The organism is Pigmentiphaga soli, from assembly GCF_039541095.1.
Taxonomy (GTDB): Bacteria; Pseudomonadota; Gammaproteobacteria; order Burkholderiales; family Burkholderiaceae_B; genus Pigmentiphaga; species Pigmentiphaga soli.
This window is the reverse complement of record NZ_BAABFO010000021.1, coordinates 1-55,738: the sequence shown is the minus strand read 5'-3', so window position 1 is coordinate 55,738 and position 55,738 is coordinate 1. Positions and strand designations below refer to the sequence as shown.

Sequence of the window (55,738 nt, the reverse complement as noted above, 5' to 3'; positions counted from 1 at the left end):
GCTCGTTCAGCACGATGCCCTTGCTCCGGACATAGATCAACGTATTGGCGGTTCCGAGGTCGATCGCCAGATCGTTGGAGAAGTAACTGCGCAGGAAACCGAACATGGGAATCTATCTTGTGAGCGTTACACGGGGGCGGGCCGGTAAACGTGAAATGATAACTTATAATCTTGACGGAACCTTCCGCAAACTGCATCAAAGTCCTGCGTTTATCTTGCGATTTGCGGGCTTCCCCGGGGTGGCGCAGCATCGCGCCGTGGCCGGATCCGGACCCCGCATTTACCCTTTTTCCTACATGCCATGGCGCTTACCGACAACGACGTGACGCGCATCGCGCGCCTGGCCCGCCTGCAGCTGGACGACGGCCAGCGCGAGCGGGTGTTGACCGACCTCAATCGCATCTTCGGCCTGGTCGAGGCGCTGCAGGCGGTCGATACCGGCGGCGTGGAGCCGCTCACCCACCCCATCGCGGCGGTGCAGGACGTCGCGCTGCGGCTGCGCGACGACCGCGTCACCGAGCCGTCCGACGCCGACACCCGCGCCGCCCTGCTGGCCAACGCGCCGGCGGTGCAGGACGGCCTGTTCCTGGTGCCCAAGGTGATCGAATAGCCATGAGCCTGCCCCTGCATTGCGAATTCGACGGCATCGCCGCGCTGCGCCGCGCGCTGGCCGAGCGCCGCGTCTCGGCCGTGGAGCTGGCGCAGAGCGCGCTGGCCGCCATCGACGCCCGGCGCGACCTGAACGCCTTCCTGCACGTCGACCCGGAACTGACGCTGGCGCAGGCGCGCGCCGCCGACGCCGCGCTGGCGGCCGGCCGGGCCGGCGCGCTGGCCGGCGTGCCGATCGCCCACAAAGACGTGTTCGTCACCCGCGGCTGGCGCACCACCGCCGCCAGCCGGATGCTGGAAGGCTACGTCAGCCCGTTCGACGCCACCGTGGTGGAACGGCTGGCGGCCGCCGGCGCGGTCAGCCTGGGCAAGCTCAACTGCGACGAGTTCGCGATGGGTTCGTCCAACGAGAATTCGGCCTACGGCCCGGTGCGCAACCCCTGGGATCCGGCCGCCGTGCCAGGCGGTTCGTCGGGCGGCTCGGCCGCCGCCGTGGCCGCCGGCCTGGTCGCCGGCGCCACCGCCACCGATACCGGCGGCTCGATCCGCCAGCCGGCCGCGCTGTGCGGCGTCTCCGGCATCAAGCCCACCTACGGCACCGTGTCGCGCTACGGCATGATCGCCTACGGCTCCAGCCTCGACCAGGCCGGCCCGATCGCCCGCAGCGCGCAGGACCTGGTCGAACTGCTGGACCCGATCGCCGGCTTCGACGAACGCGACGCCACCAGCCTGGAACGATGCGGCGGCCGCCCCAACGCGGCGGGCCGGGTGCGGGCCGAGTTCGACGCCTTCCGCGCCGCCGCCGGCGCCGACCGCCCGCTGCAGGGCCTGCGCATCGGCGTGCCGCGCGAATTCTTCGGCCCCGGGCTGGCGACCGACGTCGCCCACGCCATCGACGCCGCGCTGGCGAAACTGGAAGAACTGGGCGCGGTGCGGGTCGACGTGTCCCTGCCGCGCACCGAGCTTTCCATCCCGGCCTACTACGTGATCGCGCCGGCCGAGGCCTCCAGCAACCTGTCGCGCTACGACGGCGTGCGCTACGGCCACCGCGCCCCCGAATACCGCGACCTGGCCGACATGATGGCCCGCTCGCGCGCCGAAGGCTTCGGCCCCGAGGTGCAGCGCCGCATCCTGGTCGGCACCTACGTGCTGTCGCACGGCTATTACGACGCCTACTACCTGCAGGCGCAGAAGCTGCGCCGGCTGATCGCCGAAGATTTCCAGAAGGCGCTGCGCGGGCAGTGCGACGTGATCGTCGGGCCGGTATCGCCTACCGTGGCGTGGAATCTGGGCGAGAAGGCCGATGATCCGGTTTCGATGTACCTGGCCGACATCTACACGCTGAGCCTGAACCTGGCCGGCCTGCCGGGGGTGTCGATCCCGTGCGGCTTCGGCGCCGGCGAGGTCAACGGCAGGCGGCCGGTGGGGCTGCAGATCATCGGCGACTATTTCGACGAGGGCCGCTTGCTGGGCATCGCCGATATCTTCCAGCAAGCCACCGACTGGAATAGAAGGTCCCCCCCTACGCGCTGACGCGCGTCCCCAGGGGCGCCGCTGGCGGACCGGCAAAGCCGGATCCGCGGCGGCCTGGGTCGGAAGCCGCCAGGCGTACAACGGTATCCATTCCATGCGGGCGGAAGAATCACAGAGCGGGAACAAGTCATGAACTGGGAAGTCGTCATCGGTCTGGAAACGCACGTGCAATTGTCCACGGCGTCGAAGATTTTCTCGGGCAGCAGCACGCGCTTCGGCGCCGCGCCCAATACCCAGGCCAACGCGGTCGACCTGGCGCTGCCGGGCACGCTGCCGGTCATGAACCGCGGCGCGGTCGAGCGCGCCATCATGCTGGGGCTGGCGCTGGGTTCGCGCATCGCGCCGCGCTCGATTTTCGCGCGCAAGAATTACTTCTACCCCGACCTGCCCAAGAACTACCAGATCAGCCAGTACGAGATCCCGGTGGTGCAGGGCGGCACGCTGTCGTTCTTCGTGGGCGACCGGGAAAAAACCATCAACCTGACCCGGGCCCACCTGGAAGAAGACGCCGGCAAATCGCTGCACGACGACTTCGCCGGCCCGCACGGCGAAAAGTCCACCGGCATCGACCTGAACCGGGCCGGCACCCCGCTGCTTGAAGTCGTATCCGAACCGGAGCTGCGCTCGGCCGAAGAAGCCGTGGGCTATGCCAAGGCGCTGCACGCGCTGGTGGTGTGGCTGGGCATCTGCGACGGCAACATGCAGGAAGGCTCGTTCCGCATCGACGCCAACGTATCGGTGCGGCCGGCCGGCCAGAAGGAATTCGGCACCCGCACCGAAACCAAGAACGTCAACTCGTTCCGCTTTCTCGAACGCGCCATCCAGTACGAAATCCGCCGCCAGATCGAGCTGATCGAAGACGGCGGCACGGTGGTGCAGGAAACCCGCCTGTACGACCCCGACCGCGACGAAACCCGCAGCATGCGCGGCAAGGAAGACGCGCACGACTACCGCTACTTCCCCGATCCCGACCTGCCGCCGCTGGTCATCGGCAGCGACTGGATCGAGCGCGTGCGCGCCGGCATGCCCGAACTGCCGGGCGCCAAGCGCGCCCGCTTCGAAGCGGACTACGGCCTGTCGGCCTACGACGCCGCGCAGCTGACCGCCAGCCGCGACACCGCCGACTTTTTCGAGGCCACCGTCCGCACGCTGCCCGCGGGCCAGGCCAAGCTGGCGGCCAACTGGATCATGGGCGAACTGGCCGCCGCCCTCAACCGCGAAGAAAAAGACATCGCGCAAAGCCCGGTCTCGGCCGCGCGGCTGGGCGGGCTGCTGGCGCGCATTGCCGACGGCACCATCTCGAACAAGATCGCGCGCGACGTGTTCGGCGCCATCTGGCAAGGCGAGCACGGCGGCGACGCCGATGCGGTCATCGAGGCGCGCGGCCTCAAGCAGATCAGCGATTCCGGCGCCATCGGCAAGATGATCGACGACGTGCTGGCCGCCAACCCGGCCATCGTGGCCGAATACCGCGCGGGCAAGGAGAAGGCCTTCAACTCGCTGGTGGGCCAGGTCATGAAGACGGCCAAGGGCAAGGCGAATCCGCAACAGGTAAACGAACTGCTACGGCAAAAGCTGGGGGGGTAGGCCCGCCCCTGCGGGCCTGCGGTGCGTCAGGCGACGCCGTACTTGGCGCGGTAGGCGAGGACGGCTTCGCGGTGCTGCTCGAATTCGCCGCCGCCGTCTTGTTCGATCAGGGCGAGGATGTCGTCGAGCGAGGCGATGCTGACTACAGGGCAGCCGTGGGTCTGCTGCACGTCCTGGACGGCGGAGTGCTTGGACAGCGCGTCGTCGGCGCCGACCCGTTCCATGCGGTCCAGGGCGATCAGCACGGCGGCGGGCGTGGCGCGGGCGGCTTCGATCATCCGCATCGATTCGCGCACCGAGGTGCCGGCGGTGATCACGTCGTCGATGATGACCACCCGCCCTTGCAGCGGCGCGCCCACCAGCGCGCCGCCTTCGCCGTGGTCCTTGGCTTCCTTGCGGTTGAACGCGAACGGCACGTCGTGTCCGCGCGTGGCCAGCGCCATCGCGGTCGCCGTCACCAGCGGGATGCCCTTGTAGGCCGGGCCGTACAGCATGTCGAATTCCACGCCCGAGGCCAGCAGCGCCTGCGCGTAGAACTCGGCCAGCCGGGCCACCGCCGCGCCGCTGTCGAACAGGCCAGCGTTGAAGAAGTAGGGGCTCAGGCGGCCGGCCTTGGTGGTGAAGGTGCCGAACCGCAGCACGCCCAGCTCGGTCGCGAAACGGACGAAATCGGTGCGGAAGCGTTCGGCGTCGGCGGGGCTGGCGGGGGCGATGGAAGTGTGGGGCACGGCGGTCACGGTACGGGGGATTCAGAACGGCGCGGAGGCGGCACTCCCCGTCGCGGCGGTGGACCGGGCGCAAGCCGGGCGCATCGACGGAGACTGGCGCGTACCATACAACAAACTGCCGCGCTCGCGGAGGCATCGCAGGGTTTTTTTACGGTTTTGGACCCGGCCCGGACAGGCGCTAACATGCGCGCTTGCCTGCCCGGCCGCCGCGCGGCACCCCTCCCCGCTTCCGAAGGTATCGACTTGAGCTCCACCCCGCCCCGCCTGCGCATCATCTCCGCCAACCTGAACGGCATCCGCTCCGCGGCCAGCAAGGGCTTCCTCGACTGGCTGCCCGCCCAGGACGCCGATTTCGTCTGCCTGCAGGAACTGAAGGCCCAGGCCGGCGACATGAGCGCGGCCATGCTGAATCCGCCCGGCCTGTACGGCTATTTCCACTATGCCGAGAAAAAAGGCTACAGCGGCGTCGGCGTCTACGCGCGGCGCCAGCCCGACCAGGTGATCCAGGGCCTGGGCATCCCGGAAATCGACGCCGAGGGCCGCTACCTGGAACTGGTCTACGAGGGACTGTCGGTGATCTCGCTATACCTGCCCTCCGGCTCCAGCGGCGAACACCGCCAGGCCGCCAAGTTCGCCTTCATGGAACATTTCTACCGCCACCTCGGCCAGCTGGCCGCCTGCGGGCGCGAAGTGGTGCTGTGCGGCGACTGGAACATCGCGCACAAGGAAATCGACCTGAAGAACTGGCGCGGCAACGTCAAGAACAGCGGCTTCCTGCCCGAGGAACGGGCGTGGCTGACTCGGGTGCTGGACGAACTGGGCTGGATCGACGTGTACCGGGTGCTGTACCCCGACGCCACCGGCGAGGCCTACACCTGGTGGAGCAACCGCGGCCAGGCCCGCGCGAAGAACGTGGGCTGGCGCATCGACTACCACATCGCCACCCGCGGCATCGCGCAAACGGCGCAGGCCGCTTCGATCTACAAAGAGCAATGGTTCAGCGACCACGCGCCGTTGACCCTCGACTACCGGTGGGAACTGGCCCCGGCCACGGACCAATAGGGCGGCATCGCAATCGAAGGGGCCGTGCGCGGCCGCGGCCGATTGCCATACGAAACGGCGACCAAAGATGAGCGAATCCGTGATGGACGACCCCCGCACCGGCCCGGCGGTTGCGACCGGCGGCCGCGCTCCTGCGCCGGCCGACCGCGCGCTCGACTCGCTCCTGCTGCTGGCGCGGCAGCATTTCGGCGTTGCGGCCGCTGCGATCGACCGCGCCGACACCGGCGCCCGCCGGATCAGCGCGCGGCCCGGCTTCCGGCTTCCGGCGGACGGCGCGCCGCAGCCGTCCTTCTGCCTGCGCCTGCCGCTGGCCGCAGACGACGGCCGTCCGCTCGGCACCCTGCTGCTGCTGGACGACAGCCCGCCGCCCTGGGGCGACGCGCAGGCCGCCGCGCTGCGCGAATTCGGCGTACAGGCCGCCAGCCACATCGCCGCCGGCCAAGCGCTGGCCGAGGCCGCCGAGCGCGAGGCGGCGCTGCGCGCCGATGGCTCGCGCATGGCGCTGGCCATCGCCGACAGCGGCACCGGCATCTGGGACCGCGACGTAGCCGCCGACGAGATCCACTATTCGGCGGGCTGGAAGGCGATCCTGGGCTATGCGGAATGGGAACTGGGCACGAAGATGGCCGACGCCTACGTGCGCGTGCATCCCGACGACCTGGCCTACGTCACGGCGACGATGCAGGCCCACTTCGACGGCCAGACGCCGGTCTACGAAGTGGAGCACCGCCTGCGCTGCAAGGACGGCAGCTACAAATGGGTGTCGAGCCGCGGCAAGGTGGTCGCCCGCGATGCCGAGGGCCGGGCGCTGCGGATGATAGGCACCACCACCGACATCACCGAACGCAAGCGCATCGAGGCCGAGCTGCAGCATTCGGCCACCACCGACTTCCTGACCCAGCTGCCGAACCGGCGCCACTTCATCGCCCAGGTGGATGCCGAACTGGCGCGCATCCGCCGCGAGGGCGAGGGCGCGTCGGCGGTGCTGATGTGCGACCTCGACCATTTCAAGACCATCAACGACGGCTGGGGACACGCGACGGGCGACCTGGCGCTGCGGCATTTCGCCGGCATCCTGCGCGGCCTGCTGGACAGCGGCGCCACGGCGGGCCGCATGGGCGGCGAGGAGTTCGGCGTGCTGCTGAAACGGGTGGATCTCGAAACGGCCACCGCCTTTGCCCGGCGCCTGTTGCTCGGCACCGCCGACACGCCGCTGCGGCACGGCGGGCAGCGCATCCCGATCACCGTCAGCATCGGCGTCGCGCTGATGCAAGCGGCCGACACCGACGCCGATGCGGTGCTGTCGCGCGGCGACCAGGCGCTCTACCGCGCCAAGCAGAACGGCCGCAACCGGGTCGAGCAACAGCTCTAGCGGCGCCGTCCGGGCCGCCGCCCGCCGCGGGCAGGCGCCATCGAGGAACCGGTGGTATGGCCCTCTTTCGCCGCCGGCAACCCCGCCGGCCGCGCATCGCGTAGAATCGACCGGATGCCTGCCGCGCAGCCATGCTGGCGGCCCTCCCCGGGCGACTCTTTCCGAAGCAGCGAGCCGATGTCTACCTCTGCCGAATTCTCCTGGACCGATTCCTTCCTGCTGGGCTTCGAGCCGATGGACAACACCCATCGCGAGTTCGTGGAACTGGTGCAGGCCATGCTCGAATCCGACCAGGCCGCCTTCCCCGGCCGCCTGCGCGCCTTCATCCGGCACGCCGAGCGCCATTTCGGCGAGGAATACGAGTGGATGTCCTCCACCGAATTCCCCGCCACCCAGTGCCACCACGACGAGCACCAGGCGGTGCTGGCCTCGCTGTACGAGGTCGAGGCCGCCATCCAGGACGGCACCGCCGACCCGACCGCCGGCCTGCGGCTGGCGCAGGAACTGGTGCGCTGGTTCCCGGGCCATGCCGACTACATGGACGCCGCGCTGGCGCAGTGGATGGTCAAGCGCAACCACGGCGGCGCGCCGGTGGTGTTCCGGCGCTCCATCGAACCGGGCAACGTGCCTGTATAAGGCCCCCCCTGCGCGCTTCGCGGGTCCCCCAGGGGCGACGCTGGCGGACCGGCGGAGCCGGATCCGCGGCGTCCCGGGTGGCGGCGGGGATGTGCGGAGGGTGGGGTGCGAGGCACGGTGAGCCCGGGCGCCGGTTGTCAGGGCCGGCTGGGGGCGGAATCGCGGGCCGGGCTGGGCGTGACGCCGCTCTTGCCGGGCGTCTTCTTGCTTTCGGAGATGCCGGCGCCCGCATCCTTGTCCAGCGTCGCGAACATGGGGCCGGAGAGCAGCACCATCGCGGCGACCATCAGGAAGGCTGCGGCAAAATCCGCCTCGCCGGCCTGCGTGCGGCCCGACAGGAACATGGTGAACTGCATGAAGCAGGCGGCCACCGCCACACCAACGGCCTTGGCCAGCTGCTGGGCCGTGCCCTGGAACGACGTGGCGGCCGACAGCTGCCGCTGAGACACGTCGGCGAAGGCCAGCGCGCCGATCGTCGCGAATACCAGCGCGCGGCTGATCCCGCCGATCAGCAGCAGCGTGAAGATGGCCACCGCAGGCCATGACGCAGTCAGCGCGGCGCAGGCGGCCAGCATCAGCGAGAACGAGATGCTGCCCGCGATCAGCACCGAACGCACGCGGAACCGGGCCAGCGTGAAGCGCGCCACGGCCCGCATCCCGATCGACCCCAGCGCGCTGGCCAGCGTGATGATGCCGCTGTGCAGCGCCGACAGGCCGAAGCCGATCTGCAGCGTGAGCGGCAGCAGGAAGGGCAGCGCGCCGGCGCCGATGCGGAACAGGCTGCCGGCCACCGTGGCCGCATGGAAAGTGGGGATGCGCAGCAGCGAGAAATCGATGGCCGGATCGGGCACGCGCTTGCAATGGCGCACCGTGAGCCAGAACAGCCCCAGCCCGGCCGCCAGGCACAGCTCCGGCAGGCCCTTGGGCAACAGGCCGCGGCCCACCGTCTCGACGCCGATCATGATGGCGGTGAGCGCGACGCCCGACAACGCCATGCCGGTCAGGTCGGGCGCGGGCGGTTGCTGCGGATCGGCCGCCGGCACCAGCCGCCAGGTGAGCAGCAGGCCCAGGATGCCGACCGGCACGTTGATCCAGAACACGCTCTGCCAGGACAGCGTATCGGTCAGGAAGCCGCCCAGCGGCGGGCCCAGCAGCGGGCCGACCAGCGCCGGCATCGTCAGCCAGGTGGTGGCCGAGAGCAGCTCCTCGCGCTTGACGCGCCGAAGCAGCAGCAGGCGCCCGACCGGCACCATCATCGCGCCGCCCAGGCCCTGCAAAACGCGCGCCGCGATCAGCCCGGCCAGCCCGCCGGACAACGCGCACAAGGCCGAGGCGCCGGTGAAGATGGCGATCGCCCACATGAAGACCCGCTTGGCGCCGAACCTGTCGGCCACCCAGCCGCTGATGGGGATGAAGACGGTGAGCGCGACCAGGTAGGACGTGATGGCCGAGCTCAGATGGATGGGCGGCACGCCCATGTCGCGCGCCATGTCGGGCAGCGCGGTGGCGACCACCGTGCCGTCGATGTTCTGCATGAACAGCGCGCTGGCCACGACGATGGCCGTGACGCGGATATTGGTGGTGACGCTCACGATATGCCCGTACGACAAGACAACGCCGGCGGGAATCGCCGGCGCAGTGCAATCATACGCTCGCGGATGCCGGCGCCGCATCGCCGTAACGTAGCTGTCATCCGGCTGAACAGATCAGGCGATGCGCCCCAGCGCCTGGTACAGCAGCTCGACGCCGTCCATGAAATCGTCGATGTCCATCGCCTCGCGCGGGTTGTGCGAACCATGCTCGTTGCGCACGAAGATCATGGCCGAGGCAATGCCCGCGTTGGCGAACAGCGCCGCGTCGTGCCCGGCGCCGCTGGCGATCTTCTCGACCGGCAGCCCGATCCGGCCGGCGGTATCCAGCAAGGTGCCGACCAGCGCCGGGTCCATCGTGGCCGGCGCCGATTCGATGCGGCGGTCGAATTCGAAGCGCACGCCGCGCTGGCGGGCGACGGCCTCGCATTCCATCTGGAAGATCCGGTAGAAGCCTTCCAGCGTCTCGGTGCTTTCGCTGCGCACCTCGAAGCTGAAGTCGACCCGTCCCGGGATGCGCGACACCGCGTGCTCGGCCGGATCGGTGCCGATCACGCCGGCCGTCACCACCAGATCGTTGCCGCGCTCCAGCAGCACCCGCCAATGCTCGTCGAGTCGCATCAGCAGGTCGGCCGCGGCCAGCACGGCGTCCTTGCGCAGCCAGCGCGGCACCGCGCCCGAATGGCCGGGCTCGCCGATGCAGCGCACCACGTTGTGTCGCAGGTTGCCGCGGATGCCCGACACCACCGCGGTGGGCCATTTGCGGGCCACCATCAGCGGCCCCTGCTCGATGTGCAGCTCCAGGTAGGCGCGCACGCCGTCCACCCATGCCGCGCGATGGCCGGCCTCGATCCGCGCCACGTCGGCGCCGGCGGCGGCCATCGCTTCCTTCAGCGTGCGGCCGCTGCGCAGGTTGCGCAAGGCCAGGTCGTCGGCCGACAGCCGGCCCAGGATCGCGCTCGATCCCATGTAGGCCTTGCCGAACCACGCGCTTTCCTCGCCGCGCATAGCCAGCACCACCAGCGGGTGAGGCGGCGCGGCGCCTTCTTCGTGCTGGCGCTGCAGGCACAGCAGTCCGGCCACCACGCCCGCCAGGCCGTCGAAGTTGCCGCCCTGCGGCACCGAATCGACGTGCGAGCCGCACACCACGGGCGCCGCCGCCGGCGCGCCGGGCAGGCTGAACAGCAGGTTGGCGAATTCGTCCTGCTCGACCCGCAGGCCGCGCGCGCGGGCCCAGTCGGCCAGCAGCTCCAGGCAGGCGGATTCCGAGGCGCCATAGCTCTCGCGCGAGATGCCCACGCCGTCGGCGCCCAGCCGCCGGGCCTGCTCGAACAGATCGACCGCTTGCTGCCGCGCGGCGGCGCGCAGGGCGGTATCGGACAAGGTCTGTACTGCCATCGCCGCCGTCCTCAGGCCATCGCTTCGAACGGCACGAAGCCGGTGTCTTCCACCGCGCCGACCAGGCCGCGCAGGTCTTCCAGGCCATGCCGCGCGCCGTAGCGGGCCAGGCCGTCGATCACTTCGATCATCGCGCCGGGCTGCACGAAGGTGGCCGTGCCGACCTGCACCGCGCTGGCGCCGGCCAGCATGTATTCGATCGCGTCGTCGGCGTTGGAGACGCCGCCGCAGCCGATGATCGGGATCGACACCGCGCGGTGGCACTGGTACACCATGCGCAGCACGATGGGCTTGACCGCCGGGCCCGACATGCCGCCCATCACGTTGCCGAGCGTGGGGCGGCGGGTATGGATGTCGATCGACATGCCGAGGATGGTGTTGGCCACCACCAGCGCGTCGGCCCCTTCGGCTTGCGCGGCGCGCGCCACGGCGGCGATCTCGCCGGTGTTGGGGGTGAGCTTGACCCACAGCGGCAGCGAGGCGGCGGCCCGCAGCGCGGCCACCACGCGCGCGGTGGAGCCGGCGTGCATGGCGAAGGCGCGGCCGTCTTCCTCGATGTTGGGGCAGGAGATGTTGGCCTCGATCGCCGCCACGCCGGGCACGGCGGAAAAGCGCGCGGCCAGCCGCGCGAAGCCTTCGGCGGTGGGCGCCGAAATGCTGACCACCAGCGGCGCGCTGCGCTCGCGGTAGAACGGCAGCACGTCGTCCAGGAAGTGGTCGACGCCCTTGCTGGGAATGCCGATGGCGTTGAGCATGCCGCCCTGCACCTCGGCCACGCGCGGCACGGGATTGCCGCTGCGCTTCTCGGCGGTGATCGTCTTGGTGACGAAGGCGCCCAGGCGGTCGATGTCGATGGTGGCGGCCAGGCCCTCGGCGAAGGTGCCGGAGGCCGGCATGACCGGGTTGCGCAGCACGAGGCCGCCCAGGTCGACGGACAGGTCGGTCGCCATCATGCCACCTCCGCCAGCGGGAACACCGGGCCGTCCCAGCACACGCGCTTGCTGACCAGGCGGTCGCCGTCGTGGAAGGCGCGCACGCAGCAATAGCACATGCCCAGGCCGCAGGCCATCTGCTGTTCCAGCGCGACCTCGCCGGGCACGCCCAGCTCCTTGCCCAGCCGCTGCATCAGCTGCGTCAGGCGGGTCGAGCCGCAGGTGTAGAAGGCGTCGGCGCGGCCGCCGGCATGCAGTTCGCGCAGCAGGCGTTCGACGTTGCCGACCGCGCTGGTGCCGGCGTCGTCGGTCAGCTCGATCACCTGCGCGCCGACGTCGGCAAAGCGCTGCTGCGACATCAGGCTGTCGGCGTCGCGCGCGCTGAGGATGGCGGTCACGCCCACGCCGGCCGCGGCGGCCAGGTCGGACAGTGGCGCCAGCGTGGCCAGCCCCACGCCGCGGCCCAGCACCACGATGTGGCGGGCGCCTGCCGGCAGCGAGAAGCCGGTGCCCAGCGGGCCCAGCATCTGCAGCGGGGCGCCGGGCTGCAGCGAGGCCAGGCCGCGCGTGCCGGCGCCCGTCACCTTGTACAGGAACTCGACGCGGCCGGAGGCGGGATCGGCCCGGTAAGTGCTCATCGGCCGGCGGAAGAAAGGCGTGTCGGCGCCAACCGCCGGGCACAGCAGGTGGAAGAATTGCCCGGCGCGCGCGGCCGCCGCGCGCGAATCGGCGGCCAGCACCAGGTGGCGGTAATCGCGGTTGACCCGTTCGTTGCGCAGGACCAGGCCTTCGGTATCGGGCGAGGCGAGCGGCGCGCCGGCGGCACAGCCGGCGTGGGATTCGAGCGATGCGATGATCTGCATGACGATATCCTGAAAATGGAGCGGGGAGGGCTACCGCCCTCCCCGGCGATTCGATGCGGCTTTTGGCCGTCCGGCTTTACTCGAGCGCGGCGCCCTTGCGTTCCGGGATCAGGAACAGCGTGGCGAGGATGTCCAGCACGTAGATGGAGGCCAGCAGCGCGATCGCATAGCTGAACGAATACTTGGCCGCCACCGCGCCCACCGCCAGCGGCCCGAAGCCGCCGACCGCCCGGCCGATGTTGAAGAGCACGTTCTGTGCCGTGGCGCGGGCCGCGGTCGGGTAGAGCTCGGAGATCAGCGCGCCGTAGCCGCCGATCATGCCGTTGACGAACATGCCCATCACGGCGCCGCCAATCAGCAGCGCATACTGCGACGACAGCTGCGAATAGCCCAGCACCGTAATGACCGCGCCCAGCTGGTAGAACAGGAAGATCGGGCGGCGCCCGATGCGGTCGGCCAGCTGGCCGAACAGCCAGATCCCGAACGCCATGCCGACGATGGTGACCGCCGTCCACAGCGCCGATTTCGTCAACGAATAGCCGAACTGCGAACTCAGGTACGACGGCATCCAGATCATCACGCCGTAGTAGCCGAAGTTCTGCACCGAGGTCAGGATCACCACGCCCAGGCTGGTGCGGGCGGTGCGGCCGTCGGCCACCAGCAGCTTGAAAGAGTTTTCCGTGCGCGGCTTGCGGGCGTTCTCGACGAAGATCTTCGGCTCGCCGATGAAGTGGCGGATGATGAAGGCCACCACCGCCGGCAGCACCCCCACCGCAAACATGCCGCGCCAGCCGATCACCGGCAGCAGCACCGGCGTGACCAGCGCCGCCGCCAGCACCCCGGCCTGCCAGCCCAGCCCCACGTACGACGACATGCGCGCCCGCTGCTCGGGCCGGCAGGCCTCGGCCGCCAGCGCCATGCCGATGCCGAATTCGCCGCCCAGGCCGAGGCCGGCGATGGTGCGGTAGGCCAGCAGATCCCAATAGCCCTGCGCCACGGCACAGAGCCCGGTGAAGATGGCGAACAGCAGGATGGTCCAGTTCAGCACGCGCACGCGGCCGTACAGGTCGCTCAGCCAGCCGAACAGGATGCCGCCCACCACCGCGCCGATCAGCGTCCAGGTGACCAGCGCGCCGCCTTGCGAGCTGGTCAGGCCGAGTTCGCCCGAGATGGCGGACAGGATGAAGCCGAGGATGAGCAGGTCGAAGCCGTCGAGCGCGTAGCCCACGGTCGATGCGAGCACGGCCTTGCGTGCGTAGACGTCGCCTTCGCCGACGGATGCCGGAAGCTGGCCGGCGATGGAAGACTGGGTGGTGGACATGCCCGACTCCGTGAGTGTGCCGAGGGTAGGAAAGAAAAGGGGTTGCCGACAAAAAGAGGTTGTCTTTTTTTTTAGACTATGACAATTTCGCTTACCTCACAAGCGGTTTTTATCTAAGCTGATACAGTGGAGAGACAAGAATGCCGGCTTGCACAAACCTGGTGCAAACAGAGCTTTGCGGGCGCATTGGTGCGGATCCCGCACCGGGCCGGGGTCGCGCCTCGTACAGGCATCCTGGCATGGAATCTCTTTTTTTAGATAAATGTTGATCGAGCCCGCAGACACTCTCTCACCTTCCATCGATTTCCGCTCGATCGGCGAGCGGCTGCGCGCCCACCGGCTGGGCGCCGGGCTGCGCGCCGAAACCGTGGCCGGGCAGCTGGGCGTGTCGCGCGCCGCCGTCTATCGCATGGAAAAGGGCGAGATCGTCAAGATCGAGACGCTCGAACGGCTGGCGCGCATCCTCGACACCACGCTGGCCTCGCTGCTGGGGGTGGACACCGAGTACTACACCTCGCCGGTGGCCTACTTCGAGCGGATGCGCCAGCTCGAAACCGACGCCACCCGCATCATGGCCCACTTCGAGCCGATCTCCTTCCTGCTGACTTCCGACCAGTACGGCGGCTACCTGGAACAGATGCTGCGCGAAGCCGAACCGCAGGGCGACGAGGCGCCGATCGCGGCCGTGATGAAGCTGCTGCAGGAACGCAAACGCGCGTTCGCGCGCCGCCGGCCGCCGATCGTCAGCCTGATCGGGCTGCGCGAGATCGAGCGCTTCGTGCACTTCGGCCTGGTCGGCCGCATCGACCTGCCGCCTTCGGTGCGCATGGAACGCTCGCTGGCGGCCCGCCGGGAGGTGGAACGCATCGTCGGCCTGCTGCAGGAACACCCGCTCGACATGCAGATCGGCATCGTCGACGGCAGCATGCCGAACGCCACCTTCCAGGTGTTCGAGCGGCCCGGCGGCGCCTTCGTCGCGGTCAGCCCCTTCCGTTTCGGCGAACTGCCCAACATCACCGCCGGCATCGCCCAGGTCACCGCCGCGCCGCAGGCCGTCGCGCTCTATACGAAAATGGTGGAGGATCTGTGGCAGCGCGCCTACAAGGGCGAGCACGCCGCCGAGGTACTCACCCGCATGCTCAAGGTTGTGTGATGGGCCCACCCCTACGCGCTGGGGATGGGCCCACCCCTACGCGCCGCGCGCGCCCCTCAAGGGGCGGCACCGGCGGACCGGCGGAGCCGGATCCGCGGTGCCCTGGATGGGGCGGCGTGGGTCATATGATGTGGAGGGCGCGCAGCGCCGTGGATAACTGATGACTACTCCCGATACTCCGTCCCGCAAGGACGAAAACACCATCGGCGCCATCGTGGCGCGGCTGCTGCTCGAATCGGGCGCGGTCCACGTCACCGGCGCCAAGCCTTTCGTGCTGCGTTCGGGCTGGGCCAGCCCGGTGTACGTGGACGTGCGCCGGCTGATCTCGTCGGTGCCGCGGCGCCGCGAGCTGATCGGCGCGGCGCTGGCCACCGTGCGCGAACGCATCGGCCTGGACCGGATCGACGCCATCGCCGGCGCCGAAACCTCCGGCGTGCCGTTCGCGGCCTGGCTGGCCGAATCGCTGTCCCTGCCGCTGCTGATCGTGCGCAAGAAGCCGCTCGGCTTCGGCCGCAACGCCCAGATCGAGGGCGACGCGCCCGCCGGCGCGCGCGTGCTGCTGGTCGACGACCTGACCACCGACGGCCAGAGCAAGCTGAATTTCTGCCGCGCCCTGCGCGCCGCCGACCTGAATGTCGAGCACATCCTGAGCATCTTCTATTACGATACGTTTGCCGAGAGCCGCCGGACCATGGCGGAGCTGGGCGCGGTCATCCACCCGCTGTCCACCGCGCACGACATCATCGAGCAGGCGCGGTCCGGCCGGTATCTCGCGCCGGCCGACATCGACAAGGTCGAGGCCTTCCTGCTCCACACATCCGAGTGGTCCAAAGCCCACGGCGGCATCGCCCGTCTTCCCTGATCGACTCCCACGCCATGAACTTCACCGACCTGATCCAACGCTTCGCCGCCCAGAATCCCGGTACCGACAGTTTCCTGAAGGTGAAGGAGGGCACGCTGGCGCTGATCTCCAGCGACGCCGAGCACGCCGGCCCCTATTTCCTGATCTACGGCTTCGCCCGTTCCTACGTGCTGCTGTACGAAGACCAGGCGATCGAGCCGGCCTTCGCCGAAGCCGCCAAGAAGCAGCTGCTGCAATACATGACCCGGCTCGAGGACGCGTTCCGCTCGGGCTCGGCGGCCGAGATCCTGGCCGCGATGAATTGGATCGTGATCGACTACGGCCACAGCGGAAAGATATTTTGAGCGCGGCACCGGGCGCCGGCGCGGCGGCCGCCACGCTCTACACCAACCGCCGCGTCGCGCCGCTGCTCGCGCTCGGCTTCGCCAGCGGGCTGCCGCTGGCGCTTACCACCGGTACCCTGCAGGCCTGGGCCACGGTCGACGGCGTCTCGCTGCAAGCCATCGGTTTCCTGACTCTGGTGGGCTCGGCCTATACGCTCAAATTCCTGTGGGCGCCGCTGATGGACCGCTACACGCCTCCCCTGCTGGGGCGGCGGCGCGGCTGGATGCTGGTCACGCAGCTGCTGCTGGCGGCAGGCATCGCCATGATGGGCCTGATGTCGCCGCACGACGCGCTGCTGCCGCTGGCGCTGGCGGCGGTGTTCGTGGCCTTCTGCTCGGCCTCGCAAGACGTCGCCTTCGACGCCTACCGCACCGATGTCCTGCACAAGGAGGAACGCGGCGCTGGCGCCGCCCTGTCGGTGCTGGGCTACCGGCTGGCCATGCTGGTATCGGGCGGCCTGGCGCTGGTGATCGCCGACAGCTGGCTCGGCTGGGGCCCCACCTACCTGGCGATGGCGGCCGTCATGGCGGCCTGCGTGCTGGCCACCTGGTGGGCACCCGAACCCGAACGCCCCGCCGCGCCGCCGCCCACGCTGGCCGAGGCCGTATCCGGCCCGCTGCGCGAATTCTTCGGCCGCTCCGGCGCGCTGTCGCTACTGGCCCTGATCGTGCTGTACAAGCTGGGCGACGCCTTTGCCGGCAGCCTCTCCACCACCTTCCTGATCCGCGCGGCCGGCTATACCGCCACCGAAGTCGGCACCATAAACAAAGTGCTCGGCCTGGGCGCCACCATCATCGGCGCGCTGCTCGGCGGCGCGCTGCTGGCGCGCGTGGGCCTGTACCGCTCGCTGATGCTGTTCGGCCTCTTGCAGGCGGTGTCCAACCTGGGCTTCTGGGTGGTGTCCGTCAGCCCGCGCAGCGTGCCGCTGATGGCGGCCGCGGTCGGCACCGAGAACCTGTGCGGCGGCCTGGGCACGGCGGCTTTCGTGGCGCTGGTCACCGGCCTGTGCAACCAGCGCTTCTCGGCCACCCAGTTCGCGCTGCTGTCGGCCCTGTCGGCGGTGGGGCGCACCTATCTGGCCGGGCCGCTTGCGCCGGTGATGGTGGAGTCCTTCGGCTGGCCAGGGTTCTTCCTGGTGACCGTGGCAATCGCGGTGCCGGGCTTGCTGCTGCTGTGGTGGCACAGGGCGCAGGTGCGGCAGCTGGATCAGGTGGGGGCGTAGCGGGCCGATTTCCCGGCCCGGCGGACGCGTCTTCCGCCACCCGGCAACAGGACAAATGCGCCCATCCGGCGCACGGCCACGCATCAGGACCGGGCTACACTAGCTCCACCACGGAGAAATTCCATGACCACCCTGGAACTAAAGCTCGACCTGCCCGAGCGCCTGGCGCGCGAGGCCCAGGCCGCCGGGCTTCTCACGCCCAAGGCGCTGCGCGAATTGCTGCGCGACGCCGTCCGGCGCCGTGCGGCGCAAACCCTGCTGGCCGGCGCCGCCCGATCCGGCTCCAAACCGCTATCGATGCGCGAAATCCAGGCCGAGGTAAACGCAGTCCGCCAGGCCCGCCGGACAAAAAAAGCTTCGGCTGAATGACACACCGCCCACGCTGGGTGGTGGATACCAATGTGCTGGTATCCGCCTTCCTCTGGGAAGGCGTGCCCGGGCGCGTCATCGAACTGGCCGGAGAAAAAGAAATCCAGTTGTTCACCAGCCGGCCGCTGCTCAATGAACTGGCCGCCACGCTGGCGAAGAAAAAACTGGCAAGGCATGTGACCGCCACGGGCCTCGAAGCCGAACAGATGCTGACCAGCTATCGCCGCCTTGCCACGCTGCTTACCCCACGGCAGCTCGTCCAGCGAGTTTCCCGCGATGCCGATGACGACGTGGTGCTTGCCTGCGCCATCGCCGCGCGGGCCGACCTGATCGTCTCCGGAGATGCGGATCTCCTCGATCTAAGGCAGTTCGAGAACATACCCATTGTCACGGTCGCGCAGGCGATCAGAAACTTCGGCCTCCAAGGCTGAAATGCCGTGCAGCGCAATGGCCGGGGCCGGCGCGCGATACCATCGGAAATTTCCGCCACACTGTATTCGCTGCGCGGCCGCAGATCGCCTATGCTTTGCAAGTCCGCCCCTTCCAGCGAGGCGGCCCGCGCGGGGCGGCACGGCCTGCTCCGCGGCGTACACAGGAGGCATGTCCATGAGCAGCGAATCCCCGCCGGCCCCGCGGGCCAAGAAATCCGTCGCGCTATCCGGCGTCGCGGCCGGCAATACCGCGCTGTGCTCGGTCGGCCAGACCGGCAACGATCTTCATTACCGCGGCTACGACATCCTCGACCTGGCCGAGCGCTGCGAGTTCGAGGAAATCGCCCACCTGCTGGTGCACGGCGAACTGCCGAACGCGGCCCGGCTCCAGGCCTACAAGGCGAGGCTGCGGGCGCTGCGCGGCCTGCCGGGGCCGGTGCGGGCGGCGCTGGAGCAGGTGCCGGCGGCGGCGCACCCGATGGACGTGCTGCGCACCGGCGTGTCGGTGCTGGGCACGGTGCTGCCCGAGAAAGACGGCCACGACGCGCCCGGCGCGCGCGACATCGCCGATCGCCTGCTGGCCAGCTGCGGCTCGATGCTGCTGTACTGGCACCACTACAGCCACAACGGCCGGCGCATCGAGGTAGAAACCGCCGACGACACCATCGCCGCCCACTTCCTGCGCCTGCTGCACGGTTGCGAGCCCGAGCCGGCCTGGAGCCAGGCCATGCAGGTGTCGCTCAACCTGTACGCCGAACACGAGTTCAACGCGTCCACCTTCACCGCCCGCGTCATCGCCGGCACCGGCTCCGACCTCTACTCGGCCATCGCCGGCGCCATCGGCGCGCTGCGCGGCCCCAAGCACGGCGGCGCCAACGAGGTGGCGCTGGAGGTCATGCAGCGCTATGCCGGCCCCGACGAAGCCGAGGCCGACATCCGCCGGCGCGTGGCGGCCAGGGAAGTGGTGATCGGCTTCGGCCACCCGGTCTACACCATCGCCGACCCGCGCAACCAGGTCATCAAGGAGGTGGCGCGCCGGCTGTCCGCGGCGCGCGGCGACACCACGCTGTTCGACATCGCCGAACGGGTGGAAGCCGTCATGTGGGACGCCAAGAAAATGTTCGCCAACCTGGACTGGTTCAGCGCCGTCAGCTACCGCATGATGGACGTCCCCACCGCCATGTTCACCCCGCTGTTCGTGATGTCGCGCACCGCCGGCTGGGCCGCCCACGTGATCGAACAGCGCATCGACAACAAGATCATCCGCCCCAGCGCCAACTACGTCGGCCCCGGGAACCGGCCGTTCGTGCCGCTGGCCGACCGCAAGTAGCCCCGTCCAACCCACAAGAAAGCTTCCGCCATGAGCTCACCTATCAGCAACGTCCGCCCCGAACCGGACCAGGTCATCGTCGACATCGTCGACTACGTGCTCGACTACCGCATCGACAGCCGGCTGGCCTACGAGACCGCGCGCAACTGCCTGATCGACACGCTGGGCTGCGGCCTGGAAGCGCTCGAATACCCCGCCTGCACCAAGCTGCTGGGCCCGATCGTGCCGGGCACCATCGTGCCGCACGGCGCCAAGGTGCCCGGCACCCAGTTCCAGCTCGACCCGGTGCAGGCCGCCTTCAACATCGGCGCGATGATCCGCTGGCTGGACTTCAACGACACCTGGCTGGCCGCCGAATGGGGCCATCCGTCCGACAACCTGGGCGGCATCCTGGCCACCGCCGACTGGATCTCGCGCAACGCGGTGGCGGCCGGCAAGCCGCCGCTGGCGATGAAGGCCGTGCTGACGGCGATGATCAAGGCGCACGAAATCCAGGGCTGCATCGCGCTGGAGAACTCCTTCAACCGCGTCGGGCTCGACCACGTGGTGCTGGTCAAGGTCGCTTCCACCGCCGTCGTCGCGCAAATGCTGGGCCTGTCGCGCGACGAGATCATCAACGCGGTGTCGCTGGCCTGGGTCGACGGCCAGAGCCTGCGCACCTACCGCCACGCACCCAACACCGGCTCGCGCAAGAGCTGGGCGGCGGGCGACGCCACCAGCCGCGCGGTGCGCCTGGCGCTGATGGCGCGCACCGGCGAGATGGGCTATCCCTCGGTGCTGACGGCCAAGACCTGGGGCTTCTACGACGTGCTGTTCAAGGGCCGCCCGTTCGCGTTCCAGCGGCCCTACGGCAGCTACGTGATGGAGAACGTGCTGTTCAAGATCTCGTTCCCGGCCGAGTTCCACGCCCAGACCGCGGTCGAGGCGGCGGTGGCGCTGCACGCGAAGCTGCGGGCGCTGGGCCGCAGCGTGGACGACATCCGCAAGATCACCATCCGCACCCACGAAGCCTGCATCCGGATCATCGACAAGAAAGGCCCTCTGTCCAACCCGGCCGACCGCGACCACTGCATCCAGTACATGGTGGCGGTCCCGCTGCTGTTCGGCACGCTGGCCGCCGAGCACTACGAAGACGTCGTGGCGATCGATCCGCGCATCGACGCGTTGCGCGACCGCATCGTCTGCGTCGAAGACCCGGCCTTCACCGCCGACTACCTCGACCCGGCCAAGCGTTCGATCGCCAACGGCCTGACGGTCGAATTCACCGACGGCACGACGCTGCCGGAGGAACTGGTGGAATACCCCATCGGCCACCGGCGCCGGCGCGCCGACGGCATCCCGCTGCTGGTGGCGAAGTTCGAAACCAACCTGGCGCGCCGCTTCCCGCCCAGGCAGCAGCGGGCCATCCTCGAAGCCTCGCTCGACCAGGCGCGGCTGGAAGCCATGCCGGTGCACGAATACGTGGACCTGTACGTGATCTGACACGGAGCCGCGATGCCCCCCTCTTCGCGCAAGCACGCCACCGCCGTCCGCGTCGGCATCGGCGGCTGGAACTATGCGCCCTGGCGCGAAACCTTCTATCCGCCCGACCTGCCGCAAATCCGCGAACTGGAATACGCCAGCCGCCAGGTCACGGCGATCGAGATCAACAGCACCTACTACGGCACGCAAAAGCCCGCCACCTTCGCCAAGTGGCGCGAGCAGACGCCCGACGGCTTCGTGTTCGCGCTGAAAGCCTCGCGCTACGCCACCAACCGCCGCGTGCTGGCCGAGGCGGGCGAATCGGTGCGGCGCTTCGTCGGCAGCGGCATCGCCGAACTCGGCGACAAGCTCGGACCCATCGTCTGGCAGTTCGCGCCCACCAAGGTATTCGACGCCGAAGATTTCGCCGCCTTCCTCGAACTGCTGCCGGAAAAAGTGGACGGCCGGCCGCTGCGCCACGTGCTGGAAGTGCGCCATCCGAGCTTCGCCGACGCAGGCTACCTGGCGCTGGCCCGCCGCCATGGCGCGGCCACCGTATTCACCGATTCCGGCGAATTCCCGTCGATGGCCGACCTTACCGGCGACTTCGTCTATGCGCGGCTGATGGCCAGCCGCGCTTCGCTGAAAACGGGCTACCGCGCGGCCGAACTGGATGCCTGGGCCGGGCGCGCCCGGGCCTGGGCGCGCGGCGCCGAGCCCGACGACCTGCCCCGCGTCGAACCGGCCCGGCCGGGCGGCGCGGCGCGCGACGTATTCGTATTTTTCATCAACGGCGCCAAGGAACGCGCGCCGGCCGCCGCGCAGGCCCTGCTTGCGCGGCTGGCTTCCGGGGACTCCGCATGAAGCAATTGTCCAGGTATTTCCTGCGCGGGCTGATCACCATCCTGCCGCTCGCCCTCACGCTGTATCTGCTGTTCATCTTCCTGGCCGGCACCGAGGCCATCGCGCTGGCCTTGCTGCGGCCATTCATCGGCAGCTTCTACGTGCCGGGCATGGGCCTGTTGCTGGGCGTGCTGATCATCATCGCGGTGGGCATGCTGGTATCGAAGCACCGCGTGCGCCGCATCCTGTCGCTGGTCGAAATGCCGTTCACCACGGTCCCCGTGGTCAAAAGCATCTATTCGTCGCTGAAGAGTTTCGCCGACTATTTCTCGCCCGGCGGCAAGCAGAACGGCCAGCAGGTCGTGATCCTGCGCATACCGGGCAACGACATGGAACTGGTGGGGCTGGTGACGCGGGTGGGCGTGGACGACCTGCCGCCCGGCTTCATGCCGGGCAACCGGGTGGCCGTCTACCTGCCGATGGGCTATATGATCGGCGGCTATACCGTGTTCGTCCCGGCCGAATGGACCACGCCCATCGAAATGTCGGTGGAAGAGGCGATGCGATCGTCGCTGATCGCCTGGATGGCGGCGCGGCCGGTGACGGGCTGGACGGCGGGCCGCGCGCCCGAGGCGCCCCCGCCATCGCCCCCGCCGCCGGCGCCCTGAACGGGACGCCCCGGACGGGCCGCCATGAAGGCGGACGCCCGGCCGCGAGGCATCCCGATCGCCGGCGCTACAGGTCGAGCTTGGTGATCTTGCTGCCCTGCACCGTCAGATTGGCCATCAGCCCGGCGTTGGTCAGCGCGAAGGCCACCACCGGCGCCCGCGCGGTGTTGCTGTCGATGCCGCCGTTGACGCCCACCTTGGCCACCGCCACCGAGCCGTCGACGCCGGCCGTCCAGCCGCTGGCGTTCTTGAAGCGGTCCAGCTCGGCCTCGTTCATGAACATGATGATGACCGCGCGTGATTGGGCGCCGGCCTGGAAGCCGAACGAGCCGCCCGCCACGCGGTAGTAGCCATTGTTGCTGCCGCCCTGGCGCAGCACGCCTTCGCCGTACTCGCCGCCGATCACGAAGCCGGCCGACACCACTTGCGGGAAGATCAGGATGCCGCGCGCCTTGGCGCCCATTTCGCGCGCTCCGGGCACCGAAGAATACAGGCGGGCCAGCGCATCGTCGGCGCCGGCGTTGATCTTCGCGCGCCGTTCGGTGGGGGTCTGGTCGTTGACTCCCTGGCCGGTGGTGGTGCAGCCGGCCAGGGCCAGCGCGCCGGCAGCGGCCACGGCATACAGCAGACGACGACGTTCCATGAGGATCTCCTGTTCTTGCTGTGTTGTGACGGATATCGAAGACACGACGCAGCGTGCGGCCGCCAGGCGGCCCATGCTGGCCTGAGCCAGTATTCGGAATTTGCCTCGCCTAATCAACGCCGAGACTGAAACATTCGTATCGGCGCTTGCCTTTGCCTCGCCGCGATTTGGAGCTGGCCCGGCTCGCGACCGGCGCCTTTCCGTTTGCTTAATTACGCGGCGACGCGAAACGGTACACGGCCAGCGTGGCGCGCCAGCCGGCAAGCGTGCGCACCTCGCGGCTGCCGGCGAATGTGGCGCGCGCCACGATGCGCAGGCCCAGCCGGGCGGCCAGGTCTTCGAAATCCTTCAGCGTGCACAGGTGGATATTGGGCGTGTCGTACCACTGGTAGGGCATCTGCCCCGTCACCGGCATGCGGCCGCGCAGCAGCGACCAGCTGTGGGTCCAGTGGCCGAAGTTCGGGAACGACACGATGCCTTCGCGCCCGACCCGCGCCATCTCGGCCAGAATGCGCTCGGTGTTGTGCATGGCCTGCAGGGTCTGCGACAGGACCACCGTATCGAAATGGCCGTCCTCGAACAGCGCCAGGCCGTCTTCCAGGTTCTGCTGGATCACGTTGACGCCACGCCGCACGCACGCGATCACGCGTTCGTCGTCGATCTCCACGCCGACCGTGCTAGCCTGCTGGGCGTCGCGCAGATGGGCCAGCAGCGTGCCGTCGCCGCAGCCCAGGTCGAGCACGCGTGAGCCGTTCGGTATCCACTGCGCGATGCGCGCAAGATCGGGCCGCAGCAATGCGCCGCCGGCCGACGGTCTGGCCTGGGTTTGCGCGCTGCCGTCGGTGAAAGTGGCGCTCATGGCCGCCCCTCCGCCGCGCCCAGCCCCAGCTGGCCGGCGATGCGGTCGTAATAGGCGCGCACCACGGCGTGGTAGCGGCGGTCGTCGAGCAGGAAGGCGTCGTGCCCGTGCGGCGCGTCGATCTCGGCGTAGGTGACCGGCCGGCCGTTGCGCAGCAGGGCCTGCACGATCTCGCGCGAACAGGAGGGCGGAAAGCGCCAGTCGGTGGTGAACGAGGTCAGCAGGAATTCGGCCTGCACCGGCGCCAGCGCCCGCGCCAGGTCGCCGCCGGTGGACTTGGCCGGATCGAAATAATCGAGCGCGCGGGTGATCAGCAGATAGGTATTGGCGTCGAAATAGCGCGAGAATTTCTCGCCCTGGTAGCGCAGATAGGACTCGACCTCGAACTCGACGTCGTAGCCGTAGCGGAAGGCGCCGTCGGCGGCGGGCGCGCGCTGGGCGCGGCCGAATTTCTCGGCCATGTCGTCGCCCGACAGGTAGGTGATGTGGCCGATCATGCGCGCCACCGCCAGCCCGCGGCGCGGGATGGCGCCGTGCGCGTAGAAATCGCCTCCGTGGAACTCAGGATCGGTGATGATGGCCCGGCGCGCCACTTCGTTGAAGGCGATGTTCTGCGCCGACAGCCGCGGCGTGCTGGCGATGACCACGCAATGCGCCACGCGCTCGGGATACGCGATGGCCCAGCTCAGCGCCTGCATGCCGCCCAGCGAACCGCCCATCACCGCGGCGAAGCGTTCGATGCCCAGCATGTCGGCCACCCGCGCCTGGGCATTGACCCAGTCTTCCACCGTGACCACCGGGAACGACGCCCCATAGGGACGCCCGGTGGCCGGATCGATGCTGGCCGGCCCGGTGGAGCCGAAACACGAACCGAGGTTGTTGATGCCGATCACGAAGAAGCGGTTGGTGTCGACCGGCTTGCCCGGGCCGACCATGTTGTCCCACCAGCCCACGTCGGACGGGTCTTGCGCGCTGATGCCGGCCACGTGGTGCGATGCGTTCAGCGCATGGCAGACCAGCACCGCGTTGCTGCGCGCGGCATTGAGCGTGCCGTAGGTTTCGACGGTGAGCGAATACGGGCCGAACGCGGCGCCGCTGGCCAGCTGCAGCGGTTCGGAAAAAGTGATCGAGCGGGGCGACACCACGCCCACCGAATCGGGGCCGGGCACGGCGGCGGGGGGGACGTCCAGGTAGGCGGCGAGCGCTTCTTCCAGGCGCGTATCGGGGGCGGACAAGATCGGTTCTCTTTAGCAGGATTTATGAGGCGCCCGCAAGCGGATGGCAAATCGGCGCCAATGAAGCCGAGAAATTGTAGCCCAACCAACCGCGGCCCGCCGGAACGGCATGAGCTTATACCAGCTCCCCGGGGCGCCACGCGCCTTCCGTGGCGCATGGACCCGCGCGCCACCCACCCAGGATGCGGCGGATCCGGCTCCGCCGGTCCGCCCGCATCGCCCCCTTGAGGGGGTGCGGCCGCAGGCCGCGCGGGGGTGGGCCTCCCCTCGGCGCGCGAAGCGCGCAGGGAGGTCATATCAATCCGCGCAGGATGGCCTGCGCCACCGCGGCCTGCTTGTTGTTGACCTGCAGCTTGGCGAAGGCATTGCCCAGGTGGAAATTGACCGTCCGTTCGCCCACTTCGAGGATGCACGCGGTCTCCCAGCTGGTCTTGCCCACCGCGGCCCAGCGCAGGCATTCCCGTTCGCGCGCCGACAGCTTGACCGCGGCCGGCCCGCGCGCGGCCGACAGCCGCAGATAGGCATCGAACACCAGCCCGGCCGCGTGGCAGGCGAGCGAGGCCAGCATGTCGTAATCGAACGGTTCGCCGGCCACGCCGCCGAAACCGAGCGCGAAGCCTGCCGCCAGGTTGGACGGCCGCAGCGGTTCGGCCACCAGCGCAATGCCGAAGCGCAGCCCGGCGCCCCCCGGCCATGAGGCGCCGGCGTCGTTGCCGGGCTCGATGCCGAACCAGCGGCGCGGCGGCCGCGCGCCGGAGGCGGCCGGCCGGGCCATCATGGCGGCCAGTTCGGGCTGCAGCGGCTGCCACCAGTCCGCGTCGTCGCAGCTCCACAGCAGCCGGCCCTGCTCTTCGCGATCCACCACCGCGAACACGTAGTGGCGGGCACCCAGTGCCCGCGAGAACCTGCGCACGACCGCGGGCAGATCGCTGCGCAGGCTGGCCACCGAGAGGCGGCGCAGCGTCTGCAGGGCTTCGAGCGGCCTGCATGCCACGCGGGCCGGCGTCGCAGGATGGCCGGCGCCGCACGGGGAAGTGAGCTTGGTCATGCCCGGGCGGATGTAACAGCAACGTTACAAGTCTATGCCCATCCCGGCAGTTATGCAAAAGCATCGGGACGAAAACGTCCGGCCCCGGATGTCCCGGCCGCGTGGGAGTGCCCACCGGCCGGCCTGTCTATCGAGACGCCCGCCTACTGGTTCAGCAGTTCGAGGTCCATCTCGGCGGCGCGGTTCAGGATGGCCGCCACCCGCGTCCGCAGCGCATTGGTATGGGCGCGCAGGATTTCCCGCTTGACGTCCAGCAGCTGCTGCGGATGCATGGAGAAGTGCGTCAGCCCGAGCCCGAGCAGCAGGCGGGTCAGCTTGACGTCGCCCGCCATCTCGCCGCATACCGCCACCGGCTTGCCGCCGCGCGCGCCGGCATTGATGGCGTTGCTGATCAGGCGCAGCACCGCCGGATGCAGCGGGTCGTACAGGCCGCCGACGTCGGGGTCGGCGCGGTCGATGGCCAGGGTGTACTGGATCAGGTCGTTGGTGCCGATCGACAGGAAGTCGAAGGCTTCGACGAAGGGTTCGATAGCGATCGCCACCGCCGGCACCTCGACCATGGCGCCGACCTCTATCCGCTCGGCATAAGCCTGGCCGCGGTGGTCGAGCTCCTGGCGCGCCTGCGCGATCGCCGCATAGGCGGCGCGCACCTCGCGCAGGTTGGCCACCATCGGGATCAGGATCCGCACCGGGCCGTGGGCCGATGCGCGCAGCATGGCGCGCAGCTGGGTCTGGAACATTTCCGGCCGCGCCAGGCAGTAGCGGATGGCGCGCTGGCCCAGCGCCGGGTTGGTGGCCACGGTCGCCTCGCCGTCGAGCGTCTTGTCGGCGCCGATGTCGAGCGTGCGGATGGTGACCGGGCGCCCGGCCAGGGTGCGCACCACCGAGGCATAGGCCTGGTACTGCTCTTCCTCGCCCGGCAGGCTGTCGCGGCCCATGAACAGGAATTCGCTGCGGAACAGGCCGATGCCTTCGGCGCCGGCGTCCACCACGGCCTGCGCCTCTTCCGGCAGTTCGATGTTGGCTTCCAGGGAAATGGTCACGCCGTCGAGCGTGATGGCCGGCACGTCCCTGAGCGCGGCCAGGCCGGCGCGCGCCAGCGCGTATTCGGCCTGCCGCTGGCGGTACTCGGCCAGCACCCGCGGCGCGGGATTGACCAGCAGCACGCCCGCCTCGCCGTCGACCACCACGGTGTCGCCGTCGCGCACCAGCGTGCGCGCCACGCCCAGCGCCACCACCGCCGGCACGCCCATGCTGCGCGCCACGATCGCGGTGTGCGAGGTGCCGCCGCCGAGGTCGGTGACGAAGGCGGCGAAGCGGCCGCCGCGCAGCTTGAGCATGTCGGCCGGCGAAATGTCGTGGGCCACCACGATCAGCGGGTCGTCGTGCTCGGCCAGCTCGGACTCGCGCAGCGCCGGCCGCATGCCGTCGATGTCGGCCAGCGCGTGCAGCACGCGCTCGATCACCTGGCGGATGTCGCTGCCGCGCTCGCGCATGTACTCGTCTTCCATCAGCGCGAACTGCTCGCCCAGCGCCTGGCCCTGGGCGGTCAGCGCCCATTCGGCGTTGTAGTGGCGCGTGCGGATGATCTCCATCGGCTCGAACGAGATCATCGGGTCGGCCAGAATCATGCTGTGCACCTGCAGGAAGGCGCCCAGCTCGCGCGGCACGTCGGCCGGCAGTTCGCGCGCCAGCGCGGCCAGTTCCAGCCCGGCGGTATCGATGGCCGCCTGCAGCCGCGCGCACTCGGCCTCGACCTCGTCGGCGCCGATCCGGTAGTGCGAAACCTCCAGCGCCGCCGCGCCGATCACCACCGCGCGGCCGATCGCATAGCCCCTGGAGACGCCCAGCCCGTGCAGGGCCAGCATGGTGGTATCCATTGGTGCCCGCTTGCCTTATTCGGCCTCGCCGAACTTCTGCCGGAACAGATCCTCGATCTGCCGCAACGCCTCGTCGGCGTCGTCGCCCTCGGCGTCGACCCTGACCGTGATCCCCAGCCCGGCCGCCAGCATCATCACGCCCATGATGCTCTTGGCATTGACCCGGCGGCTGCCGCGCGCGATGTGGATGTCGCTGCGGAAGCGGCCGGCCAGCTGGGTCAGCTTGGCCGAGGCCCGCGCATGCAGGCCCAGCTTGTTGGAAATCACGATATCGACAGCCGGCATCTCATCCCTTCCATTCTTTCAACAGCACTCGACCTATTCAGGGCGCCGCGGATCCGGCTTTGCCGGTCCGCTGGAGCCGCCCCCTTGAGGGGGCGCGGCCGCAGGCCGCGCGGGGGTGGGCTTCCCCTCCGGTCCGCGCGCATCGCCCCCTAGGGGGCGCGCGAAGCGCGTAGGGGGGGCCTCCATTTCCAGGATAGCGTGCGCGCCGCCGTCGAGCACGCGCTGCACCGTTTCGTCCAGCGGCAGGTGGCGATTGGTGAGAGCGCGCAGCAACATGGGCAGGTTGGTGCCGGCCACGACGGAGGTGGGAATACCCGCATCGTTGGCCAGGTGCGCCGCCTTGTCGGCCTGGTTCGACGGCGTGGCGCCGACCACGTCGGTCAGCACCAGCACGCCCTCGCCGCGATCCACCGCCGCGATACGGTTGCGCACGGCGTCCAGCGTCTTCCCAGGATCATCGTCGGCACCGACATCGTAGGCCACGACGTCGGACACGGTACCGAACACATGCGTGGCACAGGACAACAAGGAACTAGCCAGCGGCGCATGCGCAACAATTACGACCCCGGCCATGGTTATGGCCCCCCCCCTACGCGCTTCGCGCGCCCCCCGGGGGGCGATGCGAGCGGACCGGCGGAGCCGGATCCGCCGCATCCTGGAGGGGGGAGCGGCATGCGGGGGGCGGGGCATGGTTGAGGTTTCATATCGCTGCCTCCAGCGCTTCGACGAACATCGCGCCCACGTCGAAGCCCGTCTGTTCGGTGATTTCGCAGAAAGTGGTGGGGCTGGTGACGTTGATTTCGGTGACGTAGTCGCCGATCACGTCGAGCCCTACCAGCAGCAGGCCGCGGGCGGCCAGGACCGGGCCGAGTTCGAGGGCGATTTCGCGGTCGCGCGGCGACAGAGGCTGGGCCACGCCGCGGCCGCCGGCGGCCAGGTTGCCGCGCGTTTCGCCGGCTTGCGGGATGCGCGCCAGCGCGTAGGGCACCGGCTGGCCGGCGATCAGCAGCACCCGCTTGTCGCCCAGCTCGATCTCGGGAATGAAACGCTGCGCCATGATGGTCCGCCGGCCGTCGTCGGTAAGGGTTTCCAGGATGGCGTTCAGGTTGAGTTCGTTCTCGCGCAGCCGGAAAATGCCGGTGCCGCCCATGCCGTCCAGCGGCTTGACGATCACGTCGCGCTGCTGCCGGTGGAAGGCCTTGAGCCGCTCGATGTCGCGCGTGACCAGCGTGGGCGCCGTCAGGTGCGGGAATTCGGCAATCGCCAGCTTCTCGGGATGGTTGCGGATCGCGGCGCCGGAATTGAACACCCGCGCGCCCTGCGCCTCGGCGCGTTCGAGCAGGTGGGTGGAATAGACGTATTCCATGTCGAACGGCGGGTCTTTGCGCATCAGCACCGCGTCGAACGCGGTGAGGGGCGCGTCGGCCGCCTCACCTTCGGTCCACCAATGATGGCCGTGCAGGTCGGCGCCTTCCACCAGCGACACGGGCCGCGACACCGTCCGCACGGCGCCGGCGTCGACGTACAGATCGCCCTGCAGCGCCACGCTCAGGCTGTGGCCGCGCGCCTGCAGCGCGCGCATCATCGCCACCGAGGTGTCCTTGTAGGCCTTGAGTTCGGGCAGCGGGTCGAGAATCAGCAATACATGCATGGTCGCCTCGGAACGGCGCCCTCGCGCGCGCCAGGAAAGGACGTCGATTCTAACAAGTTGGAGGCGAAAGGCGCCCGGCGCAAGCCCCGTCCGGATCCCGGGCGGCCAGACGGCAAAAAAAGGACCGCGACAGCGGTCCGTTGTTTTTACCCGGCGGATGGGAACGGATGCGCCCCCTATTTGGGAATTTCGAATACTCCCGCTTCTATCAGCTTGCGCATCTGCTCGACATCGGCCTTGATCATATTGGCGGCGTCTTCCGGCGAGCCGATCTTGACCGCATAGCCCAGTTCGTTGATTTTTTTCGCGATTACAGGGTTGGTGACCGTGGTCCGCAACTCGGCGTTCATCTTGTCGATGATTTCCCTCGGCGTGCCCTTCGGCACGAATACCGTGAACCAGTTGACGTTGTAGACGCCCTTGTAGGCGCTTTCATCGCTGGTCTGGACATCGGGAACCATGGGATCGCGCTCCGGCGACAGCGCGGCGATGAACTTCAATTTACCGCTCTTGATTCCCGGCATGAAACTGGTCGCAAACCCGAAGCCGATGTCGACCACCCCGCTCATCAGATCCGCTTGCTGGGCGCCCGAGCCCGAATAGGGAATGACATTGAATTTGACGCCGGTGGCATGCTGAATGGTGCTGAGCGTGACGTGGCTCGTGCCGCCGATCCCATTGAGCGCCGCGTTGATCTTGCCGGGGTGGGCCTTGGCGTAGTCGATGAGCTCCTGGAACGTGTTGTAGGGCGTGTGCACGTTCGCCGCCACGAACAGGGTAGAAGTGGTGACCTGCGCGACGGGCACGATATCGACCTTGGGATCGTATGGCACGTTGGGCATGAAATTCGCGTTCACCACCGGCGTGCCGGACGTCATCATCATCGTGTAGCCATCGGGCGCGGCCCTGGCTGCGGCGGCGGTTCCTATCGTTCCCGATGCGCCGCCCTTGAAATCGGGCACGAAAGTATGCCCCAGTCTCTGGCTCATATCGCCGAAGATGACCCGGGCCAGGGGATCGGTTCCTCCGCCCGCGGCCCAGGGTATGATGACGCGGACCACGCGGCTGGGCCAGTCCGTTTCGGCATGAGCGGCGCCGGGAGCCAGGCCTGCGAAGGAACTTACACTCAAGGCAACCGCAAGAAAGCTGGATCGTGCTTTCATTTTCTGTCTCCCCAACATCTCGTTCTGGTGTTGGCAAAAAAGCAGGCCTTTGTTAAATGTTATAATGACATATCTTTCTCGGCTCAGTCAATGTGTCTGCGTCCCGCCAGGCTCCATGGGCGCGGGATGAACGCGAGAGCCCTCTTCAAACTTGTGACGTAGAACTGATGGTGCAAACAGAAAAAGCTATCGCGGGGGGAAGCCTGCACGACCAAGTCCGCCGGGACTTGCTGGCCCGCATCGCCAATGGCGACTACCAACCCGGCGATATGCTGCCCACGGAAGAAGCCCTGTGTAAGCACTATGGAGTGAGCCGGATCACCATCCGCCGGGCCATCACGGATCTGGTATCGCAGTTCGTTCTGAGCCGCCGCCGCGGTGTCGGCACCGTCGTGCGCTACAACGGCGCCGGTAAACGATTCTTCCGCCTGTCAGGGTTCTTCGAAGACATTTCGCTGCTCGAACAAGTCGTCCTTGCCGATGAAGTGCTTCCCGCCGAAGGAAGGGCCGCTGCCGCCCTGAAAGTGGAACCCGGCACCAAGATCAGGCGGGTGCGATTCGTCACCCGCCACGACAAGGAGTGCTTCACGCTGGGCGATTCCTACCTGCCTACCGAGAAATCAAGCGCCTGGGGGCCGCGAATCGACAGGGCCACCCAGGAACTGCACGCGATATTGGCGGACGAATGGATCGCCGACGTGCTCGAAGTGGAGGTCGGCCGCCCCTTGCTCGCGGCTCACCGCACTTATTTCGACCAGAACGACCGGCCGGTGCGATACCTCTACGCCCGATACCATCCCGAACACTACCGCTTCATCGTCGATCTGCAACCCAGCCAGGGCCGCCCCGTTTCCGAAAAGGAACTGTCCACCCCTTAGCGGCCGCGCCCCGGAACCGCCGCGTTCCCTATTTGGGAATTTCGAATACTCCCGCTTTTATCAGCTTGCGCATCTGCTCGACATCGGCCTTGATCATATTGGCGGCGTCTTCCGGCGAGCCGATCTTGACCGCATAGCCCAGTTCGTTGATTTTTTTCGCGATTACAGGATTGGTGACCGTGGTCCGCAACTCGGCGTTCATCTTGTCGATGATTTCCCTCGGCGTGCCCTTCGGCACGAATACCGTGAACCAGTTGATGTCGTAGGCCCCCTTGTAGGCGCTTTCATCGCTGGCCTGGACATCGGGAACCATGGGATCGCGCTCCGGCGCCAGCGCGGCGATGAACTTCAATTTACCGCCCTTGATTCCCGGCATGAAACTGGTCGAGAAACCGCAGCCGATATCGACCACCCCGCTCATCAGATCCGCCTGCTGGGCGCCCGTACCCGCATAAGGCACGACATGGAATTTGACGCCGGTGACATGCTGAATGGTGCTGAGCGCTCTGTGGCTCGTGCTGCCGAACCCGTTGAACGCGGCGTTCACCTTGTCGGGGTGGGCCTTGGCGTAGTCGACGAGCTCCTGGAACGTGTTGTAGGGGGTATGCACGTTCGCCGCCACGAAGGTGGGAGACGTGGTGACCTGCGCGACGGGCACGATATCGACCTTGGGATCGTATGGCACGTTGGGCATGAAATTCGCGTTCACCACCGGCGCGCCGGACGTCATCATCATGGTGTAGCCATCGGGCGCGGCCCTGGCTGCCGCGGCGGTTCCTATCGTTCCCGATGCGCCGCCCTTGAAATCGGGCACGAAAGTATGCCCCAGTCTCTGGCTCATATCGCCGAAGATGACCCGGGCCAGGGGGTCGGTTCCTCCGCCCGCGGCCCAGGGTATGATGACGCGGACAACGCGGCTGGGCCAGTCCGTTTCGGCATGCACGGCGCCGGGAGCCACGCTTGCAAAAAGACTTGCATTCAAGGCAACCGCAAGAAAGCCGGATCGTGTTTTCATTTTCCCTCTCCGAACATCTCGTTTTGGCAAAAGAAACTGCCTACCCCTGGCTGCGGGATGCGGGTTTCATTGCGGGGCGAATCCCATTTTCTTGAGTAGCGGGATCGAGGCTTTTATTTCTTCGGCCAGCCGCGCCTTGAGCACGTCGGACCTGACCAGCGGCACATCGGGCAAGTCGTAGCCCATCTCGGTCATTTTTGCGCGCAGTTCCGGATTGCTCATGACGTTGTTCAGCGCCGTATGGAGGCGCTCGGCAACTGCGGGCTCCAGCCCGGCCGGCGCGACCAGCATCGACCATGACGTGACGTCGTAGCCCCGGAGGCCGAGCTCGGCCAGCGTGGGAATGTCCGGAAACAGGGCAGACCGCTTCGCGCCCGTCACGGCAAGCGGTTTTACCTTGCCCGCCTTGGCTTGGGAAAAGATCATGGGAATATTGAAGAAGCCCATGTCCACGTCGCCGCTCATGACGGCGTTCAGGGCTTGCGGGGCGCCGGTGTACGGGACGTGCAGCATCGGGGTGGTGTAGTACCCCACCGCGGCGCCCGCGGTGTGCAGGCTGGAACCCACGCCGCTCGACGAGTAGCGGAAAGTCTCCGGCGGCCTGGACCTGATCGCGTCGAGCAGTTGGGCGCCGGTGTTGTAAGGCGATGTGTTTTTCACCACCCACAGATTCTGCATGTCGATCATTTCGCCGATCAGCGTGAAATCCTTGAGCGGCTCGTAAGACAGCGATTTGTAGAGCGCCTGGTTGTCGACCAACGTGCCACGCCCGCCGCTGCCGATCGTGTAGCCGTCCGGTTTGGCGCGGGCGGTCAGGTCGATGGCGATGGTGCCGCCGGCGCCGGGCCGGTTTTCCACAACGACAGGCACGCCGAGTTCCTTGGATAGCTCGGCGCAGATCAGCCTCGCGGAGATATCGGCCGCGGAGCCCGCGGCTGTCACCGCGATGTAGTGGATGGGGTGATCGGGGTAGGCCGCTACGGCGATCGAAGGCCACGCGGCAACGCCGAGGGAAGAAATCAAGGCGCAGGCAAGCGCCCTGCGCGGGGACAGGTGAGGCATGATGCTTGTCTCCTCTGATAAAGCTTATGTTTTGAATCCATACTTCAGAGCACGAACAGTGGCGGTATCTCCTTGACGTCCGCGATTTCCGGCAACGACCACATCCGGCGCAGCGCCTCTTTCGCCCGCTGCTCGCCGATCAGGTCCTGGGCCAGGGACATGAACTTGGCCTCTATCCCGGCGGCCGATTTTTCCTTCCCCATGTCTTCTCCGTCCGGCCCGCCGGCTTCACCGACGACGACGCTTCCCGATCTGGTGTGCACCGTTACCCGCGTGTAGTGCCAGCGCGGATGCGCCTCATAGGCCTTGCTGAACTCATCATTGGCCCGGACTTCGATCCTGGGCAGCAATGCGCGGATATCCGCTCCCCAGAGACGATCCTCTTTGAACTGCCGCTGCCCGACCGTGCCATCGCACAGGGCCGCGGCGACCACATAGGGGATGCTGTGGTCGGCGCTTTCGCTGCTGCCCGGATTCCAGCGGTTTTCGCCGGTGCCGACCGTATTCTTGGCATAGCCGTAGGTTTCGACGATCACCCGCTCCACGTCCGGCGCCCGCACCTTGCGGGCCGCGTCCTCGGCCGCGAAAATCGATGAAATCGTCACGGCGCAGGACGCGCGCGGCTTGATGAGCGCATCCCGGATCCGATAGGGACCGGTCCGCGGGTCGAGTCCGCCGACTTCGTATTCGTTGCGCGCGACAGTCCGGTTCCAGCCGCCCGCGCCCTCGAACGGCAGGGACGGACCCTCCATGCCCGCCTTGGCCATCAAGGCGGCCGACACGCCGGCCTTGCCGCTCTGCCCCGCGGCCGCCGCCTTCCACATGGTCATGTGATCGCGGCGAGTCTGAATGATCGCGTTGTTGGCCACCGCGCAGATCGACACGGCATGCTTCAATTGCGGCAAGGTCAGGCCGAGCACGCGCCCTGCACCCGCCGCGACGCCGATGCCGGCCAGCACGCTCTGGTCGAACCCGGTGATCTGCGCGGCGTCGGAGATATTGAGATAAACCTCATAGGCGATGACGACCGCCGTCAGGAATTCCTTGCCGTCGGCGCCGGCATGTTCGGCGGCCGCGAGAATCGGCAAGATGACATCGCTGGGATGCGCCCCGCCGCCTGCGCGCGACATGTATACGTCGTTCCACTCGGCTTGCCGCGAGGTCGTCGAATTGACGAAGGCGGCCGCCTCCGGGCTGGTGCGCTCGCGGGTACCGATGATCGCGCAACGGCCGCCCGGGGCAAGCGACGCCGCATAGGCGCGCGCCGCATGGGCCGTCTCCGAGAAAAATCCCGCATAGGACGCCGCGAAAGTATCGATGATGCGGGCCTTTGCCGCTTCCACGTCGCCGGCGGCGAGATGCTCGAACGCCAGGTCCGAGGCGAACCGGGCGATCCGGTCCTGCAGAACATCGCTTTGCCCCGATGCCGAAGTATTGCTCATGGTGACCACTCCGCATCCTCCCGCGGCACTGCGCCGCGGCATCGCACGAGATCATTTCGATTCCGGTTTGCCCTGCACCACGACGCCTTCGCCCGCGCGCTTTTCCAGGAACTCGACGATCCGCATGGTTTCCTTGTCGTAGCCGCCGGCGATCGCATCGGCGAAGACCTGCAGCGCGCGCGGCGCCATATAAGGCGCGATACCCAGCTTCTCCGCCTGCTTGATGTACAGCCCCAGATCCTTGGTGCCGATCTTGATGTTGCCGCCGAACCTGCGCGTCAGGATGCTGTCGGGAATCTTCTGCATGGTCGCCACGTTGCGGCCGGTGCTCACATTGATGAAATCGAGCAGGACTTCGACATCCAGGCCGGCCTTGGCGCCCAGCACCATGCCTTCGAACGCGGCGATCGTCCCGGTGGTGGAAAGCATGTTGTTGATGAGCTTGGCAACTTGGGCGGGCCCAGGCTCGTCGGCAACGCGGAAGACATTCCTGGCGAAAGTCTCCAGCGCCGGCCTGGACCGCTCCAGCGACGCCGGATCGCCGCTGGCCACGACCGACAAGGTCCCCTGGGCGGCGCCCGCGACTCCCCCGCTGATCGGCGCATCGACGAGGCTGATGCGGCTGCCGGAAAATCCCTGGGCCAGCTCGGCCATGTAATCCGGGCCTATGGTCGAACATTCGAGATAGACGGAAATCGCCTTGCCATGAATGACGCCGTCATCGCCCAATGCAACCGCCTTGCTCGCCTGCGGCGAGGGCACGCAGGCAAAGACGATCTCGGCGCGGTCGGCGACTTCCCGGGGCGACGAGGCGATATGCGCGCCATGCTCCCGGAAACCTTCCATGGCCTGCGCCACGACGTCGAACACTGCCAGTTCGAAGCCTGCTTCCCGGATATGCGCCGCCATGGGCCCGCCCATGCGGCCCAAGCCGATAAAACCGATTCGATCCGCCATCCTTTTCCCCATGAGCGGCCTGACGCGCAAGCATCCGGCCCGGTGGTCGTCATCCAGCGAATTGCGGCTCTTCCATTCCAGGCACGTCGACCCGGGTGTGGAAAAGGCATCCCGCCAGCGGCTGCTGCGCCAGTTCCTCCGGCTTCAGCCCGTGGCGCATCGACGTGATGAAAAGCGTGGACAAGTCCTTGCCGCCGAACATCACGCTGGACGGCCGCGTCACGGGCAGCTCTATGGCGCGGATCTGGCGGCCGCGCGGATCGAACTGGACGACCCGCCCCGCCCCGATCTCGGCGATCCACAGATTGCCTTCGGCGTCGGTCGTGCCGCCATCGGGATTGCCGGGGCGGCCCGTGAAGTCGATGAAGACCCGCTGATTCCTGATATCGCCTTTGTCGATGTCGAAGTCGTAGGCGAAGACCACCTTGGACCGGGAATCGTGGTGGTACATGGTGCGATCGTCGGGGCTGAACGAGATGCCGTTGGAGACCACGAGACCGCTCGCCATGCGGGTCACCGCCAGATCGGGATCGATCCGGTACAGCGAGCCGTTGCGCTCCTTCATTCTGGGGTCCATGGTCCCGATCCAGAAGCGCCCGGCCCGATCGCAAATGCCGTCGTTGAAGCGCTCGCGGGAGAAATCGAGCCCCGTTGCTTCGAAGGGATCGCTTTTTCCCGTTGCCGGATCGAGCATGGCCAGGCCGTTGCGATAGGCCATCAGCATGCCCCCGCCCCGGCGAAACGCGTAGGCGCTGGGATAGTGCGGCAAGGGCAGGATGCCGGCTTCGGCCCCGGGGCCCGGATCGCGATGGAAAAGCTTTTTCTGATCGCAGTCCACCCACCAGATGTGGCCGCCTTGCGCATCCCAGACAGGCCCTTCGCCCAGGACGGCGACAGGCTCGGAATAATGCTGAAGTGTCATGGCCGGCCCTCCGCTCAGCTCGTGGGGGAACGCGTATCGGGTTCGAATCTCGGTATCTTGTAGCCATCCGGATGCTCGCCGTATACGACGCGCACCGGACAATCGAGCTTCAATTGCCCCACCATGGACGTATCCATGCTGGCGATCAATATCTCGCCTTCTTCCAGCATCGCCGCCACGATGGTGGTCGGCACGGGATAGGCAGGCAGGTATTGCCGGTGGTAGGTAATCCACGACAGGGCCTTGGCCTTGCCCGAAATCGGTTCCCAGCTGAACTTCGTGGACAGGCATTTGGCGCAGCACGCGGCGGGCGGATAGCGATACGCGGCGCAGTCGCCGCATCGCTGGATGCGCATCCTGCCGTTTGCGATGCTTTCCCACATCGTCTGGTCGAACATGGAGTACAGGCGCGGTCCGGGCATCAGTCGGCTCCGTAAATGATCGAGTACACCCTGCCGACGACGTCGGAGATGTACTGGATGTTGCGGCAATTCGGCACGTTCAGGCCGGCTTCGCCGCGCAGCTGGCGAACCGCTTCGATCTGATGCGCCCAGCCCTGCATATAGCTTTCCGAAAGATGGCCGCCATGGGTGTTGATCGGCAGCTTGCCGCCGGGGCCGATGCCGGTCTCGCGCATGAAAGCGCCGCTTTCGCCGATGCCGCAGAAGCCGAATCCTTCCAGGGCGAAAGGAATGTGGCAGCTGAAGCTGTCATAGACGAGCACGGCATCCATATCCCGGGGGCCGAGCCCGACGGCGTCGTAGACGAGCTTCGACACCACCGTGTGCCCGCTGTGGTAGAAGTCCAGCAGGCGTGGCCGCAATGTGGTCGACCCCTCGTGCAGGTCGTAGCGCGCCGCCGTCTTGATGGCGACGGGCTTGCGCCCCTGCCTTTTGGCACGCGACTTTTCCATGACGATCAAGGCCACGCCGCCATCGTTGATCAGGCAGTAGTCGTGCAGGTGCAGGGGCTCGGCGATGTAGCGCGAAGCCAGGTAGTCGTCGAGGCTGAGCGGCCGGTCTTTCATGATCGCCGCCGGATTGTGCGAGGCCCATGCTCGCTGGCCCACGGCAACCTGGCCCAGATCGCGTTCGGTCGACCCGGTCAGCTCCATGTACCGGCGCTGCATCAGGGCGTACAAGGCGCCTTGGGAAGTCAGGCCGAAGGGCGAATGGTAGACATAGGAAAGATTGGCGTCTCCCCCCATGGCCTGCGGCCCGCCGTACTGGGTCTTCGCCGATTGCTGGTCGTTGCCATAAACGAGGGCGACGACTTCGCACAGCCCGCAGCGGATGGCCATCATTGCCGCCACGACCGCCTGGCTGGAATCGGCCTGCATGCCCCAGCGCGGCACGATGCCGAAGACCTCGCTCGATCGTTCGTAGGACATGGGCCCGCCGACGATCAGGCCATCGACCTCGGATTTGCCGATGCCCGCGTCGTCCAGGGCACGCTTGAACGAGATGGCGGCGTAACCGTAGGAGTCGGTGGGTTTGCCCCCTTGCCGGACGGCGGCGTGGTCCGCCCGCCAATCGCTGTGGCCGATGCCCACCACGGCCGAGATGCCGTTCAGCGCCCCGTCGTGTGCCGCCGATAGATTTCGTTCCGTCACGGTCGCTACTCCAAGACGCCGGCTTCGCGCAGCCCAGCGATTTCGCCGTCGTTCATGCCGAGCATGTTTTTCAGGACGTAGTCGGTGTGCTCGCCCAGCAGCGGCGCGCAGGCAATGCGGGCCGGGGTCCTGGACAGCCTGCTTGGGGAACCGTTGTAGACCACGGGCCCCATGACGGGGTGCTCGACGGTCACGAAGTTTTCCCGGGCGGCGATCTGTTCGTCATGCTCGACCAGATCGCGCGCGTTCTGGACCACCCCCGCGGGCACGCCGTTCTCTTGCAGTTGCTTCATGAGCTCGAAGGCATCGTGCCGCCTGGTCCATGCCATCAGCATCGGTTTGAGCCTGGCCTTGCCTGCCAGGCGGCCGGCGTTCCCGGCAAACGAGGCATCGCGGCTGAAGGGCTCGGATGCGGCAAGGCGGCACAGCGCCTGCCATTGCTCGTCCTGCCGGATGGAAATCGCCAGCCATCTGTCGTTGGCGCAGGAGAAAAGCCCGTAGGGGAAGAAGTCTTCGCTCTCGTTGCCCATGACCCTGGGGTTCTTGCGCGTCATGCTGTAGCCGACGATGCTGGGGCCGAGCAGATTCATGGTCGATTCCAGCTGCGCCACCTCGATGTACTGTCCCAGGCCGGTACGCCGGCGATGGATCAGCGCGCCCATCAGGGCGACCAGCCCGTGGCCCGGGTTGACCGAATGGTCCGGATAGTTGGTGCCCGGGCCGACGAGCACGCCGTCGTCGTAGCCCGTCACGCCATAGAGGCCGGACAGGACGTTGAGCGTATGGCCGACGCCGCTATAGGTTCCCTGGGGGCCGCCGGAACCCTGCAAGGGCATGGCCATGTAGATGAGGTCGTGCCTCAGTTGGCTGAGCGTGTCGTAGCCGACGCCGAGGCGTTCGAGAACCCCCGCGCGAAAGTTGTTCGTGACGACATCGCAACTGGGAACCAGCCTCTTGATGATCGCGATGGCCTCGGGCTTCTTGAGGTTCAGCGTCAGGCTCAGCTTGCCGGAGTTGCGGTTCGTGAAATACCCGCTCCGGTCGGGATCCTTGATCCCGCCGGCATAAGGCCCCATGGTGCGGGGAAAATCCGGATGGGTCCGGCTTTCGATCTTGATGACTTCGGCGCCGTAGTCGGCCATGGCTTTCGTCGCGAACGGCCCGGCGCCGCCGATCGTGAAATCCAGCACGCGCAGGCCATTCAAGGGGAGCGGGCCGTAGTCCTTGGCCCGGGCCGGATGTTTCATCTGGGCATTCATCGCAGCTCCTCGAATATTGCCGCGTTGTCCTCGCCCGGCGGCCTGACCGGCCCGGGCTGGCGGCGCGGGGTTTCCGACAATCTGAAGGCAGGGCCGGGCCAGGTCGCCGGCTTCCCGCCGATAGGCTGGTCGACGAACCAGTCGAGGAACTTGAGCTGCGGATTGTTGAACAGATCGCCTATCTCGCTCATGGGCGCGGAAAGCACGTTGGCGCCCTGCAGTTCGTTGTAGTTCTGGTATTTGCTCTTGTTCTTCGTGAACTCGCCGACGATGCGCCTGACGATGTCGCGGGCTTCGGCCGTGCGGCGGAAGACCGGATCCTGCCACTTGGGATCGTCGAGGTCCGCCGCTTGTGCGACTCCGGCGCGCTTGAGCACCTTGACCAGGTTGAACCAGCTGCGGGTGATCATGTTCATGTTGGCGTAGACGAAGATCTCGCCATCGGTGGCCGGGAACATGCCTATGCCGGCTTCGTCGTTGCGCGGCAAACGCTCGCGTACCCTGCCTTCGATCGTATAGACCTGAATGGCGCTTTCCAGGGTGTGCGCGATCGCCTCGTGGACGGAAACGTCGACATACTGCCCTTCTCCGCTCGCAAGCGCATGCCACAGGGCAATGAGTATGCCGGAGGCCGCGTGCAGGCCCGCGATGAAGCAGGATTGCTCGCCGAACAGCTTGAGCGGCTCGCGTTCCGGCAAACCGCTCAGGTTCATGAAGCCGCCCATCGCCTGGCTTATCAGGTCGTCGGCCTTCCACTTGCTGCGCGGCCCCGTAGAGCCAAAGGGCGTGATCGACGACCACACCAGGCCGGGCTTGTCCGGGCCCAGGTCCTCGTAAGACAGGCCCAGGGCGGCCAGGCGGCCGGGCATTTCGCTTTCGACCACGATGTCGGCCGAAGCGACCAGCTTCCTGAAAAGGGCGGCGCCTTCGGCGCTGTCGAGATCCAGCGTCACGGATCGCTTGTTGGTGTTCATGAAAGCGTAGAACGCGCTGATGCCGGTCTCTTCGTCGACCGGCCGGACCTTGCGCATCGGGTCGCCGCCCGGGGGTTCGATGCGGATTACCTCCGCTCCCAGGTCGCAGAGCACTTTGGTGGCATAGACCGCATTGGTATCGGCCATGTCGATGACGCGTATCCCTTCCAGGGCACCGGGCGTCAGGGTATCTTCGTTCATGGCAATCATTCCTCCAGTTCGAACCAGATGTCCGACCACTCGCCGGCCGGATCATCCCTGAACACCACGCGGCAGCGGGCGCCTATCAAGGCCAGGCTTCCCGCCGGGTCGGTATTCGCGTTGCGCAGATATCCTCCCGTTGCGGTGCTGGCCCCGTCGAGCTGCACGAAAGCCACGATGTAAGGCGGCGTCGGCCCGCCCCACTTGGTGTGCGAAATCGTGAAAGTGCGTATGGTTCCGCCCGGGCCGACCTCAACGAACTCGTTGGCGTCGCGATAGCTGACTTCGCAATAGCTTTGCGGCGGGAATATCACCCGGTCGCCGCCTGCCACGCGCGTGCCCAATAGCCGCTTTTCCTTGAAAGCGTCGAACATGCGCTCGATCGCGGGATCGGCGCGGTAGCGCTGCGGAACATCCCACTGCGCATCGACGAACACGATGCCTTCCGGGTCCGGCTGTTTCTTTCGGGCCGGAGATGGACTGGTGCTTGCTTTGGTCTCGGTCATGATGCTTGCAACACCCCCACTTCGTGCGTCTGGAATGCGCCGGCGATGGCCGAAACGGCGGCATATGGCGTCGTCACCCGGACCTGGCGCGCTCCGGCTTCGCCGCGCAATTGCAAGACACTTTCTATGACGCGGATCAGGCCCGTCGAACTGATCGGGCTGCCGCAGCTGGCTCCGCCGGAAGGATTGACGGCAAGAGCGGAATCGCGATGGAAATGACCATCCCGGATCAGTTCGGCGGCATTGCCGCCCTTGTTGAGGCGCAAGGCCTCGATGCTCAGCAATTCGAGTATGCCGAAGGAGGCATAGACTTCGGCCAGCCCGATCTGTTGCGCGGGGTCCGTGACGCCCGCCATCGCATAGGCGCGGCGGGCGGCTTCGGCCAGGTCGGAGGCGTCGAAATAGGCGCTGTTCTCGGGCACCATGCGCGACCCCACGAACCGGCCGCCGGCATAGGATCCGAAGCCGGTTGCCGCGACCGGGCGGCGCGCGGGCTGAATGTTTTCGTCGCCGATCAGGATCGCGGCCGCGCCGCTGGAACGCGGCGAGCTGTCCATCCGCTTGATCGGCCAGGCAAGCACGGGCGATTCCAATACATCGTCGATCGTGATGGCCTGCCGCAGCTGCGCGTATTCGTTGAGCACGCCATTGCCGCGATTCTTGACGATCACGCCCGCCATGACGGCCTCGTCGAGCTCGTGCCTGGCCATGTAGACCGCCATCTGCGTGGCTGCCGACACGATGGCGTTGCGTACCACCTGCTTGTCGGTGAAGGGATCGTGCAGTTGGCCCAGCGCCCCGGTAAGACTAGGCACTTCGTCGGCCAGATCGGCCGCGACGATCAGCACCCGCTTCTTGCGCCCCGAGGCGACATACCCGCTGGCCAGGCGGAATGCGGTCAGGCCCGACGCCGCCAGCACATGGACCCGCCCCAGAAAGTTCTGCGCTCCCGGCAGGCCCTCGATGCCCCAGTATTGGGGCTCGTCCAGACCCAGCGGCGTGGTCGGCGACATGGCCAGAATCAGGCCGTCCACGTCGCGGGCCTCGACCCCGGCATCGGCGATCGCCTTGAAAGCGACATGGGAAAGCAGGTCTGCGTAGGTGTAGTCCGGAAGACGCGTGCGCATCGGGACCTGGGCCACACCCAGGATATGAGCGAGCGGGCGTGTCATTGCGCAACCTCCGCCTGCAGGCTGATCGCGGTGACATGCTGGCCCAGAGGCCCCGTGAGATCCACCACCAGGCCTTGCGCGCCCTTTCCGCCCGCGACCAGCCGCCGGCTCGTTTCGGCGACCCCGTAGAGCGCCGTTGCCTGGCCGAAATGCGCCGCGGCCCCGCCCCCGGAAGGATTGAATTCTTTCTGGGCCATGCTCTTGAACCCGAAAGGCGAGAGCGCGCGGATCTCTGCGATCGGCGTAGGCGCGGCCGCCTCGACGACGGCATACGTGTCTTTGCGCGCGCAAGCCCCGGACAGCGCCGATACCGCTTCCCCGACCCACTTGGCCGGATCGAGGCTGTCGTCTTCGGGAGAATAGCCACGCGAAACGCTCGCGAAGTCACGCACCCGCACCCCCCGCCTGGCGTCGCTGGCCGGCCGCAGCACGATTGCCGCCACGCCATCGCAAAAACCCGTTCTTGCCCAATCCGGGACGGCGCTCGCGCCGGCCGCGGCTGCCTTTCCCCAGGCGCGCATGGACATCTCTTGCACATAGGCCCGCAGCGCCGTTTCGTCCAGGCCGGACAGCACGCCGAGTTCATTGGCCTGCAAGGCAGCCACCACCGCAGGCGAAGCGCCGATCGGCCGCGCATGGAAGGGATCGGCCTGATTGCGCCGGGGATCGAAGCCGCCGTATCTGGTGGCCGCTCCCCAGCCCACCAGAAGCACGTTTTCCGCGCCTTGCGATTCGATCTGGGTAGCGGCCGCCGCCAGGCCATGGCCCGCGCTCGAGGGCACGTTCATATAGCGCCGGCCGTAGCTGCCGGCGACTTCGGCGCCGCTGGCCACCATGAGGCCATCCAGCGTGTCGCCGGCAACGGTGACGACGGAATCGATGTCCTGTATGGACATTCCACTTTCGTCCAGCGCGGTCAGCACCGCCTGCCTGATGACCACATCCATCCGGTCGTCGAAAGGCTGCCCGAGCCGGCAACCGCATCCGACGATCATTGCGCCGGGCTTCATCAGGCGGCCCTCCCGATGTCGGCCGGTTCGAACCACAGATCCACGCCCGTGCCGGCAGACTGCCCGTCGGCAAACCTGGCCGACAGGCGCAGCCCGCGCCGGCCCTGGACGCCGTTCAATCTGAGCAGCGCGAAGACCGGCTTGCGGGCGCCGTCGATGAGCACTCGTCCGAGCGTGAAATCTTCCAGTACCGGCTCGCCCGACCCCGCGGTCCATTCCGATGGCGCGAAGGCCAGCAATTCAGCCCCGGGGCCGAGCTCGACCCATTCGCCTTCGGCCCCCACGTCACGAGGCGGAACGCTGACGCGCGACGGCACCTCCGTGCGCCAGCCGACCAGGCGCCCCTGCGTCCGCAGCGCGGTTATATAGTGGCTTCCAAGACGTCCGGCCGAATGCCGAAACACCGGGTTCCAACGCTCTTCGAGAATTCGCCCCTGCTCGCTCACCGATTTTCTCCTCAGGAATGACAGTGCCCTACCGGCCCTGAAAGCGGGGCTTGCGCTTTTCCATAAACGCGGCCAGCCCTTCGGCCCTGTCGGCGGTATTGATCAGCGTGGCGCCGAGCTTCTGCTCCAGGTCGAGCGCGTCCGCCAGGGGCAACCCGGTGCCCATGCGCACGGCCTGCTTCAGCGTGGCAAGGCTGAGCGGCGCCCTGTCGGCGTATGCCGAGACCATGCGCAAGGCCTCGGCAAGCGCCTGGCCCTTGGCCGCCTTCCGATTGATCAGGCCGATGCGCCAGGCCTCTTCGACATCGATGGGCTCGGCGGAAAACAGGATTTCCAAAGCGCGCGCCATGCCCACGACGCGAGGCAGGCGCTGCGTGCCTCCGAAGCCGGGGATGGTTCCCAGGCGGGCGCTGGTGATGCCGAAGGTCGCCCCGGACCCCGCGACCCTCAAGTCGCAGCACAGCGCCAGCTCCAGGCCACCGGTCAGGCAATGGCCCTCGATGGCCGCCACGACCGGCAGTTTCAGGGTCTCCATCGTGTCGGTCATGCGCCGCAACGCGGCTTTCGCCTGTTCGCGCTCCTCGCCCGAACTGCGCGCGGCCTCTTTCAGATCCCGGCCCGCCGAGAAGAATTCCGGCCCGCCGGTCAGGATCACGCAGCGGATGTCGGCATCGGCCTGCGCCTCGATCAGCGCGTCGGTGACCTCGCGCATCATGAGGTGGCTGACCGCGTTGCGCTGCCCGGGCCGGTTGAACGTGATGATGCGCGACGCGCCGTCCGTGGCGACCAGTATCGTGGTGTGCGACATTGTCCGATCCCTGAATGCAGACGATGGCCGCCGTCAGCGTATCGCCGAGATGCCGGTGATCTCGCGCCCTTCGATCAGGGTCAGGATCTGGTTCGTGCCGTCGGGAATGGGCAGCATGCGGATGTCGCGATAGAGTTCTTCCAGGCCGAGCTCCGTGCTGATGCCCATCGCGCCGAAGACTTCCATGCAGAGCGAAACCGCCCTCGTGCAGGTGGCGATCGAATATCTCTTGGACATGGCGGAAAGGTGGACCTTGTCCGGCTCGTCGTTGTCGATGGCCTGCAGGGCCTTGTAGCAGAGCAGGCGGCTGGTCATGACCGCGGCCGCGGACTCGGCCAGCAGCTCCTGGACGAGCTGGAAGCCGCCGATCTTGCGGCCGAACATTTCCCGTTGGCCGGCATATTCCGTCGCGGCATCCAGCGCGCGCTGGGCCATGCCCACCGCGACCATGCCGAAGCCCGGACGCTGCAGCAGCCAGGTGTCCTGCAGCACCCGGGACGCCGTTCCTTCGCCGCCTATCACGTTCTTCGAAGGCACGCGGCAATTGTCGAAGATGGCCTCGCCCATCGCGCCTTGCCTGAGCCCCATGGTCGGGGTCTTGGAGGTGAAGAACGGCGACTCGCTCTGGTCGACGACCAGCCACAGCAGCCGGTTGTGGCCTTTTTCGTTCTTGCCGATCGAGGCCGCCGTCAGCATGATGTCGCAGTTGTAGGCCCCCGACACCCACATTTTGTGGCCGGTGACGAGCCAGTGGTCGCCGTCCTGCACGGCCCGGGTCTTGGCGCCGCGCGGGTCCGATCCCGATCCCGGCTCCGTCGTTCCCGACGCGCCCAGGATATCGCCGGCGATCAAGCCGGGCACATAGCGCTCGATCTGCTCTTCATTGCCGCCCATGCAGATGCGCAGCGCCGGCCCTTCCTGCCCGGCTATCCCGAAGGCAACCGAGGCCGGCATCATTTCGCGGATCAAGCCGTATTCCAGGGCGGACATGCCATTGCCGCCATGCCGCTCCGGGATGCGGACCGACGTCAGCCCCTGCGCCGCCGCGACCTTGACGAGCGCGCGCCGCTCTTCTTTGGGAAGAGGCTTGGCGGGATCGTTTCGCTTGAAGATGGGAATGATTTTTTTATCGACGACGGCCCTGACCGACTCTTGAAGCAGTCTTTGTTCACTGGTGAGTCTGAAATCCACGATGTCTCCTCTCTAGGTCGAAAGCTTGACCGTCGCTATCGCTTGCCAGCGAGTTTGTTATAACATTATAATAAGCGGAAATCGACTGTCAAGACATCGGTACAAACTTGGCTCGCCGAGGGGACACGGATGATGACCAAAGCAACGGCGCTCGAAGGCGTGGTCGTGATCGAAGCAGGCGGACGCGGCGCCGTTGCCGTGTGCGGCTCGCTTCTGGCGCAGATGGGCGCCACGGTCGTCGCGATCGAAACGCCGGGGCATTCGCCCAAGGCGGCCCATAGAGCGCACTACATGGCCGGCAAGCTGAGCTGGCGGCCGGATGGCGGCGACGCCAGGGACCGGGACATGCTGGCGCGCCTGCTCGCGCAAAGCGACATCGTTCTTGCCTCGAGCGATATCGACCCGGCCTGGCTGGCGCCGGACATGGCGCATCCCCGCAACGTCGTCTGCGACATCACGGCTCTTGGCCGGAATGCGGCATCGACGGACCATCCCTTGAGCGAAATGGAAGTGCAGGCCCTGTCGGGCATCATGGATACGACGGGCTTCCCTGAAGAAGACCCGGTGCCGATCCGCGTTCCCATCGTCGACGCCATGACCGGCGGCTACGCGGCCAGCGCGGTGCTTGCCGCGCACCGGATGCGGCGCCGGCAGGGTTCGGGCCAGGTGATCGACATAGCCATGTTCGACGCCGCGTTCGTCGCGCTGCGCTCCTTCCTCACTTCGGTGCTGACCAGCGCAGGCGGCGACCCTTCGCGCCTGGGCAACCGCCATCCCACCGTCCGGCCCTGGAATCTCTATCGGACGACCGACGGCTACGTCCTCATCTGCGCGGGCAACACCTACGCCATGTTCGAGCGCCTTTGCCGATTGATCGGCCGCGCCGATATCGCGCCGAAATATTCCACGATGAAATCCCGCGTGGCCGGAACCCCCGAGATCGACCCCGCCATCGAAGACTGGACGTCCCGGTTCAGTACGGCGGATTGCGTGGAAAGGCTGCTGGCGGTGGGCGTGGTCGCCGGGCCGCTCGTTCCGGTCGACGATTATCCACGCGAAGCCAATCTCGATTTCCGCGAAATGATCCTGCAAACCCGGGATCCCGTTTCCGGGCGGAGCCTGTTCGTTTCGGCTTCGCCGCTGCGCATGGACGCTACGCCCGGCGTGAACCTGCTGCGCATCCCGGGCATCGATGGCGATCGGGCCGAGGTCGAGCGCCTTTCGAGCCGGCTCGAGCCCGCGCCGGCTGCGGCTGCTTGCGCTTCCTCCGGCATGAAGCCGCTGGCAGGCGTCAGAATCGTCGAGTTCGGCCAATACACGACCGCGCCGTTGTGCGCGCGCGAACTCGCCCATCTGGGCGCGGAAGTGATCAAGGTGGAGCAACCCGCATCGGCGGAGCGGATCGACACGACCATAACGTTCCGGGCCACGAACGCCGGCAAGAAGATGCTGGCCATCGACTTGAAAAACGAGTCCGACGTAGAACTGCTGACGCGCCTGCTCGCAACGGCCGATGTGCTGCTGGAGAACCTGAAACCCGGAACCCTGGCCAAATTCGGGTTCACTCCGGAAGCGCTGCTGAAGATCAATCCGCGCCTGGTCTATTGCCCGGTCAGCGGCTTCGGCACGAAATCGCTTTATCCGACGCGCCCTGCCTTCGACATGGTCATCACCGCAATGGCCGGCTTCATGACCGTGCTCAGCGCCGATGGCAGGCCGCTGAAGTCGGGCATATCGACGGCCGATCTCATGGGGGCGATCATGGCCACCGCAGCCGTGCTCGCGGCGCTGGACCACGCGCAGCGCACGGGGGAAGGCCAGTTCATCGACCTTTCCATGCAGGATATCTGCGCCTGGCTGACGCAGACCGCCTGGAACAAGGCGCTGGACGGCCGCGTCGAGCCCGCGGTGATCAAGGCCTCCGACGGCTACGTTTTCGTTGAAGCCGGGCTGCCCGCCTTCCAGCAAGCCCGCGCGCGGTTTCCCGATCTGGTGCCGACGCAAGAGGCCGCGCTCGATCGCACGGTGGCCGACCTTACGGCGGCGCTGCCCCGCGCCGGGCTGCACGCGGTCCCGGTCCAGACCGTGCGCCAGGCCGCCATGATGCCCCACACGATCGAACGCAAGCTGTGGAGCCGAAAGCAGGAAGAAGGCATCACCGCCCCGATACTCGCCAGCCCCCTGCGCTTGCCGTCCACGCCCTCGAACATCGGGCGCCTGGCCTCGCCGATCGATCACGACCGTAAGGAAATCCTGGCGGAACTGGGATTGCCTCCGCCGATTGATCACTGATCACGCACGAGGGTGTTTCGCATTCAAACCAGAACACTGGAGACAGGAGAGCGGTCCATGAGCGATTTTGCCGACTATTCGACTCGCTATGAACGCGTCCGGATGCGCCGCGAGAATGGCATTCTCGAAATGGCCTTCCATACCAATGGCGGCCCGCTGCAATGGGGAAAGGCCGCGCACGAGGACCTGGAGCGCGCCTTCCTGGATGTCGGCCGCGACCGCGAGAACGAGGTCGTCATCCTGACCGGAACCGGGGACGAGTATTGCGGCCCTGCCGTGCAGCCCGGCGGCCAGGGCGGCCACCACAACCCCCGCAATCCGGTGACGGCGGAAGAATGGGACAAGCTGTGGTACTGGGAGGGCAAGCACCTCCTGATGAACCTGCTGAACATCGAAGTACCCGTGATCGCGGCGATCAACGGGCCGGCGGTCCGCCATCCGGAAATACCGCTGCTGTCCGACATCGTATTGGCCTCGGAGAACGCAACCATCCAGGATTCGGCCCACTTCAACGGCGGCCTCGTGCCCGGCGACGGCGTCCATGTCCTGTTCCCGCTGGTCATGGGAACGACCCGCGGCCGGTATTTTCTTCTGACGGGGCAGGTGCTCGATGCGAAGCAGGCGCTGGAGGTCGGGCTGGTGAACGAAGTCCTGCCCAAGGATCAATTGCTTGCCCGCGCCTGGGAATTGGCGCGGCAGCTGCGCGAGCGTCCTCCCCTGTTGCGGCGCTACACGCGCGTGATGCTCACCCAGGACCTGAAGCGCCGCATGCACGACCTGCTCGGCTATGGCCTCGCGATGGAAGGGCTGGCCGCCGTACAGAAGATATAGCGATGGCCCCGGCGATACTGAGCGGCGTCCTGGTATCCGAAATCGGCTTGCGCGGCGGCATTTCGGTGTGCGGCTCGCTGCTCGCCCAACTCGGCGCGACGGTCCTCTATTTCGAAACGCCGGGCGGGAAGGCCGGTGTCAGGACGCAATGCGCGGCCGGCAAACTCAGCCTCCTGTTGAAGGAAGACGGACATGACCGCGCGCTTCTCGAAGCGGCCGCGCTGCGCAGCGACGTCGTCCTGACATCGAGCGACATCGATCCGCCGCAATTCCACGTAAAGCACCCCGCCTCTCCCGCCAATATCGTTTGCGATCTCACGGCGACCGGGGCAACGGGGCCGATGCGAGGCCTGGGCCTGACGGAACTGCAAATCCAGGCGCTGTCCGGCATCATGGACACCACGGGTTTTCCGGACGGACCGCCCGTCGCCTGTTCGATCCCCATCACGGACATACTTGCCGGCACCTATTGCGCGGCCGCGGTGCTGGCGGCGCTTCGGGTGCGCCGGCTCCAAGGGATCGGGCAGACGATAGACATGGCCTTGCTCGATTGCGCGTTTGCGGCACTGGGCCCCTTTCTTTCGTCCGTGCTGACCACCGCACAGGGCGGCAAATCGCGGCTGGGGAACCGGCACCCCACGGTTGCGCCCTGGAATCTTTACCGCTCCCGTGACGGCTGGGTGCTCATCTGCGTGGGCAATAAAGGGCAATGGGAGCGGCTATGCGCCCTGATGGATCGGGCCGAACTGTCCACCCGGTTCGCCACGCAGGCGCAGCGCATGGAGAACGTTTCCATCATCGACGAGCACATCGGGCAATGGACGCGGCAGCACACCACCGCCGGCTGTATCGCCCGGCTCGTCGAGGCCGCCGTGCCGTGCGGGCCGATCGCTCCCATGGACTCGCATCCGCGTGAAGACAACCTCGCATACCGCGGGATGATCCGGAAAACACGCGATAACGCGTCCGGCGAAGAGGTGTTCGTTCCAGGATCGCCCTTGAGGATGAGCCTGACTCCGGGTTCGGCCCCGGGCGCCATTCCCGCGCCGGACCAGGACCGGCGCCAGATCGAGCGGCTCATTCCGGATCGCCCGCCTGGCGGGCCCGCGCCGGATCCGGCAAGATTGAAACCCGCGCTCGAAGGCATCCGCATCATCGAGATCGGCCAATACACCACCGCGCCGCTTTGCGCGCGGCAACTGGCTCACCTGGGCGCCGAGGTCATCAAGGTGGAACAGCCGGGGGGCGACGAATCGCGCACCTGGGTGCCCCACCTGGGCGGCCGGTCCGTCTCCTTCCAGTTGAACAATGCCGACAAGCGCAGCATCGTGCTGGATTTGCGCAGCGCCCAGGGCGTGGCCACGCTGCGCCAGTTGATCGGCACCGCCGATGCCCTGGTGGAAAACATGAAGCCGGGAACCCTGGCGAAGTTCGGTCTGTCGCCGGCGGAAATACTGCGGATCAATCCCCGCATCGTCTACTGCGCCATCTCGGGCTTTGGCGCGGACTCCCTTTACGCGAGACGACCGGCATTCGACATGGTGATCCAGGCCATGTCCGGCTTCATGGCATCGGTGAGCGACGGACCGGTGCCGCTGAAATCCGGAATCTCCACGGCGGACACGATGGGCGGCGAAATGGCCGTGGTCGCGGTGCTCGGCGCGCTGGAATTTCGCGACAAGACCGGCCTGGGCCAATATATCGATCTTTCCATGCAGGATATATGCGCCTGGCTGACCCATTCGGCCTGGAACGGCGCGCAAGCGCCATCCTCCGTTGGCCGGTTGATGGCCTGCAGCGACGGCTACCTGATGGTGTCCTCGTCCGCGGGCCACCTCGGGGATCCGGATTTCGGCGCCGAAATGAAGCGCCTCACGCGCGCCGAAGCCGCCGCCCGCCTGACGGCGCGCGGCCTGGATGCCGTGCCCGTCCTGAGCGTGCGCGAGTCGTCCCTATCGCCTCAGGTCCTGCACCGCCGGCTGTGGTTCACGATGCCGGACAAGGATGCGCAATGGCCCGTGCTGTCCAGCCCGATACGGCTGACCGCGACCCCTGCCCGCGTTTCCCGTCTGGCGCCGGCGGTGAACGCCGACGGAGACGATATCTTGAGCGGGATCGCTTCGCCGCGAACGCCCGTTCGAACACGGCAAAAAAACGCCCGGCCAAAGGCCGGGCATCCTTGACCGGGACGGCGCCCGGCCGGTACTGCGTGCGGATTACGAGTGGTAGGCCGACTCGCCGTGCGACGAGATGTCCAGGCCTTCGCGCTCTTCCTCTTCGGAAACCCGCAGGCCCAGCAGCGCGTCGGAGATCTTGTAGGCGATGAAGGCAACCACGCCCGACCACACGATGGTGACGATCACGCCCTTGAGCTGGATCCACACCTGCGCCAGGATCGGCGCCGAGCCGACGGTGCCGGCCACCCAGTCGGTGACCAGGCCGGGGCCGCCCAGCGACTGGGTATTGAACACGCCGGTCAGCAGCGCGCCCAGGATGCCGCCCACGCCGTGCACGCCGAACACGTCCAGCGAGTCGTCCGCGCCGAGGATCTTCTTGAGGCCGGTAACGCCCCAGAAGCACACCACGCCAGCCAGCACGCCGATCACGACCGCGCCCATCACGCCGACGTTGCCGGCGGCCGGGGTGATCGCCACCAGGCCGGCCACCACGCCCGAGGCGGCGCCCAGCATCGAGGGCTTGCCCTTGACGGCCCACTCGACGAAGGTCCACACCACCGCGGCGGCGGCCGTGGCCGACATCGTGTTGATGAAGGCCAGCGCGGCCGAGTTGTTGGCTTCCAGCGCCGAGCCGGCGTTGAAGCCGAACCAGCCCACCCACAGCAGCGAGGCGCCGATCATGGTCATGACCATGTTGTGCGGCTGCATCGCTTCCTTGCCGTAGCCGATCCGCTTGCCGATCACGTAGGCGCCGACCAGGCCGGCCACGCCGGCGTTGATGTGCACCACCGTGCCGCCCGCGAAGTCCAGCGCGCCCCACTGCCACAGCAGGCCGGCGGTGGAATTCAGCGCGTCGACCTTGGAGGCGTCGGTGTACGCATCCGGGCCGGGCCAGAACCAGACCATGTGCGCGACCGGGATGTAGGCGAACGTGAACCACAGCACCATGAACAGCAGCACGGCCGAGAAGCGGGCGCGTTCGGCGAACGAACCCACGATCAGCGCGCACGTGATGCCGGCGAAGGTGGCCTGGAAGGCGATGAAGGTGATTTCCGGCAGAGCGACGTCCTTGCTGAAGGTCGCGCCCGTGGAGAAGGCACCGGCCGCGGCGTCGAACACGCCTTTCAGGAACAGGCGATCGAAGCCGCCGAAGAAGGCGTTGCCTTCGGTGAAGGCCAGCGAATAGCCGTAGATGAACCACAGGACCACGATCAGCGAGAACGTGACCAGCACCTGCATCAGGATCGACAGCATGTTCTTGCTGCGGACCAGGCCGCCGTAGAACAGCGCCAGGCCCGGAACGGCCATCATCAGCACCAGCAGCGTGGATACGCTCATCCACGCGACGTCGCCTTTATCGATGGTGGGCGCGGCCAGGGCCGGCGCACCGTACATCAGGGCACCTGCGGAGAGCAGGCCCAGCAGGAGAGCAAAGCTTTTTTTCATTAGAATCCCCGGTCCTTATCAGAGAGCGTCTTTGCCGGTTTCACCCGTGCGGATGCGGATGACCTGCTCGAGCGGGAAAACGAAAATCTTGCCGTCGCCGATCTTGCCGGTCCGAGCGGAATTCTCGATGGCTTCCAGCGCGGCGTCCACCAGGTCGTCGTCGAGGGCGACCTCGACCTTGACCTTGGGCAGGAAATCGACCACATATTCGGCCCCCCGGTACAGCTCGGTATGGCCTTTCTGGCGTCCGAAGCCCTTGATCTCCGTAACGGTGATGCCCTGCACGCCGATGCCGGACAGGGCTTCCCGCACTTCGTCAAGCTTGAACGGCTTGATGATAGCTGTGATGAGTTTCATACGATCCCCACGATTGATGACGAGTCGGTACGTCTGCGGCCAAGCGGGCGCCCGCCCGCCCCGCCGCGGTCAGAACGATTTGCTCAGGCCGAGCACGGCGCCGAAGCGGCCGGCATCCTTGCCCTTGTTGGTGATAACCCAGTCCTTCTTGTTGGTGGTGACCAGCGACAGGCTGGCGGTCCAGCCGGACAGGTCCTTGGTCACGCCCAGCTTGTAGTCGACATAGCTGTTCAGGCCCGCCGGGTCGTTCTTGAGCTTCTGGTAGCCGATGTGGCCGTTGACACCCCAGCCGTCCTGCAGCGGGAACGACGCCGACAGGTCGACGTAGTAGTTGTTCTTGCTGTCGGGCGTGCCGAAGAAATCGCTCACGCCGTGCGAATACTTCAGCGTGAAGGGGCCGTATCCCACCGCGCCGTACAGCTCGGTGTTGTAGATCGTCCCGCCCTTGAGCGAGGTCGAGCCCGGATAGTAGTAATACAGCGCCCCGACATCGAAGCTGAAATCCTGATAGCCGAACTTATAGCCGCCGTAGAAGTCCATTTCGATGTTGCTGCCCGAATACAGGCCGCTATCGACGTTGGAGTTCCAGTTGCCCAGGTAGAAGCCGGATTTGTGGGCAAAGTCGAAGCCGCCCTGGATCGCGGGCTTCAGGTTGGTCTGGCTGAAACCGCGGAACCGGTAGTCGCTGAACAGCCCGGCGTTGCCGGTGAAGGTGTAATCGGGTTCCGGGGCCGTCTGGGCCAGCACCGGCGAGGAAGCACACAAAGCCAGAGCGGAAGCAAGCAGGGTCTTTTTCATAGTTAGTTCCGAAACAGGGTTTTAGCGGCTTGGCGGTTTGTCCAGACGCGTGCGGCGGCTGGGAATATGTGCCGGAAAGCCTGAAACAGGCTCCAACTGTTACCGAGCATTTCCCGTGCCAGGTTACAGACCGGCTGCCGCACCAACGGCGGGCATGCGGGGCGCCCAAAATGGTGCGCCAGCGCGGGCCGCGGGCAGGCCCGCACCAATCGACGGCATTCCGGCAATGGCCGGAACGGCCGGGGACGCGTGCGCCCCGGCGGGCCGGACTACACTGGAGGCCGATCACCCCATTTGCTTTGGCGGAGAAACACCATGAATCAACGCAGCGCCTGGTTCGACGATCTGCAGAAAAACCTGTCCGACCTCATCGCGCGCAGCCCGGCCGCCGACATCGAACGCAACGTGCGCGGCTTCATGGGGCAGGCGTTCACCCGGCTCGACCTGGTCACCCGGGAGGAATTCGACATCCAGTCGGAACTGCTGACCCGCACCCGCGTCAAGGTGGATGCGCTGGAGCGGGAGTTGCGCGCGCTGGAGGCGCGGGTGGCGGCGCTGGAGGGGCGCGAAGCGGCGCCGGAATAATGGCCGCGCGCGGACAATTCCGTCCGGCCCCCGTCTAGCGGCGGCGGAGGGCGGCGCGCCATACTCGTGGCCCGTCCCCGAGTTCCGCCGCCCATGACGCTCGCCATCCTCGCCAGCTGCGCACTGACCGGCCTCGACGCGCCGCCCGTGCGTGTGGAAGTCCACCTGGCGCCGGGCCTGCCGGCCTTCCATGTGGTCGGGCTGCCCGATGCCGGAGTCCGCGAAAGCCGCGAGCGCGTGCGCGCGGCGCTGTCCACCGGCGGCTTCGATTTCCCGGCCGGTCGCCTTACCGTCAACCTGGCGCCGGCCGGGCTGCCCAAGGAATCCGCCCGTTTCGACCTTCCCATCGCCATCGGCGTGCTGCTTGCCTCGGGCCAGATCGAGCTGCCCGGCTTCGCCGGCCGGCGCCGGGGTGACGATGCCGGCCCGCTTGCGCGGCTGGTGCTGGCCGGCGAACTATCGCTGACGGGCGCGCTGGTGCCGATCGCCGGCGCGCTGGCGATCGCGCTGTCGGTGGCCCGGCAACGGCCCGGGTCGGAACTGATCATGCCGTCGGCCAGCGCGGCCGAGGCCGCCCGCGTGCCCGGCGTGCGCGTGCTGGGCGCGGGTTCGCTGGCCGACGTGGTGGCCCACCTGGCGGGCACTGCCGCGCTGGCGCCGGCCCGGCCGGCGCCGGCCGC

Annotated in this window: 56 protein-coding genes (1 of these 56 cut by a window edge); 22 read left to right on the top strand and 34 right to left on the bottom strand. The window is 67.4% G+C overall.

Translation table 11 applies throughout. From position 1 onward, the window contains the following. Window positions 1-106: the beginning of a rod shape-determining protein gene (locus ABD927_RS18780; RefSeq protein ID WP_345251375.1), read on the bottom strand. Its footprint begins 938 nt before the window's first position; the window shows 106 of its 1,044 coding nt (coding positions 1-106); it begins with the start codon at window positions 104-106; its stop codon lies off the left edge, out of view. Window positions 107-301: 195 nt separating this feature from the next. Between ABD927_RS18780 and gatC the strand changes: the two genes are divergently transcribed. The 3 genes from gatC (at window position 302) to gatB (ending at window position 3,729) form a co-directional block, all read left to right on the top strand. Continuing rightward, window positions 302-610 (top strand): Asp-tRNA(Asn)/Glu-tRNA(Gln) amidotransferase subunit GatC, encoded by a 309-nt coding sequence (gatC, locus tag ABD927_RS18775; protein WP_345251374.1) that lies wholly within the window; start codon window positions 302-304, stop codon window positions 608-610. A 2-nt stretch (window positions 611-612) separates the two neighbouring features. Next, on the top strand, window positions 613-2,142 hold the full coding sequence (gene gatA / locus ABD927_RS18770; RefSeq protein ID WP_345251373.1) for an Asp-tRNA(Asn)/Glu-tRNA(Gln) amidotransferase subunit GatA: 1,530 nt from the start codon (window positions 613-615) through the stop codon (window positions 2,140-2,142). A 129-nt stretch (window positions 2,143-2,271) separates the two neighbouring features. Continuing rightward, window positions 2,272-3,729, top strand: a complete 1,458-nt coding sequence (gene gatB, locus ABD927_RS18765; protein WP_345251372.1) for an Asp-tRNA(Asn)/Glu-tRNA(Gln) amidotransferase subunit GatB — start codon at window positions 2,272-2,274, stop codon at window positions 3,727-3,729. A 26-nt stretch (window positions 3,730-3,755) separates the two neighbouring features. Here the strand turns inward: gatB and pyrE are convergent, their stop codons facing one another. Further along, window positions 3,756-4,457, bottom strand: a complete 702-nt coding sequence (gene pyrE / locus ABD927_RS18760) for an orotate phosphoribosyltransferase (protein ID WP_345251371.1) — start codon at window positions 4,455-4,457, stop codon at window positions 3,756-3,758. Between the two features lie 243 nt (window positions 4,458-4,700). Here pyrE and ABD927_RS18755 point away from each other — a divergent pair, with 243 nt between their 5' ends. The 3 genes from ABD927_RS18755 (at window position 4,701) to ABD927_RS18745 (ending at window position 7,527) form a co-directional block, all read left to right on the top strand. Further along, window positions 4,701-5,519: an exodeoxyribonuclease III gene (locus tag ABD927_RS18755; protein ID WP_345251370.1), complete on the top strand. Its 819-nt coding sequence runs from the start codon at window positions 4,701-4,703 to the stop codon at window positions 5,517-5,519. Between the two features lie 67 nt (window positions 5,520-5,586). After that, the gene (locus ABD927_RS18750; protein ID WP_345251369.1) at window positions 5,587-6,891 is read left to right on the top strand and encodes a GGDEF domain-containing protein; all 1,305 of its coding nucleotides are present in this window, start codon (window positions 5,587-5,589) and stop codon (window positions 6,889-6,891) included. A gap of 177 nt (window positions 6,892-7,068) precedes the next feature. After that, window positions 7,069-7,527 carry a bacteriohemerythrin gene (locus ABD927_RS18745; protein ID WP_345251368.1) on the top strand — a complete coding sequence of 153 codons (459 nt, stop codon included), beginning with the start codon at window positions 7,069-7,071 and terminating at the stop codon, window positions 7,525-7,527. A 137-nt stretch (window positions 7,528-7,664) separates the two neighbouring features. Here the strand turns inward: ABD927_RS18745 and ABD927_RS18740 are convergent, their stop codons facing one another. The 5 genes from ABD927_RS18740 to ABD927_RS18720 all read right to left on the bottom strand — a co-directional run bounded on the left by ABD927_RS18740 (window position 7,665) and on the right by ABD927_RS18720 (window position 13,630). Continuing rightward, window positions 7,665-9,062 (bottom strand): MFS transporter, encoded by a 1,398-nt coding sequence (locus ABD927_RS18740; RefSeq protein ID WP_425570306.1) that lies wholly within the window; start codon window positions 9,060-9,062, stop codon window positions 7,665-7,667. A gap of 171 nt (window positions 9,063-9,233) precedes the next feature. Then, window positions 9,234-10,514 carry a hydantoinase/carbamoylase family amidase gene (locus ABD927_RS18735; protein ID WP_345251366.1) on the bottom strand — a complete coding sequence of 427 codons (1,281 nt, stop codon included), beginning with the start codon at window positions 10,512-10,514 and terminating at the stop codon, window positions 9,234-9,236. Window positions 10,515-10,525: 11 nt separating this feature from the next. Beyond that, window positions 10,526-11,467 (bottom strand): dihydroorotate dehydrogenase, encoded by a 942-nt coding sequence (locus ABD927_RS18730; RefSeq protein ID WP_345251365.1) that lies wholly within the window; start codon window positions 11,465-11,467, stop codon window positions 10,526-10,528. Then, window positions 11,464-12,309 (bottom strand): dihydroorotate dehydrogenase electron transfer subunit, encoded by an 846-nt coding sequence (locus tag ABD927_RS18725; RefSeq protein ID WP_345251364.1) that lies wholly within the window; start codon window positions 12,307-12,309, stop codon window positions 11,464-11,466. The genes ABD927_RS18730 and ABD927_RS18725 overlap by 4 nt, the downstream gene beginning before the upstream one ends. Before the next feature lie 76 nt (window positions 12,310-12,385). Continuing rightward, the gene (locus ABD927_RS18720; RefSeq protein WP_345251363.1) at window positions 12,386-13,630 is read right to left on the bottom strand and encodes an MFS transporter; all 1,245 of its coding nucleotides are present in this window, start codon (window positions 13,628-13,630) and stop codon (window positions 12,386-12,388) included. 265 nt (window positions 13,631-13,895) lie between these two features. Between ABD927_RS18720 and ABD927_RS18715 the strand changes: the two genes are divergently transcribed. The 10 genes from ABD927_RS18715 to ABD927_RS18670 all read left to right on the top strand — a co-directional run bounded on the left by ABD927_RS18715 (window position 13,896) and on the right by ABD927_RS18670 (window position 22,353). Then, on the top strand, window positions 13,896-14,783 hold the full coding sequence (locus ABD927_RS18715) for a helix-turn-helix domain-containing protein (RefSeq protein ID WP_345251362.1): 888 nt from the start codon (window positions 13,896-13,898) through the stop codon (window positions 14,781-14,783). Between the two features lie 160 nt (window positions 14,784-14,943). Continuing rightward, window positions 14,944-15,645 (top strand): orotate phosphoribosyltransferase, encoded by a 702-nt coding sequence (locus ABD927_RS18710; protein ID WP_345251361.1) that lies wholly within the window; start codon window positions 14,944-14,946, stop codon window positions 15,643-15,645. Window positions 15,646-15,659: 14 nt separating this feature from the next. Next, on the top strand, window positions 15,660-15,989 hold the full coding sequence (locus ABD927_RS18705; RefSeq protein WP_345251360.1) for a hypothetical protein: 330 nt from the start codon (window positions 15,660-15,662) through the stop codon (window positions 15,987-15,989). Then, window positions 15,986-17,251, top strand: coding sequence for a muropeptide transporter (locus tag ABD927_RS18700; RefSeq protein WP_345251359.1), 1,266 nt, complete (start codon window positions 15,986-15,988; stop codon window positions 17,249-17,251). The genes ABD927_RS18705 and ABD927_RS18700 overlap by 4 nt, the downstream gene beginning before the upstream one ends. A gap of 123 nt (window positions 17,252-17,374) precedes the next feature. After that, a complete protein-coding gene (locus ABD927_RS18695; protein WP_345251358.1) occupies window positions 17,375-17,620 on the top strand; it encodes a hypothetical protein in 246 nt (81 codons plus the stop codon). Beyond that, a complete protein-coding gene (locus ABD927_RS18690) occupies window positions 17,617-18,051 on the top strand; it encodes a putative toxin-antitoxin system toxin component, PIN family (RefSeq protein ID WP_345251357.1) in 435 nt (144 codons plus the stop codon). Before ABD927_RS18695 ends, ABD927_RS18690 begins: the two co-directional genes overlap by 4 nt. A 169-nt stretch (window positions 18,052-18,220) precedes the next feature. Beyond that, window positions 18,221-19,381: a bifunctional 2-methylcitrate synthase/citrate synthase gene (prpC, locus tag ABD927_RS18685; protein WP_345251356.1), complete on the top strand. Its 1,161-nt coding sequence runs from the start codon at window positions 18,221-18,223 to the stop codon at window positions 19,379-19,381. 30 nt (window positions 19,382-19,411) lie between these two features. Further along, window positions 19,412-20,863, top strand: coding sequence for a bifunctional 2-methylcitrate dehydratase/aconitate hydratase (locus tag ABD927_RS18680; RefSeq protein WP_345251355.1), 1,452 nt, complete (start codon window positions 19,412-19,414; stop codon window positions 20,861-20,863). Window positions 20,864-20,875: 12 nt separating this feature from the next. Continuing rightward, window positions 20,876-21,706 carry a DUF72 domain-containing protein gene (locus tag ABD927_RS18675; protein WP_345251354.1) on the top strand — a complete coding sequence of 277 codons (831 nt, stop codon included), beginning with the start codon at window positions 20,876-20,878 and terminating at the stop codon, window positions 21,704-21,706. After that, window positions 21,703-22,353 carry a DUF502 domain-containing protein gene (locus ABD927_RS18670; RefSeq protein WP_345251353.1) on the top strand — a complete coding sequence of 217 codons (651 nt, stop codon included), beginning with the start codon at window positions 21,703-21,705 and terminating at the stop codon, window positions 22,351-22,353. The genes ABD927_RS18675 and ABD927_RS18670 overlap by 4 nt, the downstream gene beginning before the upstream one ends. Before the next feature lie 67 nt (window positions 22,354-22,420). Here the strand turns inward: ABD927_RS18670 and ABD927_RS18665 are convergent, their stop codons facing one another. From ABD927_RS18665 to ABD927_RS18625, 9 genes are all read right to left on the bottom strand, one after another. After that, the gene (locus tag ABD927_RS18665; RefSeq protein WP_345251352.1) at window positions 22,421-22,996 is read right to left on the bottom strand and encodes a BPSL1445 family SYLF domain-containing lipoprotein; all 576 of its coding nucleotides are present in this window, start codon (window positions 22,994-22,996) and stop codon (window positions 22,421-22,423) included. Window positions 22,997-23,204: 208 nt separating this feature from the next. Next, entirely contained in the window at window positions 23,205-23,855 is a 651-nt protein-coding gene (gene metW, locus ABD927_RS18660) for a methionine biosynthesis protein MetW (protein WP_345251351.1), read from the bottom strand. Continuing rightward, entirely contained in the window at window positions 23,852-25,069 is a 1,218-nt protein-coding gene (gene metX / locus ABD927_RS18655) for a homoserine O-succinyltransferase MetX (protein ID WP_345251410.1), read from the bottom strand. Before metX ends, metW begins: the two co-directional genes overlap by 4 nt. 313 nt (window positions 25,070-25,382) lie before the next feature. Next, on the bottom strand, window positions 25,383-26,138 hold the full coding sequence (locus tag ABD927_RS18650) for a LuxR C-terminal-related transcriptional regulator (protein ID WP_345251350.1): 756 nt from the start codon (window positions 26,136-26,138) through the stop codon (window positions 25,383-25,385). A 143-nt stretch (window positions 26,139-26,281) separates the two neighbouring features. Further along, entirely contained in the window at window positions 26,282-28,018 is a 1,737-nt protein-coding gene (gene ptsP, locus ABD927_RS18645; protein ID WP_345251349.1) for a phosphoenolpyruvate--protein phosphotransferase, read from the bottom strand. 15 nt (window positions 28,019-28,033) lie between these two features. Beyond that, window positions 28,034-28,303: an HPr family phosphocarrier protein gene (locus tag ABD927_RS18640; protein WP_345251348.1), complete on the bottom strand. Its 270-nt coding sequence runs from the start codon at window positions 28,301-28,303 to the stop codon at window positions 28,034-28,036. Window positions 28,304-28,336: 33 nt separating this feature from the next. Beyond that, window positions 28,337-28,876, bottom strand: coding sequence for a PTS sugar transporter subunit IIA (locus ABD927_RS18635; protein ID WP_345251347.1), 540 nt, complete (start codon window positions 28,874-28,876; stop codon window positions 28,337-28,339). A gap of 127 nt (window positions 28,877-29,003) precedes the next feature. After that, a complete protein-coding gene (gene gshB, locus ABD927_RS18630) occupies window positions 29,004-29,954 on the bottom strand; it encodes a glutathione synthase (RefSeq protein WP_345251346.1) in 951 nt (316 codons plus the stop codon). 176 nt (window positions 29,955-30,130) lie between these two features. Next, entirely contained in the window at window positions 30,131-31,117 is a 987-nt protein-coding gene (locus ABD927_RS18625) for a Bug family tripartite tricarboxylate transporter substrate binding protein (RefSeq protein WP_345251345.1), read from the bottom strand. A gap of 167 nt (window positions 31,118-31,284) precedes the next feature. Here ABD927_RS18625 and ABD927_RS18620 point away from each other — a divergent pair, with 167 nt between their 5' ends. Then, window positions 31,285-31,995, top strand: a complete 711-nt coding sequence (locus ABD927_RS18620; protein ID WP_345251344.1) for a GntR family transcriptional regulator — start codon at window positions 31,285-31,287, stop codon at window positions 31,993-31,995. Between the two features lie 28 nt (window positions 31,996-32,023). Here ABD927_RS18620 and ABD927_RS18615 read toward each other — a convergent pair whose 3' ends face one another. The 15 genes from ABD927_RS18615 to ABD927_RS18545 form a co-directional block, all read right to left on the bottom strand. Further along, the gene (locus tag ABD927_RS18615; RefSeq protein WP_345251343.1) at window positions 32,024-33,010 is read right to left on the bottom strand and encodes a Bug family tripartite tricarboxylate transporter substrate binding protein; all 987 of its coding nucleotides are present in this window, start codon (window positions 33,008-33,010) and stop codon (window positions 32,024-32,026) included. Window positions 33,011-33,076: 66 nt separating this feature from the next. After that, complete coding sequence (locus ABD927_RS18610) at window positions 33,077-34,072, bottom strand: Bug family tripartite tricarboxylate transporter substrate binding protein (RefSeq protein ID WP_345251342.1); 996 nt, start codon at window positions 34,070-34,072, stop codon at window positions 33,077-33,079. Between the two features lie 44 nt (window positions 34,073-34,116). Beyond that, the gene (locus tag ABD927_RS18605) at window positions 34,117-35,514 is read right to left on the bottom strand and encodes an MmgE/PrpD family protein (RefSeq protein WP_345251341.1); all 1,398 of its coding nucleotides are present in this window, start codon (window positions 35,512-35,514) and stop codon (window positions 34,117-34,119) included. Between the two features lie 51 nt (window positions 35,515-35,565). After that, window positions 35,566-36,471: an NAD(P)-dependent oxidoreductase gene (locus ABD927_RS18600; protein ID WP_345251340.1), complete on the bottom strand. Its 906-nt coding sequence runs from the start codon at window positions 36,469-36,471 to the stop codon at window positions 35,566-35,568. A 49-nt stretch (window positions 36,472-36,520) separates the two neighbouring features. Beyond that, on the bottom strand, window positions 36,521-37,393 hold the full coding sequence (locus tag ABD927_RS18595; protein WP_345251339.1) for an SMP-30/gluconolactonase/LRE family protein: 873 nt from the start codon (window positions 37,391-37,393) through the stop codon (window positions 36,521-36,523). Window positions 37,394-37,407: 14 nt separating this feature from the next. After that, window positions 37,408-37,815 (bottom strand): Zn-ribbon domain-containing OB-fold protein, encoded by a 408-nt coding sequence (locus tag ABD927_RS18590; RefSeq protein WP_345251338.1) that lies wholly within the window; start codon window positions 37,813-37,815, stop codon window positions 37,408-37,410. Next, window positions 37,815-39,005 carry a thiolase family protein gene (locus tag ABD927_RS18585; RefSeq protein ID WP_345251337.1) on the bottom strand — a complete coding sequence of 397 codons (1,191 nt, stop codon included), beginning with the start codon at window positions 39,003-39,005 and terminating at the stop codon, window positions 37,815-37,817. The genes ABD927_RS18590 and ABD927_RS18585 overlap by 1 nt, the downstream gene beginning before the upstream one ends. A 5-nt stretch (window positions 39,006-39,010) precedes the next feature. Further along, on the bottom strand, window positions 39,011-40,264 hold the full coding sequence (locus ABD927_RS18580; RefSeq protein ID WP_345251336.1) for a CaiB/BaiF CoA transferase family protein: 1,254 nt from the start codon (window positions 40,262-40,264) through the stop codon (window positions 39,011-39,013). Then, window positions 40,261-41,439: a CaiB/BaiF CoA transferase family protein gene (locus ABD927_RS18575; protein ID WP_345251335.1), complete on the bottom strand. Its 1,179-nt coding sequence runs from the start codon at window positions 41,437-41,439 to the stop codon at window positions 40,261-40,263. The genes ABD927_RS18580 and ABD927_RS18575 overlap by 4 nt, the downstream gene beginning before the upstream one ends. A 5-nt stretch (window positions 41,440-41,444) precedes the next feature. Further along, window positions 41,445-41,945, bottom strand: coding sequence for a Zn-ribbon domain-containing OB-fold protein (locus ABD927_RS18570; protein ID WP_345251334.1), 501 nt, complete (start codon window positions 41,943-41,945; stop codon window positions 41,445-41,447). Then, window positions 41,942-43,117, bottom strand: a complete 1,176-nt coding sequence (locus ABD927_RS18565) for a thiolase family protein (RefSeq protein WP_345251333.1) — start codon at window positions 43,115-43,117, stop codon at window positions 41,942-41,944. Before ABD927_RS18565 ends, ABD927_RS18570 begins: the two co-directional genes overlap by 4 nt. After that, a complete protein-coding gene (locus ABD927_RS18560) occupies window positions 43,114-44,127 on the bottom strand; it encodes a beta-ketoacyl-[acyl-carrier-protein] synthase family protein (RefSeq protein WP_345251332.1) in 1,014 nt (337 codons plus the stop codon). Before ABD927_RS18560 ends, ABD927_RS18565 begins: the two co-directional genes overlap by 4 nt. After that, complete coding sequence (locus ABD927_RS18555; RefSeq protein ID WP_345251331.1) at window positions 44,127-44,573, bottom strand: hypothetical protein; 447 nt, start codon at window positions 44,571-44,573, stop codon at window positions 44,127-44,129. The genes ABD927_RS18560 and ABD927_RS18555 overlap by 1 nt, the downstream gene beginning before the upstream one ends. A gap of 28 nt (window positions 44,574-44,601) precedes the next feature. Continuing rightward, entirely contained in the window at window positions 44,602-45,381 is a 780-nt protein-coding gene (locus tag ABD927_RS18550; protein ID WP_345251330.1) for an enoyl-CoA hydratase/isomerase family protein, read from the bottom strand. A gap of 33 nt (window positions 45,382-45,414) precedes the next feature. Beyond that, entirely contained in the window at window positions 45,415-46,572 is a 1,158-nt protein-coding gene (locus ABD927_RS18545; protein WP_345251329.1) for an acyl-CoA dehydrogenase family protein, read from the bottom strand. A 129-nt stretch (window positions 46,573-46,701) separates the two neighbouring features. On the opposite strand from ABD927_RS18545, the gene ABD927_RS18540 reads away from it, so the two are divergent. The 3 genes from ABD927_RS18540 to ABD927_RS18530 are packed head-to-tail and all read left to right on the top strand — an operon-like array spanning window position 46,702 to window position 51,878. Continuing rightward, window positions 46,702-48,864 (top strand): CaiB/BaiF CoA transferase family protein, encoded by a 2,163-nt coding sequence (locus ABD927_RS18540; RefSeq protein ID WP_345251328.1) that lies wholly within the window; start codon window positions 46,702-46,704, stop codon window positions 48,862-48,864. 57 nt (window positions 48,865-48,921) lie between these two features. Beyond that, window positions 48,922-49,695: an enoyl-CoA hydratase/isomerase family protein gene (locus tag ABD927_RS18535; RefSeq protein ID WP_345251327.1), complete on the top strand. Its 774-nt coding sequence runs from the start codon at window positions 48,922-48,924 to the stop codon at window positions 49,693-49,695. Between the two features lie 2 nt (window positions 49,696-49,697). Beyond that, entirely contained in the window at window positions 49,698-51,878 is a 2,181-nt protein-coding gene (locus ABD927_RS18530) for a CaiB/BaiF CoA-transferase family protein (RefSeq protein WP_345251325.1), read from the top strand. A 33-nt stretch (window positions 51,879-51,911) separates the two neighbouring features. Here ABD927_RS18530 and ABD927_RS18525 read toward each other — a convergent pair whose 3' ends face one another. The 3 genes from ABD927_RS18525 to ABD927_RS18515 all read right to left on the bottom strand — a co-directional run bounded on the left by ABD927_RS18525 (window position 51,912) and on the right by ABD927_RS18515 (window position 54,473). Further along, window positions 51,912-53,318, bottom strand: a complete 1,407-nt coding sequence (locus ABD927_RS18525; RefSeq protein WP_425570304.1) for an ammonium transporter — start codon at window positions 53,316-53,318, stop codon at window positions 51,912-51,914. Window positions 53,319-53,336: 18 nt separating this feature from the next. Next, window positions 53,337-53,675, bottom strand: a complete 339-nt coding sequence (locus tag ABD927_RS18520) for a P-II family nitrogen regulator (protein WP_345251324.1) — start codon at window positions 53,673-53,675, stop codon at window positions 53,337-53,339. 69 nt (window positions 53,676-53,744) lie between these two features. After that, the gene (locus ABD927_RS18515) at window positions 53,745-54,473 is read right to left on the bottom strand and encodes a TorF family putative porin (protein ID WP_345251323.1); all 729 of its coding nucleotides are present in this window, start codon (window positions 54,471-54,473) and stop codon (window positions 53,745-53,747) included. A 315-nt stretch (window positions 54,474-54,788) separates the two neighbouring features. On the opposite strand from ABD927_RS18515, the gene ABD927_RS18510 reads away from it, so the two are divergent. Both ABD927_RS18510 and ABD927_RS18505 read left to right on the top strand, forming a co-directional pair. Further along, window positions 54,789-55,058 carry an accessory factor UbiK family protein gene (locus ABD927_RS18510; protein ID WP_345251322.1) on the top strand — a complete coding sequence of 90 codons (270 nt, stop codon included), beginning with the start codon at window positions 54,789-54,791 and terminating at the stop codon, window positions 55,056-55,058. 93 nt (window positions 55,059-55,151) lie between these two features. Beyond that, window positions 55,152-55,738, top strand: a 587-nt coding sequence (locus ABD927_RS18505; protein ID WP_345251321.1) for a magnesium chelatase domain-containing protein, incomplete at its 3' end; no start/stop codon positions are given.

Bases quoted from the DNA above. Each gene is read 5' to 3' on its own strand.
- ABD927_RS18650 (WP_345251350.1), bottom strand. From the start codon at position 26,138: ATGACCAAGCTCACTTCCCCGTGCGGCGCCGGCCATCCTGCGACGCCG.
- ABD927_RS18590 (WP_345251338.1), bottom strand. From the start codon at position 37,815: ATGCCCGGACCGCGCCTGTACTCCATGTTCGACCAGACGATGTGGGAA.
- gshB (WP_345251346.1), bottom strand. From the start codon at position 29,954: ATGCATGTATTGCTGATTCTCGACCCGCTGCCCGAACTCAAGGCCTAC.
- ABD927_RS18520 (WP_345251324.1), bottom strand. From the start codon at position 53,675: ATGAAACTCATCACAGCTATCATCAAGCCGTTCAAGCTTGACGAAGTG.
- ABD927_RS18605 (WP_345251341.1), bottom strand. From the start codon at position 35,514: ATGAGCAATACTTCGGCATCGGGGCAAAGCGATGTTCTGCAGGACCGG.
- ABD927_RS18565 (WP_345251333.1), bottom strand. From the start codon at position 43,117: ATGACACGCCCGCTCGCTCATATCCTGGGTGTGGCCCAGGTCCCGATG.
- ABD927_RS18615 (WP_345251343.1), bottom strand. From the start codon at position 33,010: ATGAAAACACGATCCGGCTTTCTTGCGGTTGCCTTGAATGCAAGTCTT.
- ABD927_RS18720 (WP_345251363.1), bottom strand. From the start codon at position 13,630: ATGTCCACCACCCAGTCTTCCATCGCCGGCCAGCTTCCGGCATCCGTC.
- ABD927_RS18640 (WP_345251348.1), bottom strand. From the start codon at position 28,303: ATGCCGGCTGTCGATATCGTGATTTCCAACAAGCTGGGCCTGCATGCG.
- ABD927_RS18670 (WP_345251353.1), top strand. From the start codon at position 21,703: ATGAAGCAATTGTCCAGGTATTTCCTGCGCGGGCTGATCACCATCCTG.
- ABD927_RS18530 (WP_345251325.1), top strand. From the start codon at position 49,698: ATGGCCCCGGCGATACTGAGCGGCGTCCTGGTATCCGAAATCGGCTTG.
- ABD927_RS18560 (WP_345251332.1), bottom strand. From the start codon at position 44,127: ATGAAGCCCGGCGCAATGATCGTCGGATGCGGTTGCCGGCTCGGGCAG.
- ABD927_RS18710 (WP_345251361.1), top strand. From the start codon at position 14,944: ATGACTACTCCCGATACTCCGTCCCGCAAGGACGAAAACACCATCGGC.
- gatA (WP_345251373.1), top strand. From the start codon at position 613: ATGAGCCTGCCCCTGCATTGCGAATTCGACGGCATCGCCGCGCTGCGC.
- ABD927_RS18705 (WP_345251360.1), top strand. From the start codon at position 15,660: ATGAACTTCACCGACCTGATCCAACGCTTCGCCGCCCAGAATCCCGGT.
- ABD927_RS18690 (WP_345251357.1), top strand. From the start codon at position 17,617: ATGACACACCGCCCACGCTGGGTGGTGGATACCAATGTGCTGGTATCC.
- metW (WP_345251351.1), bottom strand. From the start codon at position 23,855: ATGAGCGCCACTTTCACCGACGGCAGCGCGCAAACCCAGGCCAGACCG.
- ABD927_RS18695 (WP_345251358.1), top strand. From the start codon at position 17,375: ATGACCACCCTGGAACTAAAGCTCGACCTGCCCGAGCGCCTGGCGCGC.
- ABD927_RS18620 (WP_345251344.1), top strand. From the start codon at position 31,285: ATGGTGCAAACAGAAAAAGCTATCGCGGGGGGAAGCCTGCACGACCAA.
- ABD927_RS18680 (WP_345251355.1), top strand. From the start codon at position 19,412: ATGAGCTCACCTATCAGCAACGTCCGCCCCGAACCGGACCAGGTCATC.
- ABD927_RS18525 (WP_425570304.1), bottom strand. From the start codon at position 53,318: ATGAAAAAAAGCTTTGCTCTCCTGCTGGGCCTGCTCTCCGCAGGTGCC.
- ABD927_RS18535 (WP_345251327.1), top strand. From the start codon at position 48,922: ATGAGCGATTTTGCCGACTATTCGACTCGCTATGAACGCGTCCGGATG.
- ABD927_RS18665 (WP_345251352.1), bottom strand. From the start codon at position 22,996: ATGGAACGTCGTCGTCTGCTGTATGCCGTGGCCGCTGCCGGCGCGCTG.
- ABD927_RS18635 (WP_345251347.1), bottom strand. From the start codon at position 28,876: ATGGCCGGGGTCGTAATTGTTGCGCATGCGCCGCTGGCTAGTTCCTTG.
- ABD927_RS18510 (WP_345251322.1), top strand. From the start codon at position 54,789: ATGAATCAACGCAGCGCCTGGTTCGACGATCTGCAGAAAAACCTGTCC.
- ABD927_RS18540 (WP_345251328.1), top strand. From the start codon at position 46,702: ATGATGACCAAAGCAACGGCGCTCGAAGGCGTGGTCGTGATCGAAGCA.
- gatC (WP_345251374.1), top strand. From the start codon at position 302: ATGGCGCTTACCGACAACGACGTGACGCGCATCGCGCGCCTGGCCCGC.
- gatB (WP_345251372.1), top strand. From the start codon at position 2,272: ATGAACTGGGAAGTCGTCATCGGTCTGGAAACGCACGTGCAATTGTCC.
- ABD927_RS18570 (WP_345251334.1), bottom strand. From the start codon at position 41,945: ATGACCGAGACCAAAGCAAGCACCAGTCCATCTCCGGCCCGAAAGAAA.
- ABD927_RS18575 (WP_345251335.1), bottom strand. From the start codon at position 41,439: ATGAACGAAGATACCCTGACGCCCGGTGCCCTGGAAGGGATACGCGTC.
- ABD927_RS18580 (WP_345251336.1), bottom strand. From the start codon at position 40,264: ATGAATGCCCAGATGAAACATCCGGCCCGGGCCAAGGACTACGGCCCG.
- ABD927_RS18675 (WP_345251354.1), top strand. From the start codon at position 20,876: ATGCCCCCCTCTTCGCGCAAGCACGCCACCGCCGTCCGCGTCGGCATC.
- prpC (WP_345251356.1), top strand. From the start codon at position 18,221: ATGTCCATGAGCAGCGAATCCCCGCCGGCCCCGCGGGCCAAGAAATCC.
- ABD927_RS18595 (WP_345251339.1), bottom strand. From the start codon at position 37,393: ATGACACTTCAGCATTATTCCGAGCCTGTCGCCGTCCTGGGCGAAGGG.
- ABD927_RS18745 (WP_345251368.1), top strand. From the start codon at position 7,069: ATGTCTACCTCTGCCGAATTCTCCTGGACCGATTCCTTCCTGCTGGGC.
- ABD927_RS18740 (WP_425570306.1), bottom strand. From the start codon at position 9,062: ATGCAGAACATCGACGGCACGGTGGTCGCCACCGCGCTGCCCGACATG.
- ABD927_RS18625 (WP_345251345.1), bottom strand. From the start codon at position 31,117: ATGAAAGCACGATCCAGCTTTCTTGCGGTTGCCTTGAGTGTAAGTTCC.
- ABD927_RS18610 (WP_345251342.1), bottom strand. From the start codon at position 34,072: ATGCCTCACCTGTCCCCGCGCAGGGCGCTTGCCTGCGCCTTGATTTCT.
- ABD927_RS18725 (WP_345251364.1), bottom strand. From the start codon at position 12,309: ATGCAGATCATCGCATCGCTCGAATCCCACGCCGGCTGTGCCGCCGGC.
- ABD927_RS18515 (WP_345251323.1), bottom strand. From the start codon at position 54,473: ATGAAAAAGACCCTGCTTGCTTCCGCTCTGGCTTTGTGTGCTTCCTCG.
- ABD927_RS18750 (WP_345251369.1), top strand. From the start codon at position 5,587: ATGAGCGAATCCGTGATGGACGACCCCCGCACCGGCCCGGCGGTTGCG.
- ABD927_RS18730 (WP_345251365.1), bottom strand. From the start codon at position 11,467: ATGATGGCGACCGACCTGTCCGTCGACCTGGGCGGCCTCGTGCTGCGC.
- ptsP (WP_345251349.1), bottom strand. From the start codon at position 28,018: ATGGATACCACCATGCTGGCCCTGCACGGGCTGGGCGTCTCCAGGGGC.
- ABD927_RS18550 (WP_345251330.1), bottom strand. From the start codon at position 45,381: ATGTCGCACACCACGATACTGGTCGCCACGGACGGCGCGTCGCGCATC.
- ABD927_RS18735 (WP_345251366.1), bottom strand. From the start codon at position 10,514: ATGGCAGTACAGACCTTGTCCGATACCGCCCTGCGCGCCGCCGCGCGG.
- ABD927_RS18600 (WP_345251340.1), bottom strand. From the start codon at position 36,471: ATGGCGGATCGAATCGGTTTTATCGGCTTGGGCCGCATGGGCGGGCCC.